Annotated in this window: 51 protein-coding genes (1 of these 51 running past the window's edge); 26 read left to right on the top strand and 25 right to left on the bottom strand. The window is 71.2% G+C overall.

The annotated features are described in order from the left end of the window. From D9R14_RS14800 to D9R14_RS14785, 4 genes are all read right to left on the bottom strand, one after another. A protein-coding gene (locus tag D9R14_RS14800; protein ID WP_121624113.1) for an acyl-CoA dehydrogenase family protein crosses the window boundary here: on the bottom strand, positions 1–1,229 show its 5' portion. It extends 394 nt beyond the left edge of the window; 1,229 of the gene's 1,623 nt are visible here — the first part of the coding sequence; it begins with the start codon at positions 1,227–1,229; its stop codon lies off the left edge, out of view. 270 nt (positions 1,230–1,499) lie between these two features. Beyond that, positions 1,500–2,396, bottom strand: a complete 897-nt coding sequence (gene ypfJ, locus D9R14_RS14795) for a KPN_02809 family neutral zinc metallopeptidase (RefSeq protein WP_121624112.1) — start codon at positions 2,394–2,396, stop codon at positions 1,500–1,502. A 258-nt stretch (positions 2,397–2,654) separates the two neighbouring features. After that, positions 2,655–2,885, bottom strand: a complete 231-nt coding sequence (gene rpsU, locus D9R14_RS14790) for a 30S ribosomal protein S21 (RefSeq protein WP_121624111.1) — start codon at positions 2,883–2,885, stop codon at positions 2,655–2,657. 204 nt (positions 2,886–3,089) lie between these two features. After that, complete coding sequence (locus D9R14_RS14785; protein WP_121624110.1) at positions 3,090–3,503, bottom strand: hypothetical protein; 414 nt, start codon at positions 3,501–3,503, stop codon at positions 3,090–3,092. Between the two features lie 294 nt (positions 3,504–3,797). On the opposite strand from D9R14_RS14785, the gene D9R14_RS14780 reads away from it, so the two are divergent. After that, a complete protein-coding gene (locus D9R14_RS14780) occupies positions 3,798–4,361 on the top strand; it encodes a nitroreductase family protein (RefSeq protein WP_121624109.1) in 564 nt (187 codons plus the stop codon). Here D9R14_RS14780 and D9R14_RS14775 read toward each other — a convergent pair. Both D9R14_RS14775 and ygfZ read right to left on the bottom strand, forming a co-directional pair. Next, positions 4,348–4,956, bottom strand: coding sequence for a DNA-3-methyladenine glycosylase I (locus tag D9R14_RS14775; protein ID WP_121624108.1), 609 nt, complete (start codon positions 4,954–4,956; stop codon positions 4,348–4,350). The genes D9R14_RS14780 and D9R14_RS14775 overlap by 14 nt on opposite strands. Before the next feature lie 70 nt (positions 4,957–5,026). Beyond that, the gene (gene ygfZ / locus D9R14_RS14770; RefSeq protein ID WP_121624107.1) at positions 5,027–5,863 is read right to left on the bottom strand and encodes a CAF17-like 4Fe-4S cluster assembly/insertion protein YgfZ; all 837 of its coding nucleotides are present in this window, start codon (positions 5,861–5,863) and stop codon (positions 5,027–5,029) included. A gap of 75 nt (positions 5,864–5,938) precedes the next feature. Here ygfZ and D9R14_RS14765 point away from each other — a divergent pair, with 75 nt between their 5' ends. Then, the gene (locus D9R14_RS14765) at positions 5,939–7,276 is read left to right on the top strand and encodes a dihydroorotase (protein WP_121624106.1); all 1,338 of its coding nucleotides are present in this window, start codon (positions 5,939–5,941) and stop codon (positions 7,274–7,276) included. Positions 7,277–7,803: 527 nt separating this feature from the next. Here D9R14_RS14765 and D9R14_RS14760 read toward each other — a convergent pair. Continuing rightward, positions 7,804–8,766 carry a hypothetical protein gene (locus tag D9R14_RS14760; RefSeq protein WP_121624105.1) on the bottom strand — a complete coding sequence of 321 codons (963 nt, stop codon included), beginning with the start codon at positions 8,764–8,766 and terminating at the stop codon, positions 7,804–7,806. A gap of 166 nt (positions 8,767–8,932) precedes the next feature. Between D9R14_RS14760 and D9R14_RS14755 the strand changes: the two genes are divergently transcribed. Next, positions 8,933–10,345, top strand: coding sequence for an MFS transporter (locus D9R14_RS14755; RefSeq protein ID WP_121624104.1), 1,413 nt, complete (start codon positions 8,933–8,935; stop codon positions 10,343–10,345). Here the strand turns inward: D9R14_RS14755 and D9R14_RS14750 are convergent. Both D9R14_RS14750 and D9R14_RS14745 read right to left on the bottom strand, forming a co-directional pair. Further along, positions 10,321–10,935, bottom strand: coding sequence for an SRPBCC family protein (locus D9R14_RS14750; RefSeq protein ID WP_245420817.1), 615 nt, complete (start codon positions 10,933–10,935; stop codon positions 10,321–10,323). The genes D9R14_RS14755 and D9R14_RS14750 overlap by 25 nt on opposite strands. Next, a complete protein-coding gene (locus D9R14_RS14745; protein WP_121624197.1) occupies positions 10,932–11,267 on the bottom strand; it encodes an ArsR/SmtB family transcription factor in 336 nt (111 codons plus the stop codon). The genes D9R14_RS14750 and D9R14_RS14745 overlap by 4 nt, the downstream gene beginning before the upstream one ends. A 133-nt stretch (positions 11,268–11,400) precedes the next feature. Here D9R14_RS14745 and D9R14_RS14740 point away from each other — a divergent pair, with 133 nt between their 5' ends. The 5 genes from D9R14_RS14740 (at position 11,401) to D9R14_RS14720 (ending at position 17,001) form a co-directional block, all read left to right on the top strand. After that, on the top strand, positions 11,401–11,736 hold the full coding sequence (locus tag D9R14_RS14740; RefSeq protein ID WP_170168626.1) for a cupin domain-containing protein: 336 nt from the start codon (positions 11,401–11,403) through the stop codon (positions 11,734–11,736). 70 nt (positions 11,737–11,806) lie between these two features. After that, a complete protein-coding gene (locus tag D9R14_RS14735) occupies positions 11,807–12,040 on the top strand; it encodes a hypothetical protein (protein ID WP_121624102.1) in 234 nt (77 codons plus the stop codon). Positions 12,041–12,158: 118 nt separating this feature from the next. After that, positions 12,159–14,609: an ATP-dependent helicase gene (locus D9R14_RS14730; RefSeq protein ID WP_121624101.1), complete on the top strand. Its 2,451-nt coding sequence runs from the start codon at positions 12,159–12,161 to the stop codon at positions 14,607–14,609. A 173-nt stretch (positions 14,610–14,782) separates the two neighbouring features. Beyond that, the gene (locus D9R14_RS14725; protein WP_245420816.1) at positions 14,783–16,045 is read left to right on the top strand and encodes a GGDEF domain-containing protein; all 1,263 of its coding nucleotides are present in this window, start codon (positions 14,783–14,785) and stop codon (positions 16,043–16,045) included. A gap of 35 nt (positions 16,046–16,080) precedes the next feature. After that, positions 16,081–17,001 (top strand): 50S ribosomal protein L11 methyltransferase, encoded by a 921-nt coding sequence (locus tag D9R14_RS14720; RefSeq protein WP_121624100.1) that lies wholly within the window; start codon positions 16,081–16,083, stop codon positions 16,999–17,001. A 12-nt stretch (positions 17,002–17,013) separates the two neighbouring features. Here the strand turns inward: D9R14_RS14720 and D9R14_RS14715 are convergent, their stop codons facing one another. Together D9R14_RS14715 and D9R14_RS14710 are read right to left on the bottom strand one after the other, a co-directional pair. After that, entirely contained in the window at positions 17,014–17,193 is a 180-nt protein-coding gene (locus D9R14_RS14715; protein ID WP_121624099.1) for a hypothetical protein, read from the bottom strand. A gap of 247 nt (positions 17,194–17,440) precedes the next feature. Next, positions 17,441–17,953, bottom strand: coding sequence for a thioesterase family protein (locus D9R14_RS14710; protein WP_121624098.1), 513 nt, complete (start codon positions 17,951–17,953; stop codon positions 17,441–17,443). A 221-nt stretch (positions 17,954–18,174) separates the two neighbouring features. On the opposite strand from D9R14_RS14710, the gene D9R14_RS14705 reads away from it, so the two are divergent. The 3 genes from D9R14_RS14705 (at position 18,175) to D9R14_RS14695 (ending at position 24,761) form a co-directional block, all read left to right on the top strand. Next, the gene (locus tag D9R14_RS14705; RefSeq protein ID WP_121624097.1) at positions 18,175–19,587 is read left to right on the top strand and encodes an FAD-binding oxidoreductase; all 1,413 of its coding nucleotides are present in this window, start codon (positions 18,175–18,177) and stop codon (positions 19,585–19,587) included. A gap of 67 nt (positions 19,588–19,654) precedes the next feature. Beyond that, positions 19,655–23,824 (top strand): AsmA family protein, encoded by a 4,170-nt coding sequence (locus D9R14_RS14700; RefSeq protein WP_147453040.1) that lies wholly within the window; start codon positions 19,655–19,657, stop codon positions 23,822–23,824. Between the two features lie 46 nt (positions 23,825–23,870). Next, positions 23,871–24,761 (top strand): CHAD domain-containing protein, encoded by an 891-nt coding sequence (locus D9R14_RS14695; protein ID WP_121624095.1) that lies wholly within the window; start codon positions 23,871–23,873, stop codon positions 24,759–24,761. Between the two features lie 22 nt (positions 24,762–24,783). Here D9R14_RS14695 and D9R14_RS14690 read toward each other — a convergent pair whose 3' ends face one another. Continuing rightward, positions 24,784–25,917, bottom strand: coding sequence for an acyl-CoA dehydrogenase family protein (locus D9R14_RS14690; RefSeq protein WP_210210857.1), 1,134 nt, complete (start codon positions 25,915–25,917; stop codon positions 24,784–24,786). A 408-nt stretch (positions 25,918–26,325) separates the two neighbouring features. Between D9R14_RS14690 and D9R14_RS14685 the strand changes: the two genes are divergently transcribed. After that, positions 26,326–28,107: a PHA/PHB synthase family protein gene (locus D9R14_RS14685; protein WP_210210858.1), complete on the top strand. Its 1,782-nt coding sequence runs from the start codon at positions 26,326–26,328 to the stop codon at positions 28,105–28,107. A 208-nt stretch (positions 28,108–28,315) separates the two neighbouring features. Here D9R14_RS14685 and D9R14_RS14680 read toward each other — a convergent pair whose 3' ends face one another. Both D9R14_RS14680 and mbfA read right to left on the bottom strand, forming a co-directional pair. Next, on the bottom strand, positions 28,316–29,299 hold the full coding sequence (locus D9R14_RS14680; protein WP_121624092.1) for a zinc-dependent alcohol dehydrogenase family protein: 984 nt from the start codon (positions 29,297–29,299) through the stop codon (positions 28,316–28,318). Between the two features lie 292 nt (positions 29,300–29,591). Next, positions 29,592–30,578 (bottom strand): iron exporter MbfA, encoded by a 987-nt coding sequence (mbfA, locus tag D9R14_RS14675; protein WP_121624091.1) that lies wholly within the window; start codon positions 30,576–30,578, stop codon positions 29,592–29,594. Between the two features lie 131 nt (positions 30,579–30,709). On the opposite strand from mbfA, the gene D9R14_RS14670 reads away from it, so the two are divergent. Continuing rightward, on the top strand, positions 30,710–32,656 hold the full coding sequence (locus D9R14_RS14670) for a heavy metal translocating P-type ATPase (protein WP_121624090.1): 1,947 nt from the start codon (positions 30,710–30,712) through the stop codon (positions 32,654–32,656). Between the two features lie 7 nt (positions 32,657–32,663). On the opposite strand, the gene D9R14_RS14665 is transcribed toward D9R14_RS14670, so the two are convergent. Then, positions 32,664–33,926 (bottom strand): ubiquinone biosynthesis hydroxylase, encoded by a 1,263-nt coding sequence (locus tag D9R14_RS14665; RefSeq protein ID WP_121624089.1) that lies wholly within the window; start codon positions 33,924–33,926, stop codon positions 32,664–32,666. 94 nt (positions 33,927–34,020) lie between these two features. Between D9R14_RS14665 and tesB the strand changes: the two genes are divergently transcribed. From tesB to D9R14_RS14650, 3 genes are all read left to right on the top strand, one after another. Continuing rightward, entirely contained in the window at positions 34,021–35,016 is a 996-nt protein-coding gene (gene tesB, locus D9R14_RS14660; protein WP_245420815.1) for an acyl-CoA thioesterase II, read from the top strand. 408 nt (positions 35,017–35,424) lie between these two features. After that, on the top strand, positions 35,425–35,763 hold the full coding sequence (locus D9R14_RS14655; protein WP_121624088.1) for a P-II family nitrogen regulator: 339 nt from the start codon (positions 35,425–35,427) through the stop codon (positions 35,761–35,763). Positions 35,764–35,792: 29 nt separating this feature from the next. Continuing rightward, positions 35,793–37,139, top strand: coding sequence for an ammonium transporter (locus D9R14_RS14650; RefSeq protein ID WP_121624087.1), 1,347 nt, complete (start codon positions 35,793–35,795; stop codon positions 37,137–37,139). Positions 37,140–37,301: 162 nt separating this feature from the next. On the opposite strand, the gene D9R14_RS14645 is transcribed toward D9R14_RS14650, so the two are convergent. Together D9R14_RS14645 and D9R14_RS14640 are read right to left on the bottom strand one after the other, a co-directional pair. Next, complete coding sequence (locus D9R14_RS14645; RefSeq protein WP_121624086.1) at positions 37,302–38,531, bottom strand: argininosuccinate synthase; 1,230 nt, start codon at positions 38,529–38,531, stop codon at positions 37,302–37,304. 37 nt (positions 38,532–38,568) lie between these two features. Continuing rightward, positions 38,569–39,396, bottom strand: a complete 828-nt coding sequence (locus tag D9R14_RS14640; RefSeq protein ID WP_121624085.1) for a phosphatase PAP2 family protein — start codon at positions 39,394–39,396, stop codon at positions 38,569–38,571. 204 nt (positions 39,397–39,600) lie between these two features. Between D9R14_RS14640 and D9R14_RS14635 the strand changes: the two genes are divergently transcribed. After that, positions 39,601–40,503, top strand: coding sequence for a YihY/virulence factor BrkB family protein (locus D9R14_RS14635; protein ID WP_121624084.1), 903 nt, complete (start codon positions 39,601–39,603; stop codon positions 40,501–40,503). Continuing rightward, positions 40,503–40,979 carry an MmcB family DNA repair protein gene (locus D9R14_RS14630; protein ID WP_121624083.1) on the top strand — a complete coding sequence of 159 codons (477 nt, stop codon included), beginning with the start codon at positions 40,503–40,505 and terminating at the stop codon, positions 40,977–40,979. Before D9R14_RS14635 ends, D9R14_RS14630 begins: the two co-directional genes overlap by 1 nt. Before the next feature lie 22 nt (positions 40,980–41,001). Here the strand turns inward: D9R14_RS14630 and D9R14_RS14625 are convergent, their stop codons facing one another. From D9R14_RS14625 to D9R14_RS14615, 3 genes are all read right to left on the bottom strand, one after another. Further along, positions 41,002–41,436, bottom strand: a complete 435-nt coding sequence (locus D9R14_RS14625) for a DUF4174 domain-containing protein (RefSeq protein WP_121624082.1) — start codon at positions 41,434–41,436, stop codon at positions 41,002–41,004. Between the two features lie 92 nt (positions 41,437–41,528). Beyond that, positions 41,529–42,083, bottom strand: coding sequence for an ActR/PrrA/RegA family redox response regulator transcription factor (locus D9R14_RS14620; RefSeq protein WP_121624081.1), 555 nt, complete (start codon positions 42,081–42,083; stop codon positions 41,529–41,531). A 69-nt stretch (positions 42,084–42,152) separates the two neighbouring features. Beyond that, positions 42,153–43,508, bottom strand: coding sequence for an ActS/PrrB/RegB family redox-sensitive histidine kinase (locus tag D9R14_RS14615; RefSeq protein WP_342634789.1), 1,356 nt, complete (start codon positions 43,506–43,508; stop codon positions 42,153–42,155). Positions 43,509–43,661: 153 nt separating this feature from the next. Here D9R14_RS14615 and D9R14_RS14610 point away from each other — a divergent pair, with 153 nt between their 5' ends. After that, positions 43,662–45,095 (top strand): polyhydroxyalkanoate depolymerase, encoded by a 1,434-nt coding sequence (locus D9R14_RS14610; RefSeq protein ID WP_121624080.1) that lies wholly within the window; start codon positions 43,662–43,664, stop codon positions 45,093–45,095. 281 nt (positions 45,096–45,376) lie between these two features. Then, positions 45,377–46,129: a M48 family metallopeptidase gene (locus D9R14_RS14605; RefSeq protein ID WP_121624079.1), complete on the top strand. Its 753-nt coding sequence runs from the start codon at positions 45,377–45,379 to the stop codon at positions 46,127–46,129. Between the two features lie 45 nt (positions 46,130–46,174). Here D9R14_RS14605 and D9R14_RS14600 read toward each other — a convergent pair whose 3' ends face one another. From D9R14_RS14600 to D9R14_RS14590, 3 genes are all read right to left on the bottom strand, one after another. Further along, positions 46,175–46,588, bottom strand: coding sequence for a DoxX family protein (locus tag D9R14_RS14600; protein ID WP_121624078.1), 414 nt, complete (start codon positions 46,586–46,588; stop codon positions 46,175–46,177). 88 nt (positions 46,589–46,676) lie between these two features. Then, positions 46,677–47,732, bottom strand: coding sequence for an AbrB family transcriptional regulator (locus D9R14_RS14595; protein ID WP_170168625.1), 1,056 nt, complete (start codon positions 47,730–47,732; stop codon positions 46,677–46,679). Then, positions 47,729–48,961: a pyridoxal phosphate-dependent aminotransferase gene (locus D9R14_RS14590; RefSeq protein WP_121624076.1), complete on the bottom strand. Its 1,233-nt coding sequence runs from the start codon at positions 48,959–48,961 to the stop codon at positions 47,729–47,731. The genes D9R14_RS14595 and D9R14_RS14590 overlap by 4 nt, the downstream gene beginning before the upstream one ends. Positions 48,962–49,302: 341 nt before the next feature. Here D9R14_RS14590 and D9R14_RS14585 point away from each other — a divergent pair, with 341 nt between their 5' ends. Continuing rightward, positions 49,303–49,914 (top strand): malonic semialdehyde reductase, encoded by a 612-nt coding sequence (locus D9R14_RS14585; protein WP_121624075.1) that lies wholly within the window; start codon positions 49,303–49,305, stop codon positions 49,912–49,914. A 96-nt stretch (positions 49,915–50,010) separates the two neighbouring features. On the opposite strand, the gene D9R14_RS14580 is transcribed toward D9R14_RS14585, so the two are convergent. After that, positions 50,011–50,448: a GlcG/HbpS family heme-binding protein gene (locus D9R14_RS14580; protein ID WP_121624074.1), complete on the bottom strand. Its 438-nt coding sequence runs from the start codon at positions 50,446–50,448 to the stop codon at positions 50,011–50,013. 211 nt (positions 50,449–50,659) lie between these two features. Here D9R14_RS14580 and D9R14_RS14575 point away from each other — a divergent pair, with 211 nt between their 5' ends. Continuing rightward, entirely contained in the window at positions 50,660–51,175 is a 516-nt protein-coding gene (locus D9R14_RS14575) for a universal stress protein (protein ID WP_121624073.1), read from the top strand. Between the two features lie 100 nt (positions 51,176–51,275). On the opposite strand, the gene D9R14_RS14570 is transcribed toward D9R14_RS14575, so the two are convergent. Continuing rightward, positions 51,276–51,674, bottom strand: coding sequence for a D-Ala-D-Ala carboxypeptidase family metallohydrolase (locus D9R14_RS14570; RefSeq protein ID WP_121624072.1), 399 nt, complete (start codon positions 51,672–51,674; stop codon positions 51,276–51,278). A gap of 469 nt (positions 51,675–52,143) precedes the next feature. On the opposite strand from D9R14_RS14570, the gene rimP reads away from it, so the two are divergent. From rimP to D9R14_RS14550, 4 genes are all read left to right on the top strand, one after another. Continuing rightward, a complete protein-coding gene (gene rimP / locus D9R14_RS14565; protein ID WP_121624071.1) occupies positions 52,144–52,980 on the top strand; it encodes a ribosome maturation factor RimP in 837 nt (278 codons plus the stop codon). Beyond that, positions 52,980–54,590, top strand: coding sequence for a transcription termination factor NusA (nusA, locus tag D9R14_RS14560; protein ID WP_121624070.1), 1,611 nt, complete (start codon positions 52,980–52,982; stop codon positions 54,588–54,590). Before rimP ends, nusA begins: the two co-directional genes overlap by 1 nt. A gap of 20 nt (positions 54,591–54,610) precedes the next feature. After that, positions 54,611–55,339 carry an RNA-binding protein gene (locus D9R14_RS14555; protein ID WP_121624069.1) on the top strand — a complete coding sequence of 243 codons (729 nt, stop codon included), beginning with the start codon at positions 54,611–54,613 and terminating at the stop codon, positions 55,337–55,339. Then, positions 55,336–55,601 (top strand): translation initiation factor IF-2 associated domain-containing protein (locus D9R14_RS14550; RefSeq protein ID WP_147453039.1); only part of this gene is annotated, 266 nt, incomplete at its 3' end. The genes D9R14_RS14555 and D9R14_RS14550, both read left to right, overlap by 4 nt.

The raw sequence follows: 55,601 nt of genomic DNA, 5'->3' as shown, positions 1-55,601 counted from the left end.
GGCATGGCGCCGTCCTCCACATATCCGTTGCCGCCCAGCACCTCCATGGCCTCGAAGATGAAGCAGGGCGTGGCCTGGCACACGGCGAACTTCAGCGTCGGGGTGAGGATGCGCGCCCGCGCCGCCTCCTCCAGCCGCGCCTCGGTGTGGTCGAAGCTGCGGGCAAGGCGCAGGACCGCGGCGGTCGAGCCCTCCGCTTCCAGCGCGAGGTCAGCGAGCAGGCCGGCCATGGCGGGCAGGTCCGCCAGCCGGCGCTGGAACATCGTGCGGTGGCGCGCGTGGTGCACGGCGAGGGTAAGCGCCATGCGCATGAGCCCGGCGGAGGCGACGGCGCAGTCGAGCCGGGTCAGCTGCACCATCTCGAGGATGGTGCGCACGCCGCGCCCCTCCTCCCCGACCCGCCAGGCGAAGGCGCGGTCGAACTCGACCTCGGCCGAGGCGTTGGAGCGGTTGCCGAGCTTCTTCTTCAGCCGCAGCAGCTTGAGGTCGTTGACCGAGCCGTCGGGCCGGAAGCGCGGCAGCAGGAAGCAGGTCAGCCCCTGATTGGCCTGGGCGAGCACCAGGAAGGCGTCGCTCATGGGCGCCGAGAAGAACCACTTGTGGCCGGTGATCTCGTATTCGTCGCCGCCGATCTGCTTGGCCCCGGACTGGTTGGAGCGCAGGTCGGTGCCGCCCTGGCGCTCGGTCATGCCCATGCCGACGGTCACGCCGGCCTTCTCCCAGAACGGCAGGAAGCGCCCGTCATAGGTGCGCGAGCGGATGCGCGGCAGCCAGTCGCGCAGCAGATTGGGGGCTGCGGCGAGGGCGGCGGGCGCGGCATGGGTCATGGTGAGGGGGCACACATGGCCCGCCTCCACCTGGGTGGTGATGTAGAGCTGCGCAGCCCTGCGGCCATGTGCGCTGCGGCCGGCCACGTCCCACCCCGAGCAGTGGAGGCCGGCCGAATAGCTCTGCGCCATCAGCGCGTGATAGGCCGGGTGGAACTCCACGATGTCGCAGCGCCGGCCCTGCGGATCGTGGCTGTGGAGCTCGGGCACATGCTCATTGGCGAGCCGGCCGAGCGCCAGCTGGTCGCCGGCGCCCCATTCCGCGCCGAACGCGGACAGGGCCTCCACCGCGCCATCGGCGGCCGCGCTATCCATCAGCGGCCGGTCGATATCCGCCAGATTGATGTCGACCGGCGGCGGCGACTGGTTGAACGTTTCCTCCACGTTCCGAAGCGCGAGCATGGCACGTCCCCGTGGCCGCGCTCCTTACGGGCGCGATCTTGATGCCTTGCGATCTTGAACTGCGTGCTCGCCAGGCGCCGAGCCGGACTTGATCTGCGATCGCGCCATAGTGGTGCTGACAATTCCATAAAAATGCAAGAACTTCGGTCGGCAGCGCTGGGTTGCATTCGGCCATGTCCCCAGCCGGAATTGCGACAGCCACGATGGCCGGGCGACGCAGACCACACCCGGCTCCGGTCGTTGAGGCCAATGTTTGGTCAGCTCACCAGATCAGATCGCGCCCTGGAAGGTATTGCATTGCTGCATGTTTCCGGACTTCAGCCCCCGGGTGAACCAGCTGACCCGCTGCTGCGAGCTGCCATGGGTGAAGCTGTCCGGCACGGCGAAACCCTGGGACTGCTTCTGCAACCGGTCGTCGCCGATGGCGCTGGCGGCGCCCAGGGCCTCCTCAACGTCGCCCGGCGCAAGGATGCGGAAGCGGGCATTGGCGTGATAGGCCCACACCCCCGCGAGGCAGTCGGCCATCAGCTCCACCCGCACCGAGAGCGCGTTCGCCTCGGCGCGCGAGGAGGCCCGCGCCTGCGCCTGCTGCACCTTGGGCAGGATGCCGATCAGGTTCTGCACGTGGTGGCCGACCTCGTGGGCGATGACATAGGCGGCTGCGAAGTCACCGGGCGCGTTGAACTTGCGCTTCATCTCATTGAAGAAGGAGAGGTCCAGATAGACCTTCTGGTCGAGCGGGCAATAGAACGGCCCCATGGCCGACTGGGCGCCGCCGCAGGCCGAGCGCGTGGCGCCCGAGAACAGCACCAGCTTCGGGTCCTGGTAGGTCTTGCCGTCGGCACGGAAGATGTCGGACCACACGTCCTCGGTCTGGGCCAGCACGGCCGAGGCGAAGCGCCCCATCTCGTCGGTGGGCTTGCTGGGCTGGCTCTGGCGCGAGGGCGGCGGCGCGCTCTGCTGCTGGCTGCCGCCGAGGCCGTTCAGCGCCTCCAGGCCGCCGATCAGCACGACCGGGTTGATGCCGAGCGCCCAGCCGATGAGGCCGACGACGATGATGGTGCCGATCCCGAGGCCGCCCCGCCCGCCCGGCATCTGGAAGCCGCCGCCCCCGCCGCCGCGCCGGTCCTCCACATTGTCGCTGGAGCGGAAATCGTCCCACCGCATGCCACTTCTCCCGCGCGCGTCTGCCGGTCCGCCCCGGCGCGCCTCGGCGCAAGAATGCACAGGTTCATGGCGAAATCCACGCCGATCGCCGACAGGCGCGACGGCGGCGCGCGGGTGTTCGCCGGCCGGTGGCGGGCTGCTGCGCCAACGAAAAAGGCCCGCGCAAGCGGGCCTCGTCCGGACTGTCACGCTCTCAGGCTGCGTCCGGCATCACCGCCCCCGTGGGGCGGCAGGCCGGCAACCGCGATCCGTCGCCGATCAGCGGGCGGGGCGCGGCTTGGACGGGATGAGGCCTTCGCGCTGGGCGCGCTTGCGGGCCAGCTTGCGGGCGCGGCGGATGGCCTCCGCGGCCTCGCGGGCGCGCTTCTCGGACGGCTTCTCGTAGTGGCCACGCAGCTTCATCTCGCGGAAGATCCCCTCGCGCTGCATCTTCTTCTTGAGCGCCTTGAGGGCCTGATCGACATTGTTGTCGCGGACGAGAACTTGCACGTGTTGCCTCTTCGAGCTGTTGCGCCGAGCCGTGAGCTGACCTGATATGAAACGATCCGGAAGCGACAGGACGGCTGTGAAGCCGCGCGCATCCCATCCGGAAGAGCCGCTCTCTTATCAGACGGTACAGCGGATGTCCACACGCCACTTCCACGCCGGAAGGCGCCAAAGCCGTTGTGCCGGCTCACTTCCCTCCGACCCCGCTCAGGCGGGGTCCTCGACGGCGTAGCGCGCGCTCCACGGCGCGGGCGCCGCGGCGAAGCGCCGGGGCTGCGGGTTCGGCGGCTGGGGCGAGGACGCAGGTGCCGGCACCTGAGCCGATGCCGGCTGTGCCGCGGTCGCGATCGGATGCCTGCCAGGCAGAGGCGACTGCGGCGAGGACGACCAAGGCGAGGGAGCCCCCTGCAACGGCGAGGACGGCGCCCGCTTCTGTGCCCCGCGACACAGGGCGTCCAGTTCGTTGCGGATCGGCGAGTCGGCGAAGCAGTCCGCGGCGGCGCGGATGCCCTCCATGAAACGCAGCTCGATGGCGATGAGGCGCCAGCTGCAGAAACGGCCGGAGCGGGCCAGTTGCCGCGCAAGATCGCGGACTTGCTCGAATGTCAGTTCTTCACCCATCGGCGTCCCCCGGCCGTATGGTAAAAACATACATCCACTTTATGACGATTCGAATTCATCCGTCACGCGATGATTCGCGCGCAGTCGGAGTTGTGCACAACCCAAATTCGGTTCTCTGCCCTCTGCGCCCCTGCGACACCGGACTTTCTCCCGGATGCCGTTTGGCCTAGAAAGCAGCTCCGCGTCCCCGGCCGCGATGAGCTGTTCCAGATCCTTGATCAGGCGCGCTTTATCGGCCCCCTGCCATGCGGGCTTCAGGCCGGCCGCGCGCCATTGCCACAGAAGGCCTTTCTCATGCCCGACGCCCTCGAACTGCTGCGCACCCGCCGGTCCTCCCGCGTCATCGACCTGAAGGCGCCGGGCCCGTCCGCGCAGGACCTCGACACCATCCTGACCATCGCCGCGCGGGTGCCGGACCACGGCAAGCTCGCGCCCTGGCGCTTCATCGTGCTGGAAGGCGAGGGCCGCGCGCGCGCCGGCGCGGCGATCGCGGCGGTGTTCGCCGCCCGCAACCCGCAGGCGGAGGCAAAGCGCATCGAGGAGGAGCACGGCCGCTTCCTGCGCGCCCCCGTGGTGGTGGCCGTGGTCTCGCGCGCCGCCCCGCACGTGAAGATCCCGGAATGGGAGCAGGTGATGTCGTCGGCCGCGTGCTGCCAGAACATGCTGCTGGCCGCCGCCGCGCTCGGCTACGGCGCCACCTGGATCAGCGAATGGCCGGCCACCGACGCGGACGCGCGCGCGGCGCTGGGGCTCGACGCGCACGAGCGCATCACCGGCTTCGTCTATCTCGGCAGCGTCGATCAGGCGCTGGAGGACCGGCCGCGCCCGGCGCTGCCGGACATCGTCACGCGCTTCTGACCGGGCGCTTCGCGCCGGCGGGGGGTTTTTCCAGCGGCTTTTCCATCGGCTTGGCGCAGTGGCAGCCCGCCACGTGGTCGTCCACCAGGCCGCAGGCCTGCATGGCCGCATAGACGATGGTGGGACCGCAGAACTTGAAGCCCGCCGCCTTCAGCCGCTTGGAGAGGGTCCGGGACTGCTCGGTCTCGGCCGGGATGTCGGCCATGCGGCGCGGGCGGTTGAAGCGGGTCTCCCCGTCCACCGCGTCCCACATGAAGTCCGAGAACGCGACGCCCTTCTCGCGCAGGTCGAGAAAAGCGCGGGCGGAGAGCACGGTGCCCTCCACCTTGGAGCGGTTGCGCACGATGCCGGCGTCCGCCATCAGCGCCGCGACTTTCTCGGGGCCGTAGCGGGCGATCACCTCCGGCTCGAAGCCGTCGAAGGCGCGGCGGAAATTGTCCCGCTTGCGCAGGATGGTGATCCAGGCGAGCCCGGCCTGGAAGCCGTCCAGCACCAGCTTCTCGAACAAGGCGCGGCTGTCGCGCTCCGGCACGCCCCATTCGGTGTCGTGATAGGCGACATAGAGCGGGTCGGTGCCGCACCAGCGGCAGCGCATCCGGCCGTCCGCATGGAGCGGGGCGTCCTCGGTGGGCTTTGTCACGGGTTCTGCGGTCCTTTTGCCGGTCTCATTCGGCGTCCATGGCGAAGGTGGCCCATTGCGGCCGGCGCAGCTTCACCTCGTGGCCGCCAGCCACCAGCGGAATGCCGGCGGCCTTGGCGTCCGCGGCACGGTCGAGCCGCACCAAGGCGATGGCCGTTCCCTCCGCGGCCGAGCCGACGCGGCCGACGGTCTTCTCGCCGGCCATGATCTCGCTGCCCGGCGCGGCGGCGGCATCCAGCAGCGCCTGCACCGCGCGGGTGCGGGCCGTGCCGCGGTGCTGCATGCGCGACACCACCTCCTGGCCCACATAGCACCCCTTCTTGAAGTCCACCCCGCCGAGCTGGTCCATGTCCGCCTCGTGGGGGAAGGCGTCGCCATAGGCGAAGTCCGGCCCGCCCTTCGGGATGCCGAGGGCGATGCGGTGCGCCTCGTAGGCGGAGGCATCGCCGGAGAGCGCGGCGACGTCCGCTACGGGCAGGATCAGCCGGCCGCCGAGCGCCGGCAGGCGGGGATCGGGAAACAGCCGGCCCTGCGGCGCCGCGCCGTCGCCGAACACCGCCGCCACGGCGAGGTCGGCCGCCGCCTCGCACGTCACCTGGGCGCGCAGCTTGTAGAAGCCGAGCCGCTTCAGCAGGTCGGCGGCCTGGCTCTGCGGCGCGTCCAGCAGGAAGCTGTCGCCGCCTTCGTCATAGAGCAGGAAATCGGCGATGATCTTGCCCTGTGGGAACAGCAGCGCGCCGTAGCGCGCGCCGCCTTCGGGCAGATCGGCGACGTTGCACGTGAGGATATTGTGCAGGAAGTGCCGCGCATCGGGGCCATGGACACGAATGAGCGCACGATCAGTCAAATGAACGACGGGCATGGGACCGTCCTTGTCAGAAATAAAAACTCATCATAAAGCCCGCTGCGCCCTGCCCTCAAGAGCGAGACCCGCGCCATGGCCCAGACCTTCGACCTGCTCATCAAGGGCGGCACCGTGGCGACGCCGGCCGGCATCGGCGGCGCCGACATCGGCGTTTCCGGTGGGCGGATCCGCGCCATCGGCGACCTCTCGCGCGCCGACGCGGGCAGTGTGGTGGACGCGCGCGGCCTCCACGTCCTGCCGGGCGTGATCGACACCCAGGTGCATTTCCGCGAGCCGGGCCTCGACCACAAGGAGGACCTGGAGACCGGCTCGTGCGCCGCCGTCATGGGCGGGGTGACGGGCGTGTTCGAGATGCCGAACACCATCCCGCAGACCACCACCGCCGCGGCGCTGGAAGACAAGGTGAAGCGCGCCACCGCGCGCATGCATTGCGACTTTGCCTTCTATGTGGGCGGCACGCACGACAACGTGAACGACCTGCCGGAGCTGGAGCGCCTGCCGGGCGCCGCCGGCATCAAGGTGTTCATCGGCTCCTCCACCGGCTCGCTGCTGGTGGCGGACGATCCGGGCGTGAAGGCGATCCTGAAGGTGATCCGCCGCCGCGCCGCCTTCCATTGCGAGGACGAGCCACGCCTGCTGGAGCGCAAGGGCCTGCGGGTGCCGGGCGATGCCTCCTCGCATCCGGTCTGGCGCGACGAGGTGGCGGCGCTCACCGCCACCAAGCGCCTGGTTGCGCTCGCCCGCGAGACCGGGGCGCGGGTGCACGTGCTGCACGTGACGTCGGCGGAGGAGATGGACTTCCTGGCGAGCGCCAAGGACGTCGCCTCGGTGGAGGTGACGCCGCACCACCTCACCATGGCCGCGCCCGACTGCTACGACCGCCTCGGCACGCTCGCCCAGATGAACCCGCCGGTGCGCGGCGAGCGCCATCGCACGGGGCTCTGGGCCGGCATCGCCAACGGCGTCGTCGACGTGCTCGGCTCCGACCACGCGCCCCACACGCTGGAGGAGAAGGCCAAGCCCTATCCCGACAGCCCCTCGGGCATGACCGGGGTGCAGACCCTGGTGCCGCTGATGCTCGACCATGTGGCGGCGGGCCGCCTGACGCTGGAGCGCTTCGTCGACCTCACCAGCGCGGGGCCGGCGCGGCTGTTCGGAACTGCCCTCAAGGGCCGCATCGCGGTCGGCTACGATGCCGACTTCACGGTGGTGGACCTGAAGAAGCGCGCCACCATCACCAATGGCTGGATCGCCTCGCGCGCAAAGTGGACGCCCTATGACGGCGTGGAGGTCACCGGCTGGCCGGTGGGCACCTTCGTGCGCGGCGCCCGGGTGATGTGGGATGGCGCGCTCACCGCCCCCTCCACCGGCGCGCCGATCCGCTTCCTGGAGACGCTGGCGGGCCGCTGATCGGCACCGGGCAGGTCCGGGCCTCGCCCCCTGCCTGCTGATCCCACATGGCCGTCAAGCTCCGGCTTGACCGGAGCATCCGCGCGCCCGGCCGCAGTATGGGCCCTCCGGTCAAGCCGGAGGGCAACGGCGGGGGCGGGGGCGACGGCGGTGAGAGGGGCGACGGCGGCGACGAGGGACGGCGGCAGCGTCGGAACGCCGTTGGACGAGCCCAGCCGCACCCGCCCAACCACCGTCATGCCCCGGCTTGTCCGGGGCATCCACCTTGCGGTTTGCACAGAGCCTCGATCCAGAGCGCCGGCAAGCCCGCGGCGTGGAGCCCCCGGACAAGCCGGGGGATGACGGCGGTGAAGCACCGGGGATACCGCCCAAAACCGCCGTCATGCTCCGACTTGATCGGAGCATCCATGCCACCTCCCCGCCGCGCGCCCGGCCGCAATATGGGCCCTCCGGTCAAGCCGGAGGGCGACGGCGGGGGGGCGACGACGGTGGCAGGAGCACCAGCGGCACGGCGGGCCGCCGCGCCCTCAGCCGCCGGCCTTGCGGGCGGCGGCCATGCAGTCCTGGACGGCGCCGAACATCTGGCCGGCGTCATTCATCTGCCAGAAGACGGTCTTGCCGGCGAGCGTCGCCGACATGCGCCCGCCCATCTTCATGGCCTCCAGCGTCCCGGCGTCCAGGAAGAAGCGTTCGCGCACTCCGGGCGCCTGCGCGACCGTGGAAACGGGCTGCGACGCGCGGCCGATCTCCAGCATGCCGGTGAGCTTGGTGCCCTTCGGGAAGGCCATGTCCGGCACGCTGATGGCCCAGCGGTTGTTCGGATAGAAGATGACGTTGACCTGATTGGCGCCGGTGCCCGTGACGCCGCGGCACAGGAAGAACTTGCCGTCCTGGAACACCGTCTCCACCCGCCACTGGCCGACGGTGCGGAAGGGGGTCGCGATCTGCTTGCCGGGGCTGGCGGCCGGGGCGGCCGGCGTCGACACGCCGCCGCCGGCCTTCAGCGCGGCGGCGAGGCAGTCCTCCACCGCGCCGGTGGCTTGGCCGGCGTCGTTCATCTGCCACGAGACGGTCTTGCCGCCGAGCGTCACCGACATGCGGCCGCCCTGCTTCATGGCCTCGAAGGTGCCGGCGTCGAGGAAGAAGCGTTCGCGCAGGCCCGGCGCCTGCGCGACGGTGGAGATGGGCTGCGAGGCGCGGCCGATCTCCAGCATGCCCGTGAGCTTGGTGCCCTGCGGGAAGTTCATGTCGGGCACGCTGATGGCCCAGCGCTGGTTCGGATACTTGATGACGTTGGCCTGGTTGGCGCCGGTGCCGGTGACGGCGCGGCACAAAGTGAGCTTGCCGTCGTCATAGACGGTCTCGATGCGCCACTGGCCCACCGTGCGGAACGGCGTCGCGGTCTGCTTCGCCTCCGCCAGTCCGGCGCCCGCGATCAGCACCGCGCCTGCAATCAATCCGCCGACGACCCGCCCCAGATGTCCGACCATGCTGGCCTCCCGCGCGCGCCCGCGCCGCCGGCGCGACACGCCGCGCCGGCGCCTGAGGAAGCCCAGGCGCGGCCTTCCGTCAAGCGCCGCAAGGGAAGGGGGATAAGGCCGAGGTTTCGCGCCGCGGGCGCTTTTCGTTTCGACGCGCCCAGCGCACTGTCGCGCCATGCACGAGCCCGCGCCGCCGCCCCTTCAGCCGCAGACAGAAGCTCCTGTCCGCGCGCCCACCCGCGCAGTGGTGGGCTGGATCCTGTTCGATCCCGCCTGCCAGCCTTATTTCACGCTCATCACCACCTTCATCTTCGCGCCCTATTTCGCCTCGGCCGTGGCGGCGACGCCGGCCGAAGGCCAGGCGCTGTGGGGCTTCGCCACCGGGGCGGCGGGGCTGGTGATCGCGCTGTGCTCGCCCTTCCTCGGCGCGGTGGCGGATGCGGCGGGGCGGCGCAAGCCGTGGATCGCGGCGTTCGGCGCCATGCTGGTGCTGGGGTCGTCGCTGCTGTGGTTCGCTGAGCCGGGCAACGGGGCCCGCATCCCCCTGATCCTCGCCGCCTTCGCCATCGGCACCATCGGCGCCGAGTTCGCCGCCGTGTTCAACAATTCCATCATGCCAACTTTGGTGCCGCCGGAGCGGCTCGGCCGGCTCTCGGGCACGGGATGGGCGGCGGGCTATTTCGGCGGCCTGGTCTCGCTGGCGCTGATGCTCGCCTTCTTCTCGACCCAGCCGACCACCGGCCTCACGCTGCTGGGCCTGCCGCCGGCGCTCGGGCTCGACGCCGCGGCGCGCGAGGGCGACCGGTTCGCGGGGCCGTTCACCGCGCTCTGGTTCCTGGTGCTGGTGATGCCCATGTTCCTGTTCGTCCCGGACGCACCGAAGGCGATGCCGCTCAAGGCGGCTATGCGGACCGCGGTGGCGGAGATGCGCGCCATGCTGCCGAAGCTGAAGGTGCGCCCCGCGCTCGCGCGCTTCCTCCTCGCCAACATGGTCTATGCGGACGGCCTCGTGGCGCTGTTCGCCTTCGGCGGCATCTATGCCGCGGGCACGTTCGGCTGGGGCTCCATCGAGATCGGCATCTTCGGCATCCTGCTCACCGTCACCGGCACGCTCGGCGCGTTCGCCGGCGGGCGGCTCGACGATGCGTTCGGCGCGCGCGCCGTGATCCTCGGCGCGCTCATGGTGCTGATCCTCGCCTCCATCGGCATCCTGTCGCTGGAGAAGGACGCGCTGTTCTTCGGCCTCCTGCCCACGGCGCCGGCGGAAGGGCTGTTCGCCACCTGGCCGGAGAAGGCCTATGTGGGCATCGGCCTGTTCATCGGCCTGGTGGCGGGGCCGCTCCAGGCGGCCTCGCGCACCCTGCTGGTCCGCCTCGCGCCGGCGGAGAACCTCTCCGAATGCTTCGGGCTGTTCGCCCTTTCGGGGAAGATCACCTCGTTCGCCGCGCCCACCTCGGTGGCGGTGGTGACGGCGCTCACCGCCAGCCAGCGGGCCGGCGTGGCGGTGCTGGTCGTCTTCTTCACCCTCGGCGCGGTGCTGATCGCCGGGGTGCGGGGCGCGCCTCAGCCGGGAAGGCGCGCGTCATAGGCCTTGGCCAGCGGGTCGAGCACGGTCCAGAAGGGGGAGCGGGGCGTCCCCTCCAGCACCTCGGACAGCAGGTGCAGGTGGGCGTGCCAGCCGCCCGAGACGCTCAGCATGGCGGCGCGGTCGGCGAGGCGGCGGTGGGTGAGCACCATGCGCACCTGGTCGCCGTCGGGCGTCAGCTCGATCAGCACCTCGGAGGCCGGCCGGCCCTCCTTGTCGAGCCCGAAGGTGAAGCCGAGCCGGCGCTCCGGCTCCCAGGCCGTGACGCGGCCCGCAAGGGGCTGCGTGCCGCCGTGGCAGGCATAGGGGCCGGTGGCGGGCACCGGCGGATCGCCCAGCGTGTCGTTCTCGAACGTGAGCGCGACGGCGCCGCCCACGAACGGCTCCATGGTGCCGGCGGCGAGCCACTTGGCGCGCAGGTCCGACTGGGTGAGGTGGCTCCAGACCCGCGCCAGCGGGCCCTTCAGGCGCCGCTCGAAGCGGACGGCGCCCGCCTCGGTCACGACGCCCATCTGGGCTTCGGCGGCTTGGAGGGCGGGGGCGGGGCTGTCGGGCCCGGCTGCGGGAGCGCGGGCATAGGCGGTGCTGCTCATGGATTCGTCTCCGTGTCGTCGTCGGGGGTGTCGTCCGGTGCGTCGAGCGCAGCCGCGAGAGCGTCGAGGCGCGTGCTCCAGAACCGCCGCGTGCGGGCAATCCACGCCTCCATCCCGTCGAGGCCGTCGGGATCGAGGCTGTAGATGCGCCGCTGGCCCTCGCCGCGCACCCGCACCAGCCCCGCCTGACGCAGGGTCTTCAGGTGCTGGGAGATGGCCGGCGCGCTCAGGGAGAACACGGCGACGATGTCCCCTGCCGCCATCTCGCCCCGGGCGAGGCGTTCGACGATGGCGCGGCGGGTGGGGTCGGCGAGGGCTGCGAAGCTGTCCATGTCCATATATTTTCGATTTGACTTAATTAAGTAAATACAAAAATAAAGCCCCCGCCTTGCCCCGGCGCGGGCAGTGGAGGAAGGATGGCCGCCGATGCGCGCCGCTGGGCGCCAGGGCCAGGAGGGGCCTGCCATGACGCTCCGTTCCATCCGCTTCGATCCCCGGCCCAAGGTAGACCCGGCCGCCGCCACCACGGTCCACGAATGGTACCAGGACCGGACCGGCGCCTTTTCCGCCGGCTTCTGGGCCTCGCAGGCCACCGAGATCGCCGTGAACTACGAGGAGGACGAGTTCTGCGTGCTGCTCGAAGGCACCGTGGAGCTGACCGACGCCTCCGGACACACGGAGACCTACGAGGCCGGCGCCTCCTTCGTTATCCCGGCGGGCTTCACCGGCACCTGGAAGAGCGTGACGCCGGTGCGCAAGTTCTACGTGGTGCATCTGGCGGCGGAGGCCCCGGCGGCCTGACGCCCCTGCGGAACCTTCCCGACGCGCGGCGTGTTGCCCTTCCGAGATTTGCCCTGGAAGGGAGAGCGCCATGTCGATCCGCCTCCAGATCGCCGCCATGCTGTTCATGATGATCCAGGCGGTGCTGTTCTTCGCCGGAACCCTGTTCCTGCTGCTGTCGCCCTTGTCGCAGGAGGCGATGGCGCTGATGCCATGGGTGGTGGTGGGCACCGCGCTCCTGTCGCTGCCTTTGTCCTGGGCGCTCGCGCCTCGGCTGCGCGCCCGCACGTGGCGGCGCGAGGGCACCATGGAGGTGCTGAAGTGACCGCCTGAGGGGGGAGCCCGCCGCCCGGCCCGGCGAAATCCACCGCCAAGCTCGCAATCGTGCCGTCTCGGTGCCATTTTGTTCCGCAAGAGAATCATCTGGCCCGAGACCTGACCCTTTGACATCGCCTCCTTATCCGCGCCGCCCAGAGGCCGCGCCTGAGCTTCCCGGCCTGAAGCCCGGCGGCATCGCCGCGCGGGCGCGCGCCGCCATGACGCCTTCCGCGCCGGACGCGGCTTATCTCACCGGCCTCAATCCCGAGCAGCGCGAGGCGGTGGAGACGCTCGACGGCCCCCTTCTGGTGCTGGCCGGCGCCGGCACCGGAAAGACGCGCGTGCTGACCGCCCGCGTCGCCCACATCCTTGCCACCGGCCGCGCCTTCCCCTCCCAGATTCTCGTGGTGACCTTCACCAACAAGGCCGCGCGGGAGATGAAGGAGCGCATCCACGCCATGGTGGGCGACCAGATCGAGGGGATGCCCTGGCTCGGCACCTTCCATTCCATCGGCGTGCGCATCCTCCGGCGCCATCACGAGCTGGTGGGGCTGAAGAGCGGTTTCACCATCCTCGACACGGACGACCAGATCCGTCTGCTCAAGCAGCTGCTCGCCGCCGAGAACATCGACGAGAAGCGCTGGCCGGCGCGGCTTCTCGCCTCCACCATCGACGGCTGGAAGAATCGCGGCCTGTCGCCGAAGGACGTTCCGCCCGGCGAGGGCGCCGTGTTCGCCAACGGCAAGGGCGGAATGCTCTATGCCGCCTACCAGGCGCGGCTGAAGGCGCTGAACGCGGTGGATTTCGGCGACCTGCTGCTGGAAGGCATCCGCCTGTTCCGCGAGAACCCGGACGTGCTCGCGGAATACCACCGCCGGTTCAAGTATCTGCTGGTGGACGAGTATCAGGACACCAACGTTGCCCAGTATCTTTGGCTGCGCCTGCTCGCCCAGGGCTCGAAGAACGTCTGCTGCGTCGGCGACGACGACCAGTCCATCTATGGCTGGCGCGGCGCCGAGGTGGACAACATCCTGCGCTTCGAGAGCGACTTCCCCGGCGCCAAGGTGATCCGGCTGGAGCGCAACTACCGCTCCACCGGCCACATCCTCGCCTCCGCCGCCCACCTCATCGCCCACAATGAGGGGCGGCTCGGCAAGACGCTGTTCTCCGAGGGCGAGGAAGGCGAGCACGTCACCGTCACCGGCGCGTGGGACAGCGGCGAGGAGGCGCGCGCGGTCGGCGAGGAGATCGAGGCGCTGCAGCGCGCCGGCCACAAGCTCTCCGAGATCGCCATCCTGGTGCGCGCCTCGTTCCAGATGCGCGAGTTCGAGGACCGCTTCGTCACGCTCGGCCTGCCCTACCGGGTCATCGGCGGCCCGCGCTTCTACGAGCGGGCGGAAATCCGCGATGCGCTGGCCTATCTGCGCTGCGTGAACTCGCCCGCCGACGACCTCGCCTTCGAGCGCATCGTCAACGTGCCGAAGCGCGGCATCGGCGACGCCACCGTCAAGCAGGTGCACGACGTCGCCCGCGCCGCCGGCGTGCCGCTGCAGGAGGCAGCGCGCGTGCTCACCCAGAGCGAGGAACTCAAACCCAAGGTGCGCGCAACCATGCGCGGCCTGATCGAGGCGTTCGACCGCTGGCGCGAGCAGTCGCGCACCCTCTCCCACACTGAGCTGGCGGAGATCGTGCTCGACGAGAGCGGCTATACCGAGATGTGGCAGAAGGACCGCTCGGCCGAGGCGGCGGGCCGGCTCGAAAACCTCAAGGAGTTGGTGCGCTCCATGGAGCCGTTCGAGAACCTCGCCGGCTTCCTGGAACACATCTCCCTCGTCATGGACACCGACAACGGCGCCGGCGAGGACGCGGTACAGGTGATGACGCTCCATTCCGCCAAGGGGCTGGAGTTCGACACCGTCTTCCTGCCCGGCTGGGAGGAGGGCCTATTCCCGCACCAGCGGGCGCTGGACGAGCAGGGCAAGGCTGGCCTGGAGGAAGAACGGCGGCTCGCTTACGTGGGCATCACGCGTGCCCGCGCCTCGGCCCGCATCTGGTTCGCCTCCAACCGGCGCATTCACGGCATGTGGAATTCCACCGTTCCCTCGCGCTTCCTCGACGAATTGCCAGATGCCCATGTACGGGTGGAGGAGAGCCGAGGCGGCGTGGGCTGGGGCGGCTCCGCCTATGGCGGAGGCTATGGGGGCGGCAGCTATGGCCAGAGCCGGTTCGACCGGGCCGAGCCGTTCGCGGCCTCGTCCTATTCGACCCCCGGCTGGCAGCGGGCGCAGGGCCAGCGCAGCCGCGAGGGCGGCGGCTCCCGCTCCGGCTTCTCCGAGCGCCCAGGCGGGCGCTTCGACGCCGGCGCGGCCGGGCGGCGCGGCGGGCCGACGGTGATCGAGGGCACGCTGGTGGCCTCCTCCACCGGCGCGCCGTCGACCTTCCGCACCGGCGAGCGGGTGTTCCACATCAAGTTCGGCTACGGCGAGATCACCGGCATCGACGGCAACAAGCTCACGGTGCAGTTCGACAAGGCCGGCGAGAAGAGGGTGCTCGAAGCCTTTGTCGAGCGGGTGTAAACCGACCGGGCCGGCCAGTTTGTCGCCGCGGAATTTCTGCGCTACCTAACGGTCGGCTTGGCACATTCCTCGCGCCAACCGGCTGGGCGGCGGTGGGTGGCGCCGGCACAACGGGGACCGGGGACCGATAACCTCTCACGCATGCGGCGCACCCGCATGGGGTTGGACACGGATTGACTGCCCTCCTGGTCTCGAACGTCGGTTTGCTGCTGGTGGAGATGGTGGCCTATTTCGCCGCCATGCTGGCGCTATTCCGCGCCCGCGGCACGCTCGGCATCGGCGCCTTCTTCTGCGCCCTCGGCAGCCTCCATTTCATGGAGACCTATCTCGCCGCAAGCTATTACGTGGCGCTGCCGCTCGGCGTGTCGCTCTCTCCCGGCTCGGTGGTGATGTTCGCCGGCAAGCTCGCGCTGCTGCTCCTGGTCTATATCCGCGAGGATGCGCTTGTGGCGCGCCAGCCGATCTATGGGCTGATGCTGGGCAATGGCATCCTGCTGGTGCTCGTGGCGCTGCTGCGCACCCATTATACGACGCCTGCGCCCGGCGTGCCGGCCGACCTCGCCTTCATGGACCAGGTGGGCGTGCTGATGGCCTGGGGCACCCTGCTCCTGTTCATCGACTGCGTGGCGCTGATCCTGCTCTACGAGCGCCTGTCCCGGCTGTTCCGGGGGTCGCTGGTCCTGACGATCTGGGCGGCGCTGGCGCTCGTGCTGACCTTCGATCAGCTGGCCTTCTTCACGGTGCTGAACGTTTCCCTCGGCGTGCCGCTCTCCGCCGGCATCGGCGGCTGGATCGGCAAGCTGGCGGCCGCCGCGGTCTATGCCAGCATGCTGGCGGTCTACCTCACGCGCTTCGAGCGGCGCCGCGAGGGGCCGAGCCCGAGCATCACCGATGTGTTCGACACCCTCACCTACCGCCAGAAGTACGAGAAGCTGGAGATCGCCTCGCGCCACGACGCGCTCACGCAGGCGCTGCACCGGGGACAGTTCGACCCGCTCGGCCGCGACCTGATCGCGGTCGCCGGCACCAGCGGACAGCCGCTCAGCCTGCTCCTGGTGGACGTCGACGGCTTCAAGGAAGTCAATGACGGCCACGGCCACCCGGTGGGCGACGAGGTGCTGCGCCGGCTTGCCGGAGCGCTCAGAGAAGGGCTGCGGCGCGGCGACTACGTGGTGCGCTACGGCGGCGACGAGTTCGCCATCTTCACGCCCGGCGTGAACCACCGGGCGGCCATGCAGATCGCCGCCATGATCCGCCAGCGGGTGGAGGCCGCGCCCCTGCCGCCCGGCATCCCGTCGCAATCGGTGTCCATCGGCATCGCCACCACGCCGGACGACGGGACGAACTTGACGGACCTGCTCGCCACGGCCGACAAGCGGCTCTATGCGGCCAAGGGGGCAGGGCGCGACCGCACCGTGGGCGCCTTCGACACCTGAGCTGCCGGACACGTCGCCACAGAACCGGACTCCACATGCTCGAAGGCCTCCCCCCCAACGACGCGACCCACGTCATGCGCGTCAGCGCGCCGCGCGAGAAGGCCCGGCGCATCGCCGACCTGATCTCGGAGACCTACGACCCGGCCGAGGTGGCGGTGGCCAATTTCGAGGCGCCGGACGGAGAATGGGTGGTGGAGGTGTTCGCCGGAGCGGCGTTCGACCCCGACGACCTCAAGGCGCTGGTGGCCTGCGCCGCCGGCGAGGCGCTCGCAGACGCGGTGTCGTTCTCGCAGATCGCCGAGACCGACTGGGTGGCGGCAAGCCTGGAAGGCCTCGCCCCGGTGAGGGTGGGTCCGTTCATGGTGCACGGCGCCCATGACCGCGCGCGGGTGAAGGGCGCCACCATCGGCATCGAGATCGAAGCGGCGCTGGCCTTCGGCACCGGCCACCACGGCACCACGCAAGGCTGCCTCGCGGCGGTGGCGGACGCCGCCCGCCGCGGCCGGCCGCGGCGCATCCTCGACATCGGCACGGGAACCGGGGTGCTCGCCATCGCCGCCGCGCGGGCCCTGCGCACGCGGGTGACGGCGAGCGACATCGATATCGTCGCGGTCAGAACGGCGCGGGAGAACGCGTGCGCCAACGGCGCCGCGCCCTTTGTGCGGTTCGTGCACGCGGCGGGCGCGGACGCGCGCGCCGTGGGCCAGGACGGCCCCTACGACCTGATCCTCGCCAACATCCTGCTGCCGCCGCTGAAGCGGCTGGCGCGACCGCTGTGCGCGCTCCTCGCGCCCGGAGGCACGGTGGTTCTGTCGGGACTGCTCGATGCCCAGGCATCGGCGGCGCTTTCCGCCTACCGCGCCCGGGGGCTTCATCTGGTGCGCCGCCGCTCCATCGAGGGCTGGACGACGCTCACGCTCGCGCGCGAGGCCGGGCGGCCTCTGCTGCGGCGCTAGATCACGCGCCGATCAGCGCCGGCCGCGCTCGTAGCCGCTCATGTGGCGGGCGATCTCGCGCTCGGCCTGGGCGCTGCGCGCGGCGATGATCGCGTCGAGCACGCGGGCGAAGAACCCCTTGGCGGGGGTGGCCGACGTGACGGCTACGCTCTTCTGGCCGGCGAGGGACTTCGGGAAGGTAACGGCGCTCATGGAGGCCTCCTGCTGCGGCGGTCGAGGTGAAGCTGCGACCGCGATGCAGTGCAATATATGCCGCACTGCAGCAGGAGAGAATGGATAGGTCAGCATGACTGCCCTGCATTGCGCGCAATGCAGGCGGATTTGGAAGCTGACTAATGTCTGTGCAATTTGCACCCGCACCCGACCTGCACGCACCGGAGGGTCCGGGGCGCGGCCAGGCAGCGAAGGCGCCGGCGATACGGCGCCTCAGGCGGTGCGCTCAGGACGCCCGCGCAGCCATGGCCACCGAGCGCCCGAGGCCCTCGGGCCGCGGCAATGCCGCATGGGCAGCGCGCATGGTGGCCACGAGGGCCAGCACGTCGTCCGGGAAGGGAACCGCGCGGCGGGACGCAAGGTCGACGTGGATCGCCACCTGCTCGCAGGTGGCGGACTCCCACCCTTCGATGGCATGATGCAGCGTCTGGAAAAGGTGCAGGCGCTTGTCGTCGTAGTCGACGAGCCGAAGGGTGACGCGAACCGGGCTTTCCGGCTTCAATTCGCGCAGGTAGCGCACATGCGCTTCGGCGGTGAAGAAGGAGGCGCCGCAGGTCTCGGCGTAGTCGGGACCGAGGCCGAGCAGCTGGGATGCCTCGTCCACCGCACGGTCGAACAAGAGATTGTAATAGGCCATGTTCAGATGGCCGTTATAGTCGATCCACTCGCGCTCGACCTTCATGGCGGAGGAGACGAAGGGAGCGAAGAACACGGGTTCGAAGTCGATCCGGTGTAACATGGCGAGCCGCCTGTGGCAGGAAGTTTGCTCGATTGTTATTCAGTGTGCCGACACAACAGGCATTCGTCACGCCTGAAATCATGCGAAGCAGGCGCCGGGCGCGAATCAGAAAAAGCACTGTCAAGGAAAAACGGTTCCGGTCCCGTCGATTTTACCGCCTCGCCGATCTCGTGTCCCTGTCCGACCCTAATCCCTCACGGATACAAGTTAAGGAATCGTAAATGCTTGTTGCATCCGCGAAATCCGATTCTCCCTCGGCGGAGCGTGTCGCCCTGGCCACGCAGGAACTGAAATCGACGCTTGATCACAAGATCGTGACAAATGCCGTCATCCGGTCTCAGCATGCCAATGTCACCACCTATCTGCCGAACGAGCCCGCGGACGTGGTCGTGTTCGCCGAGACCGTCGCCGACGTGCAGCAGGCGGTCCGCATCTGCGCCGCGCACAAGGTGCCGGTGATCCCGTGGGGCGCGGGCACCTCGCTGGAGGGCCAGGTCAACGCCCCGTTCGGCGGCGTGTGCATCGACCTCTCGCGCATGAACCGCATCGTCGCCGTCAATTCCGAGGACCTCGACTGCGTCATCGAGCCCGGCGTCACCCGCAAGCGGCTCAACGAGGAACTGCGCGACCAAGGCCTGTTCTTCCCGATCGATCCCGGCGCCGACGCCTCGCTGGGCGGCATGGTGTCCACCCGCGCCTCGGGCACCAACGCGGTGCGCTACGGCACCATGAAGGACAACGTGCTCTCGCTCGACGTGGTCACGCCCTCGGGCGAGCTCATCACCACCGCGACGCGCGCCCGCAAGTCCTCGGCCGGCTACGACCTCACCCGGCTCTATGTGGGAGCGGAAGGCACGCTCGGCATCGTCACCGGCATCACGCTCAAGCTCTACGGCATCCCCGAGGCGATCTCGGCGGCGGTCTGCCCGTTCCCGTCCATCGAGGCGGCGTGCAATGCGGTCATCATGACCATCCAGTGCGGCATCCCGGTGGCGCGCATCGAGCTGCTCGACGAGGTGCAGGTTCGCGCCTCCAACGCCTATGCCAAGCTCGCGCTCGCCGAGACGCCGACCCTGTTCCTGGAATTCCACGGCACCGAGGCCAGCGTGCACGAGCAGGCGGACCGCTTCGGCACCATCGCCGCCGAGTTCGGCGGCGGGCCCGCCGCCTTCGCGGTCAAGCCCGAGGAGCGCACGAAGCTCTGGCAGGCGCGCCACGACGCCTACTGGTCGGCGCTGCCGCTGCGCCCCGGCGCCAAGGCGGTGGCCACCGACGTGTGCGTGCCGATCTCGCGGCTCGCCGAATGCGTCATGGAGACCAAGCGCGACATCGAGGAAATGGGCCTCGTCGCCCCCATCGTCGGCCATGTGGGCGACGGCAACTTCCACACCACGCTGATGGTGGACCACGACGACCCGGCGGACGTGGAGAAGGCCCATCACTACATGAAGCGCCTCGTCGCCCGCGCGCTCGCCATGGGCGGCACCTGCACCGGCGAGCACGGCATCGGCCAGGGCAAGATGGGCTACATGGCGGCCGAGCACGGCGAGGCGGCGCTCGACGTGATGCGCGCCATCAAGCGCACGCTCGACCCCGACAACATCATGAACCCGGGCAAGATCGTCGCGATCTGATCGCAATCGCCCGGCATACGGGACGTCGCGCCGCGCTGCGGCGCGCGACATTTTCGGGAGTGTGGGTGTGCAGGGCATCCTGATTGGGCTCGCCTCGGCGGTCATCCTCGCCATCGGCGGCGCGTTCGCGGCGCCCTACGTGGTGGACTGGAACGCCTGGCGCGGCACGTTCGAGAGCGAGATCGGCCACGCCATCGGCCTGCCGGTGGTGATCCGCGGGCCGATCGAAGCCCAGATCCTGCCCGCCCCGCGCATTGTCCTGCGCGACGTGACGCTGGGCGACGTGGTGTCCACCGGCGGCACCGTGAAGGAGCTGCGCGCCGAACTCTCCCTCGGCGCCCTGATGCGCGGCGAAGTGGAGGCGACCGGCGTCGCGCTGGAGCGTCCGCAGATGCGCCTGGTGCTCGATTCCGCCGGCCGCTTCGCGCTGCCCACCGGCGCCGCGCGCCCGGCTCATCTCTCCATCGCCCGGTTCGAGATCGCCAACGGCTCGCTCGATCTGCTCGACCGTGCCGCGGACCGCACCGTCACCCTCACCGACCTCGACCTGCGCGGCGAGGCGCGCTCGCTCGCCGGCCCGTTCCGGCTCGACGGCGAGGTGGAGGCGTCCGGCGCCCGCTTCGGCCTGCGCTCCACTCTGGGCACGGCGGGGGCGGACGGCACCGGCCGCCTGCGCGTGGTGCTCGACGGGCGTACCAGCCCGTTCGCCCTCGACCTCGACGGCGCGCTCGGCTTCGACGCCGGCAAGCCGCGCTACGAGGGCCGCGCCGCCCTTGTCCGGCGCGGCCAGAGCGGCGGCCAGGGCGGGCTGGAGGCGTGGCAGCTGTCCGGCCAGGTCCGCGCCACCCCGGAGGCGGTGGTGGCGACCACCCTCGACCTCGCGTTCGGCGGCGGATCGGTGCCGCCGCAGCTCACCGGCTCGGCGCGCCTGTCCCTCGGCCGCTCCGCCGGGCTCGATGCGGTGCTGAACGGGCGCAGCCTCGATCTCGACGCGCTCAGCCGCGGCCCGGACGGGGCCAAGGCCAATGCCGGCTCCGCGGACACCGACCCGGGCGCGAGCCCGCTCTCGGCCTTCGCGCGCTTCCTCGGCGTGTTCGCGCAGCTGCCGGCGCCGCAGGCGGCGTCCCGCATCGGCGTGGCGGTGGACCAGCTGATGCTCGGCGGCACGCTGGTGCGCGACGCCCGCGCCGACGTCTCCGGCAGCCCCGCCGGCTGGCGCATCGACACGGCGGAGGCGCAGCTGCCCGGCGCGGCATCGCTGCGCCTGTCCAATGTGCCCATGCGCGCCGCCGCGCCGGGCGCCGCAAGGGATGGCTCCCAGACCGGCCCCCTCGGCGACGCCGAGCTGAGCGGCGAGGCCCAGTTCACCGCCGACGACCCGGCCGCCTTCCTGCGCTGGGCCGCCGCCGGCCTGCCGCGCGACTACGCCGCCGCGATCAAGGGCCCTGCCCGCATCGCCGGGCATTTCGAGCTGGCGCCGCGCCGCATCGCGCTCCAGCGCATCGACGGCGCGTTCGGGCAGAGCCGCGTCACCGGCAACGCCGCTGCAGGGCTCGACGGGCCGGCGCCGCGCCTTGAACTCGACCTTGCGATGGACGGCTTCGAGCTTGACCCGCTCATCGCCGCCTTGCGCACCGCCGCGATGAGCACCGGCGGCGGCGCCGACGCCAAGCTCACCCTGAAGGGCCAGAACCTCACTTTGTCCGGCCTGCCGGCGCGCGGCCTCCAGATCGACGCCGCCGCCACCGGCGGCAACTGGCGGGTCTCGCGCCTCAGGGTGGACGATCTCGGCGGCATGAGGCTCGACGGCGCCGGCTGGATGGAGAACTTCTCCACCGTCCCGCGCGGCGAGCTGAACCTTGCCGTGACCGGCGCCAAGGCCGACGGTCTCGTGCCGGTGGTGCGCCTCGTGGTGGGCGACGCCCCCGCCGACGTGCTCGCGCGCCTCCTGCCGGTGGCCGGGCCGGTGAAGCTCACCAGCGCCGCGGTCTGGTCGCAGGGGGGCGGCCGCTCGGTCTCGGCCGAAGGCACGCTCGGCCTGCTCTCCGGCACCGTGACCTTCCAGCGGCCCTCGCAGGGCGTGCCCATGAGCGTCACCGTCAAGGCGGACGCGAGCGATGCCGGGCGGATGCTGACCGCGCTCGGCGCCGAAGGGCTCGGCCCGCGGCTCGGGCCGGCCTCCGGCCAGTTCACCGCCGATCCGCTCACCGACGGGCAGTATCGCGTGCGCGGCCGGCTCTCCGTCGCCGGGCTCAATTTCAGCGGCGACGGCACGGCACTTCTCGGCACCGACGGCTCCGTTTCGCCGCGCCTCGCCATGCGGGTGGACGGCGGCGACCTCGGCCGCCTGCTGCCGCAGGTGGCGGCCGCCGCCGACGGCCCGGCGCCCGTGGCGCTCGCCTTCGGGCTGGCGCGCCAGAACGACGCCTTCCAGCTCCAGGATCTCTCGGGCTCGCTCGCCGGCGCACCGCTCTCCGGCAGCGTGGCGCTGGCGCTCGGCGCCGCGCCCCGGCTCGGCGGGCGGCTCGCCTTCGACGCGCTGTCCCTGCCGCGCGTCCTCGCTTTGCTGGGCGCCCGCGCACCGCTTCCGGAGGCCGGCGCGATCTGGGCCGGCGGCCGCCTCCAGCCGCCCGCCATCGCCAATGCCGCCGTGGACATCGAGCTTGCGGCCGACCGCCTCGCCCTCGTCGGCCCCTATAGCGCCACCGGCACGCGCATGCGCGTCGTCACCGACGCGAGCGGAATCGAGGTGCGCGACCTGACGGGAACGCTGGGCGGCGGCCAGATTGGCGCGCGGCTGAAGCTGCGCCACGAGGGCGACGCCGTCGCCGCCGAGGGCCGCCTCGTGCTCGACTCAGTGGACGCCGCCGCCCTCGCCGGGCCCGCCGGCACCCGCACGCCGCCCACCGGCAAGGTGTCGCTCGCCCTCGATCTCGGCGGCAGCGGGCGCTCGGTCGGAGCGCTGGTCCAGTCGCTGGCGGGCCAGGGCACGCTGAAGGTCGCCCGGCTCGGCATCGACGGCACCGATCCCGGCGCGCTCGCCACAGCGCTCGCTGAGACCGATGCGCTCCAGCCGCCGCCCGACGAGCGCCGTGTCGCCCAGATGCTGGAGCGCGCGCTCGGCCGGGCGCCGCTGTCCCTTCCCGCGGCCGAGACCACGCTCGCGGTGGTGAACGGCGTCGCGCGCACCTCCCCGGTGCGCGCCTCCGCCCAGGGGGTCAACGTCACCCTCGACGGCAGCCTCGACCTCGCCCGGCTCGCGCTGGAGGCGCAGATCGGCCTCGAAGGCGCGGAGGTGGCGGGCGGCATCCCCGGCGCGCAGATCGCCTGGCGCGGCCCGGTGGCCAATCCCCAGCGCCGGGTGACGGCGACCGGCCTCACCAGCGTCATCGCCCTGCGCGCCATCGAGCGCGAGACCCGCCGGCTGGAGCAGGAGCGCGCCGGCGTGCCGGCGCAGCCTTCCCTCCCGGCGGCCGTGATGCCGGTGACGCCGCCGGCCCAGACGCCGCCTCTGCCTGCCGCCGTGCCGGCCCGTCCGGCGCCGGTGCCCGCCGCGCCGGCAGCGGCTCCGCCGCCTCCCGCCCCCGCGGCCCCGATCACGCGGGCGCCCGCGCCGGTGGTCGCCCCGCCACCCGTGCAGGCCGCCCCGGTGCAGCCGCCGATGGTCCAGACTCCGGCCGTGCAGCAACCTGCCGCGCCGGCGCCGGCCGTTGCGCGTCCGGCAATTCCGTCAGCGCCCCAGCCGATCGTCCCCCAAGCCGCTACGCCGCAATCCGCCATGCCGCCGGCCCCTGCCCCTGCACAGAGCGCTGCACCCGCCGCGCCGCGCCCGGTCGCGCCGACGCCCGTGACGGCACCACCCGTGTCGCCGCCGGTCCAGGCGGCGCCGCCCCCGGCCCGTCCTCAACTCCCGGCGGCCGCACCGCCGCCCGCCGCCGCGCGCTCGCCCGCGCAGGATCCGATCGAGCGCCGGCCGGCCCCGCCCCCCGCGCCCCAGAGCTTCGGCGTCGGCACCGCGCCGCCGCCGGAGGCCCCGGTCCGCCGGCCCGCGCCGCCCCCGGTCACGGAGACGCCACGTCCGGCGCACCAGGCCGAGAGCCCGCCGCCGCGCCGCGAGCCGCGGCCCCAGCCAGCGCCGCCACCGGCGGCCGCACCCTTGCCGTCCGAACCCGCGCTGCCGCCGACCCAAGGCTTCGGCGACGTGCCGCGCCCGCCGGCCCTGGTGGGCGGGCGCTGAGCCTTCCGGGGGAGACGCGCCGGCCGCGGCGTGGCAGACTTGGCCCATGATCCGATCGCGTGAAGGCGCCGCGCCCGCAATCCCATCCGCCGCCGGCGACCTCGCTCCCAAGGCGGACGCGGACGGGGCGAAGGTGCTGTCGGCTCTGGAGGCGGTGCTCGCCAAGGTGGAGAAGGCGGCGCAGCTGTCCGATCCCACCAAGATGGTGCACGACGCCCGCAAGGCGATGAAGGAATATCGCGGCTTGCTGCGGCTCGTGCCGGGGGAGCGCGCCAAGGCCGCGCGGCGCGCCACCGCCGCCGCCGCGCGCATTCTCTCCGCGGCGCGCGACCGGGCGGCGGCGCAGGACGCGCTGCGGCACCTGGCAGACGAGGGCCTCGCCGCCGAGGACGACATCGCGGCCGCCCGCGCCGCCATCGGCGAGGATCCGGCGCCGGGCGACGAGCGCGAGGATCATCGCGCGGAACTGGCCGACTTCCTCACCGCCGCGCGCGCCGCACTGGCGGACGGGCTGGCGGCGGAGGCGGCGGACGCCGACGTGGTGGCAGGCCTCACCCGCGCCTACCGCCAGGCGCGGCGGGCCCGCTTCGACAGCCCGGACCACATGCACGAGGCGCGCAAGCGCGTGGTGACGCACCGCTACCAGATGAGCTTCGTCGCTGCCGCCGAGGACGGCCGGGCCGGCAGGCTCGGCGCCCGGCGCGCCACCCGCGCCCAGGACCTGCGCGACCTGCTCGGCGCCTACCAGGACATCGAGACGCTGCGTCCCATGCTGGAGGCGGCGGCGGGCACGCTCGGCGAGGAGCGCCAGGCGCGGCTGGACGAGGCCATGGCGCGCCTCCAGCGCCAGCTGAAGCGGGCGGCGATCAAGCTCCACCGCCGGCTGTTCCGGCGCCGCGCCGGCGCCTTCGCCAGCAAGGTCCGCCGCGCCTTGTGAGCGCGACGCCTGGCCCGGTCGGTCAGGCCGAACCGGCGATGGCGCGGGAGATGATGATCTTCTGGATGTCGCTGGTGCCTTCGTAGATCTGGCACACGCGCACGTCGCGATAGATGCGCTCCACCGGGAAGTCGTCCAGATAGCCGTAGCCGCCGAAGGTCTGGAGCGCGCGCGAGACGATGCGTTCCGCCGCCTCGGAGGCGAACAGCTTGGCGATCGCCGCCTCGGTGAGGCAGGGCAGGCCGTCGTCCTTCATCCGCGCCGCATTGAGCACCAGCTGGGTGGCGGCCTCGAGATCCGTGCGCATCTCGGCGAGACGGAAGGCCAGCGCCTGGTGCTCGATGATCGCCTTGCCGAACGCGCGCCGCTCCTTGGCATAGGCGACCGCCGCCTCATAGGCCGCGCGCGCCATGCCCACCGACTGGGCGGCGATGCCGATGCGCCCGGTCTCCAGCGACGACAGAGCGATGCGGTAGCCTTCGCCCTCCTCGCCGATGCGGTAGTCGGCCGGCACCTCCAGGTCCTCGAAGCGCAGCGAGCAGGTGTCGGAGGCGCGCTGGCCGAGCTTGTCCTCCACCTTCGCCACCACATAGCCCTTCGCCGAGGTGGGCACGAGGAAGGCGGTCATGGGGTTGCGGGCGGCCGAGCCCTCCACCTTGGCGAACAGCACGATCCAGCCGCCGATCTTGCCGGAGGTGATGAATTCCTTGCCGCCATTGATGACATAGCGGTCGTTGCGCCGCACGGCGCGGGTCTTCAACGCGCCGGCGTCCGAGCCGGCGTCGGATTCGGTCAGGCCGAAGGCGCCGATGAATTCCCCGCGCGCGGCGGGGCGCAGCACCTCCTCCTTCTGGGCGTCGCTGCCGTAGCGCTCCAGGATGGCGTTGAACGGGGCGTTGTGGACGCTCATGAGGGTGGAGACCGCTCCGTCGCCGGCGGCCACCTCCATGAGGGCATGGGCATAGCTGACATAGTCGGCGCCCGCCCCGTCATAGGCCTCGGGCACCGTCATGCCGAGGAAGCCGAGATCCGCGAGGCCCTTCAGAACCGCGGGCTCGATCGCCTTCTCCTTGTCGCGGCGCGCGGCGCCGGGCGCCAGAACGTCGCGGGCGAAGGCGGCCGCGGTCTCCTTGATGAGGCGCTGTTCCTCGGTCATCTCGTTCTCCCCGCTGCGCCGCTCTGGCCCGGCGCATTTCCCGGCTCCGCCCGGCATTGTCAAGCGGCGCGCGCCCGGCGGGAAGTCCCGGCGGCGCAGGCCATAATTTCGACCCGGCGGGATGGACACTTGACCCCCGTCAAGGTTCCATGGCCCGGAACGGCCCACCCCTGCCGGCCTGTTCGGCCGCGGGGCAGGACAACCGAAAGAGCCGGCACCGTATCCCGCCCGACGTCCGTTGGAAGCTGCGCCATGCCCGTCACCCAGACCGCGCCCTCTCTCCTGCCGGCGGCCGCGCCTGCGGCGGCGCCCGCTCCTGCCGCAACTGCGCTGACCCCGGTCCCCGCAGCGCCCGCCGCACCGGAGCCCGCAGCAGGCGCGGCGATCCCCGCGCCCTGGCGCCTGCCGATGGCCGGCTTTCCCGCGCTGCCCGCCTTTCTGTGCCCGGACGAGGAGGATTTCGAGAGCGGCACCGCGCCGGCCGCCTTCCGCGCCGTGGACCGCGCCGCCGCCGCGCTCGGCGCGCGGGCGACGCAGGGCCTCTCGCCCATCGGCATGTCGCTCGCGGTGATGGACTGGTGGATGCACCTCGCCGCCGCCCCCGGCAAGCAGGCGGAGCTGGCCGTCAAGGCCTGGCGCAAGGCGGCGCGGTTCGGCGCCTATGCCGCCGCCTCCACCTTCGACCGGAGCCTGCCGGCCTGCATCCAGCCGCTGGAGGGGGACGAGCGCTTCTCCGCCCCGTCCTGGCAGGACTGGCCGTTCCGCTTCTGGTACCAGGGCTTCCTCCTGAACCAGCAGTGGTGGCACAACGCCACCCAAGGCGTTCCGGGCGTGTCGCCCCACAACGAGGCGGTGGTGGCGTTCGCGGCGCGCCAGATGCTCGACATGGCCTCGCCCTCCAATTCGCCGTTCACCAATCCGGAGGTGCTCAAGCGCGCGCGCCAGACGCTGGGCGGCAACTTCGTGGAGGGCGCGCGCAACCTCCTGGAGGACCAGGCGCGCAAGGCCGCCGGCCAGCCGCCGGTGGGGGCGGAGGCCTTCACCCCCGGCAAGGAGGTGGCGGTCACGCCCGGCGAGGTGATCTACCGCAACCACCTGATGGAGCTGATCCAGTACCGCGCCACCACGCGCGACGTGGAGGCCGAGCCGATCCTGATCGTGCCGGCCTGGATCATGAAGTATTACATCCTCGATCTGTCGCCGCAGAACTCGCTGATCCGCTATCTGGTGGACAAGGGCCACACGGTGTTCTGCATCTCCTGGCGCAACGTCACCAAGGAGGACCGCGACCTGGGCTTCGAGGACTACCGCACGCTCGGCGTGATGGCGGCGCTCGACATCGTGAGCCAGGTGGTGCCGGGCCAGAAGGTGCATGCGGCGGGCTACTGCCTCGGCGGCACGCTGCTCGCCATCGCCGCCGCGGCCATGGCTCGGACCGGCGACGCGCGGCTGAAGTCCATGACGCTGTTCGCCGCCCAGACCGACTTCTCCGAGCCGGGCGAGCTGCAGCTGTTCGTCGACCCGAGCGCGCTCTATGCGCTGGAAAGCGTCATGTGGGACCAGGGCTACCTGTCCGCCGGCCAGATGGCGGGAGCGTTCCAGATGCTGCGCTCCAACGACCTCGTCTGGTCGCGCATGGTGCGCGAGTATCTCATGGGCGAGCGCGCGCCCATGAACGACCTCATGGCCTGGAACGCCGACGCCACGCGCCTGCCCTACCGCATGCATTCGGAATATCTGCGCAAGATGTTCCTGGAGAACGACCTCGCCGCCGGCCGCTACCAGGTGGACGGGCGGCCGGTGGCGCTCCAGAACATCCGCGTGCCGCTGTTCGTGGTGGGCACCGAGCGCGACCACGTGGCGCCCTGGACGTCGGTCTACAAGATCCACCAGCTCGCCGACACGGACGTGACCTTCGTGCTGGCCTCGGGCGGGCACAATGCGGGAATCGTTTCCGAGCCCGGCCACAAGCGCCGCCATTTCCGCATCCACGACACGCCCCACGGCGCGCTCCATGTGAGCCCGCAGGAATGGATGGAGCAGAACCCGCCGCAGGAGGGCTCCTGGTGGCCGGCCTGGGAGGCGTGGCTCACGGCCCACTCGTCCGGGCGCATCCACCTGCCCTATATCGGCACCCCCGGCCACAAGGTGCTCGGACCGGCGCCGGGCACCTATGTGATGCAGCGCTAGGCTCCCGCCGTCAGCGCCGAGGCCTCAGCTACAGACGTTCAAGCCGCCGTCATGCCCCCTCCCGTCCGGGGCATCCGCCCTGCGGCCGCTTGCGCCGCCTTGAATGCAAAGGCGTCCGCCCGGCCGCAGGGCGGATCCCCCGCACGAGGCGGGGGACGACGGCGGGGAGGGATGACGGCGGGGACATGACACTCGGGAACACGCCGCCCTACGGCGCCAGCACCGCGGCGCCGGTGAGCCGGCCGGCGCGCAGGTCGTCGAGCGCGCGGTTCGCATCCGCGAGCGCATAGGGCGTCACGTGCGTCGCGACGCCGGCCTTCGGCGCCATGTCGAGGAATTCGTATGCGTCCTGCCGGGTGAGGTTCGCCACCGAGAGAATCTTGCGCTCCTCCCACAGCCACGCATAGGGGAAGGCGGGAATGTCGCTCATGTGGATGCCGCCGCACACCACGCGCCCGCCCTTGCGCACCGCCTTCAGCGCCTGCGGCACCAGCTCGCCCGCGGGGGCGAAGATGAGGGCGGCGTCGAGCGGCTCGGGCGACGGCGCGTCCGAGCCGCCGGCATGGACGGCGCCAAGCGCGCGGGCGAAGTCCTGCGCCGCGCGATCGCCCGGCCGGGTGAAGGCGTAGACCTCCCGGCCCTGCCAGCGCGCCACCTGGGCGATGATGTGGGCCGCCGCGCCGAAGCCGTAGAGGCCGATGCGGCGCCCCTCGCCCGCCATCTTCAGCGTGCGCCAGCCGATCAGCCCGGCGCACAGGAGCGGCGCGAGGGCGGTGTCCTCCCCCGCCTCCCCGAGCGGATAGGCGAAGGCCGCGTCGGCCACCATGTGGCTGGCGAAGCCACCGTCGCGCGTGCAGCCGGTGAACACCGGGGCGTCGCAGAGATTTTCCTCCTGCGCCGCGCAATAGGGGCAGACGCCGCAGGCCTGCCCGAGCCAGCCGATCCCCACCCGCTCGCCGAGGCGAAGATGCGCGACGCCGGCGCCGAGCGACGCCACCCGGCCCACCACCTCGTGGCCCGGCACGACGGGATAGCGCGCCTGCGGCAGCTCGCCGTCGACCACGTGGAGATCGGTGCGGCAGACGCCGCAGGCCGAGACCGCGATTACCACCTCGCCTGGCCCGGGCACGGGGTCGGGCCGCTCCTGCTCAACCAGGCGCTCACCGGGGGCATTCAGGACCATGGCGCGCATGGGCGGACTCCTTTGTGGCCTCCTTTGCCGCCTCCTTGGGCGCACCGGCGAAGAGTGGCACCGCCGACACCGGCGCGCCATGTGCCGGCGCAAGGACACCCTTGCTTTTCCGGTGACCGCTTTCTCACCCCTCGCGACCTGCCCCCTCTCCCGAGGGAGAGGGGTAGGGCAAGGGGTTCCGCCGTCGCCGAGGCGGAACGCGCGCTTCAGGCGGCCCGCCCCTCACCCTGCCCTCTCCCCGCCGGGGAGAGAGTTCCATCGCGCAGCGGCACCGGAACGGAAGGCGCGACCCTCAACTGCCGCCGATGAAGATGCCGGCGGCCAGCACCAAAGCGCCGCCCAGCACCACCTGGAACACCGAGCGCAGGAACGGCGTCTCCATGTAGCGGTTCTGGATGAAGGCGATGGCCCACAATTCCACGAACACCACGGCGATGGCGATCGCCGTCGCGGTCCAGAAATCCGGGATGAGGTAGGGCAGAGCGTGGCCGAGGCCGCCCACCGCCGTCATCACACCCGAGGCGATGCCGCGCTTCAGCGGCGAGCCGCGGCCCGAGATCACGCCGTCGTCGTGCACCGCCTCGGTGAAGCCCATGGAGATGCCCGCGCCCACCGCGGCGGCGAGGCCGACCAGCAGCGTGGTGTGGGAATTCTGCGTGGCGAAGGCGGTGGCGAAGATGGGGGCGAGGGTGGAAACCGAGCCGTCCATCAGCCCGGCGAGGCCCGGCTGCACCCAGGTGAGCACGAACTGGCGCCGGGCCTTCTCGTCCTCCTCCTGCTTCCTGTCGACGGGCAGGTACTTCTCGGCCAGCGAGCCGGCGATCTCCTCGTGCTGAAGCTCCACCTTGTAGAGGCTGTCCAGCAGCGCGCGGGTGCCGGGATCGGTCGCCTTCTTCTGCGCCTCGAGATAGAAACTGGCGCTCTCGTCCTCCATCCGCCCGACTTCCTGGCGGATGCGATCGATGCCGAGGTTGCAGATCACCCAGGCCGGCCTGCGGCTGTAATAGCCGGCGATGGACTCGCGCCGGACCAGTGGCACATGGGGGCCGAAGCGACGCTCGAAGTCGCGCTTCAGGTTCGCCGCATGGCCGCGCTCCTGCGCCGCCATGCCCTCGAAGACATTGGCCGTGTCCGGATACTCGGTCCGCAGCGCGGCGGCATAGTCGTCATAGGTGCGCGCGTCGTCTTCCTCGGAGGAGATGGCGAGGGCGAGCACCTCGCTCTCGCTGAGGTCGGAAAAGCGCCTGCGACCCACAAGCGCGGGAAGGGCGGAGAACATGCCGTGACTCCAGTTTAAATTGATTCTAAAGAACCATATGAAGGGCCGCGGGCGACGCGGCAATGACACGGACGCGCCAAGGCTAAGGCGAAGTGCCGCAGGCGCCGGCGCCGCGCCTTCGAGAGCAGAGCATGCACGCCGAGACCTCCACCGCCACGGCAAACCTCGACCCGCCCGCCGCCGCCGGCGGCCGGGTGCTGTTCGCGCTCGCGGCGCTGCCGCTGCTGGCGGGCACGGTCCTGCTGCTCGGCTTCGGCCGACCCGACGCCGCGCACGTCGCCTTCGTGCTGGGCACCGCGCCGGTGCTGGCCGCGCTGGTGCTGGAGATCGTCCGCTCGCTCAAGGCCGGCCAGTTCGGCCTCGACATCCTCGCCGCTCTGTCCATGAGCGCCGCGCTGGCCTTCGGCGAGCCGCTCGCCGGCAACGTGGTGGCGCTCATGTATGCGGGCGGCCAGCTGCTGGAGGCGCTGGCGCAGAACCGGGCGCGGCGCGAGATGACCCAGCTTGTCGCCCGCGCGCCGCGCACCGCGCTCCGGCGCGAGGGCGAGGACCTCGTCAGCCGGCCCATCGCGGCGATCGGGCCCGGCGACGTTCTCCTGGTGCGCCACGGAGATGCCGTGCCGGTGGACGGACGGATCGCCGACGGTTCCGGCCTCCTCGACCAGTCCGCGATCACCGGAGAGGCGCACCCGGTGCGGCGCGGCGCTGGGGAAACCGCCTTGTCGGGTTCGGTCAATGTGGGTCCCGCCTTCGACCTCGTCGCGCTGAAGAGCGCGCGCGAGAGCACCTATGCCGCCATCGTGCGGCTGGTGGAGGCGGCCGCCGGCAGTCGCGCGCCTTTGGTGCGGCTCGCCGACCGCTACGCGCTCGGCTTCCTCGCGGTGTCGCTCGCCCTGGCGGCGGGCGCGGCGCTCCTGTCCGGCGACCCGCGCCGCGCGCTCGCGGTGCTGGTGGTGGCGACCCCCTGCCCCCTGATTCTCGCGGTTCCGGTGGCACTCATGGCGGGCCTGTCGCGCGCCGCGAAGCTCGGCGTCCTGGTGAAGAGCGGCGGCGCGCTGGAGGCCATGGCACGGGTGCGCGCGCTGGTGCTCGACAAGACCGGAACGCTCACCGAAGGCCGCGCCGCCATCGCCGCCATCGACGTGGCGGACGGCTTTGATCCGGACGAGGTGCTGCGCCTCGCCGCGAGCCTCGACCAGGCCTCGAACCATGTGGTGGCGGAGGCGCTGGTGGCGGCGGCCCGCGCCCGCGGCCTCCCGCTGTCGGCGCCGCAGGACGTGGCGGAGGACGGCGGCGCCGGCCTCACCGGCCGGGTCGAGGGCTACACGGTGGCGATCGGCTCGGGCGCCTATGTGGGCGCGCGGGCATCCGGCCGCCTTCCCGAGGTCCGCCGGTCCGAGGAGGACGCCACCGCCATGGTCAAGGTCGCGGTGGACGGTCGGCTCGCCGGGCGCATCGTGCTCGCCGACCACATGCGCGCCGAGGCGCCGGCCATGGCGGCGGCGCTGCGCGCGGCCGGCGTCGACCATATCCGCCTCGCCTCGGGCGACCGGAGCGCAGCGGTGGCGGCCCTGTGCCGCCGCATCGGCGCCGACGACTGCGCCGGCGACCTCGCCCCGGAGGAGAAGGTCGCGACCGTGACGTCGGCGCGCGCCTTCGGCCCGGTGATGATGGTGGGCGACGGCGTCAACGACGCGCCGGCGCTCGCCGCCGCCGACGTGGGCGTCGCCATGGGCGCGCGCGGCGCCGCGGCCTCCGCCGAGGTGGCGGACGTGGTGCTGCTGGTGGACCGGCTGGACCGGCTGGCCGAGGGCGTGGCGGCGGCACGGCGCGCGCTCGCCATCGCCCGCCAGAGCGTCATCGCCGGCATCGCCCTGTCGGTGCTGGGCATGCTGGCGGCGGCGTTCGGCTATCTGCCGCCGGTCGAGGGCGCGCTGCTGCAGGAGGCCATCGACGTGGCGGTGATCCTCAACGCGCTGCGCGCGCTGCTGCCCGGCGCCCCGCCGCGTCCGCCGCAGGCCGGCACCGCCGCGCACCCGGCCGGCGGCTGCGCCGCCTGCCGCTCCTCCTGCCCCTGACGGGGGCTCAGAGCATCTCGCCGCGCAGCAGCTTCGGCACCTCGCCGGTGAGGCCGGCGGCGTCGCGGATAAACAGGCCCTTGAGGCGCGGCAGCCGGTCCACCAGGCCGAGGCCCACGTCGCGCACCGCGCGCAGCACGTCCGAGCGGTTGGAGAACAGGCGGTTGAGCCCGTCGGTCGCGACCCCCATGGCCAGGGTGTCGAACCGCCGCCAGCGCTGGTAGCGCTCCAGCACCGAGGGGGCGGCGAAATCGAGCCCGACGCGGGCGGCGTCGGTGACCACCTCGGCCAGCGCCGCCACGTCGCGCAGGCCCATATTGAGGCCCTGGCCGGCGATGGGGTGGATGAGGTGGGCGGCATCGCCCACCAAAGCCAGGCGGTCGCCGATGAAGCTGCGCGCCATGGCGAAGCCGAGCGGATAGGCACGCGGCTTGGAGACCACCTTCACCCAGCCGAGCTTGTGGCCGAAGCGCTGTTCCAGCTCCTCCTGGAACGAGGTCGCGGGCAGCGCAAGCAGGCGCTCGGCGTCCGCGGTGCGCTCGGTCCACACCACCGAGCAGCGGTTGCCCGGCAGCGGCAAGGTGGCGAACGGGCCGGCGGGCAGGAAATGCTCCTCCGCCCGGCCCTCGTGTGGGCGCTCGTGCTCCACCGTGAAGGTGATGCCGCTCTGGCCGTAGCCCCACGACACGTTGGTGATACCCGCCATGGTGCGCAGGCGCGAGCGCGCCCCGTCGCAGGCCACCAGCAGGCGGGTGGAAAGGCGCTCGCCGGCGCCGAAGCTCAGCCCCACGCCGCCGCGGCCGGCCTCGAACGCGTCCACCGCCGCGCCGCGCAGGTCGATGCCGGCGGCGCGCGCCGCCTGAAGCAGCGCCGCCTGGAGGGCGGCGTTGGGCACCATGTGCGCGAACGCCTCGCCCGGCTCCACCTCGCCGTCGAAGGTGAGGAACACCGGGCGCGCCACGTCGCGGGTGCGGCTGTCGGTGACGATCATGGAGCAGATCGGCTGCGCGGCGGCGGCCACGCCCTCCCACGCGCCGAGCGCCATCAGCATGCGCCGCGCGCCGGCGGCGATGGCCGAGCAGCGCCCGTCGTCGGCGCCGAGCCGGTCGAGGCCGGGATCGAACAGCACGATGTCCGCGTCCGGGCCGAGGCCCTGGCGCAGCGCGAGCGCGAGGCTCAGCCCCGCGAGGCCGCCGCCGACGATGGCCACGTCCGAGGCAGGCTGGGCCGAAAGGACCCCCTCGATGCCGCCGGAGGCGGCGGCGCCCATGGTGCCGGTGCCGATCATCGTGCCCTTCTCCTTCTGCCTGCCCCCCGGCAGCGGCTGCCGAATGGGGAAGCGACTTGACGCGGGCTGCTGCGCCATGGCGTTTTCGTCCAAGGCCCGCCGCGCCTGGCGCGGCCCCAGCGAGCGCGCCATGACCGAGCCCTCCTCCGACGCCACACCCGATACGCAGACGTCCGCCGCGCAGACGCCCTCCGGCGACCGGCAGCCCGACGTCGATGCCCTGCTCGGCATCCTCGACCTCGAACAGTTGGAGATCAACCTGTTCCGGGGTCGCAGCGGCTCGCCCGGCGGCGGACGGGTGTTCGGCGGCCAGGTGATCGCCCAGGCGCTGGTGGCGGCGCGCCGCACCGTGGACCCGGCCCGCGTGGTCCACTCGCTGCACGGCTACTTCCTGCTGGGCGGCGATCCCTCCATTCCCATCGTCTACGACGTAGACCGCATCCGCGACGGCAGGTCCTTCGCCACGCGGCGGGTGGTGGCGATCCAGCATGGGCGCGCGATCTTCTTCATGTCGGCCTCGTTCCAGGTGGTCGAGGACGGGCTGACGCACCAGGCGAAGATGCCGCACGTGCCGACGCCGGAGGAGCTGCCGCCCGACGAGGTGTGGCGCGAGCGGCTGCTGAAGCGCTTTCCGGCCGCCGCCTTGCGCGACTGGATGGCGCTGCGCCCGCTGGAGGTGAAGCCCATCTTCCTCGACGGCTCCTATGCCACCAGCTCGCCCGACGCCAAGGCCAGCCTGTGGCTGCGGGCGCGCGGGCGCCTGCCGGACGACCTGCCCACCCACCAGGCGGTGCTCGCTTATGCCTCGGACCTCTCGCTGCTCCAGGCGGCGCTGGTGCCGCACGGGCGCAGCGTGTTCGACGCCGACCTGCAATGCGCCAGCCTCGACCACGCGCTGTGGCTGCACCAGCCGTTCCGCGCCGACGAGTGGCTGCTCTACAGCCAGGAAAGCCCCATGGCGACCGGCGCGCGCGGCTTCTGCCGCGGCCAGCTCTTCACCCGCGACGGCGTGCTGGTGGCCTCCTCGGCCCAGGAAGGGCTGATGCGCCCGGTGGAGCCGCGCGGGCGCTGAGCCCTCGCCCTACCCCAATGCCTCCTTTCGCGCCACCCGCCCCGGCCGCGTAACCGGCCGGGGCGCGCGCCGGGGCGGGTGCGCGCCTCCCGGCGCCCCGATCTCGGCGCACCGGGCGGCCCCGCCCTTCGCACTGCAACAGGAAATGAGCGTTGCGTGAGCGGAGAGCACAAAAAATGTGCAGCAAAAGCGGCGAGGATGGGGCGCCGATGACTCGCCAATGGGCCGTGGCGATAAAATAAGCAACCCTAACGCCCCTTCCGCGCCGCTTGGCACGGTCCTTGATTCCCCCCTTGCCCAGGCTTGGGCCGCGGCGTGGATCGCCCCGACCCGCACGGCCAAGCCGCGAGAAAACACACCGCCCCGATCGAACGGTCGCGGCGGTCATCAGGGGACAGGGACCGATCCATGAAGATCGTCATGGCCATCATCAAGCCATTCAAGCTGGAGGAGGTGCGCGACGCCCTCACCGGTATCGGCGTTCACGGCCTGACCGTGACCGAGGTGAAGGGTTACGGGCGTCAGAAGGGCCACACCGAGATCTATCGCGGCGCCGAATACGCCGTGAGCTTCCTGCCGAAGCTCAAGGTCGAGGTGGCGGTTGCGGCCGACCAGGTCGCCAAGGTGGTCGAGGCGATCACCGCCTCCGCCAAGACCGGACAGATCGGCGACGGCAAGATCTTCGTCTTCCCGATCGATCACGCCGTGCGCATCCGCACCGGCGAGACCGACGCCGACGCCCTTTGAGCCATCCTCATTTCACGGAGCTTTCTTCCATGACGTTCAAGACGTGGACCCGCGCGGGGATCCCCGCGCTTCTGGCGGCAGCGGCGATCGCCCTGCCAGCCCTGGCCCAGACGCCGGAGGCGGCACCCGCCGCCGCGGCGGTCTCGACCGTGAACAAGGGTGACGTGGCCTGGATGATGACCTCCACGGTCCTCGTCCTGCTCATGACCGTTCCCGGCCTCGCTCTGTTCTATGGCGGCCTCGTGCGCGCCAAGAACATGCTGTCCGTGCTGATGCAGGTGCTCACCATCACCGCGGTGATGATGCTGGTGTGGGTGCTGTACGGCTACTCGCTCGCCTTCACCTCGGGCAACGCCTTCATCGGCGGCTTCGAGAAGGCCTTCCTCGCCGGCGTGACGGTCGAGAGCCTGGCCGACACCTTCACCAAGGGCGTGCAGATTCCCGAGTTCGCCTTCATCGCCTTCCAGATGACCTTCGCGGCGATCACCCCGGCCCTCGCGGTCGGCGCGTTCCCCGAGCGCATCAAGTTCCCGGCGGTGATCCTGTTCGCGGTCCTGTGGGGCACGTTCGTGTACTTCCCGATCGCCCACATGGTGTGGTTCTCCGAGGGCTACCTGTTCACCCTCGGCGCGCTGGACTTCGCGGGCGGCACGGTGGTGCACATCAATGCCGGCATCGCCGGCCTCGTCGGCTGCCTCATCGTCGGCAAGCGCATCGGCTACGGCAAGGAGCAGCTCCCGCCCCACTCGCTGCCCTTCACCATGATCGGCGCCTCCCTCCTGTGGGTCGGCTGGTTCGGCTTCAACGTGGGCTCGAACCTGGAGGCCAATGGCCTCGCGACCCTGGTGATGGTCAACACCTTCCTCGCCACCGCCGGCGCCATCGTGGGCTGGCTGGTGATCGAGTGGCTGGTGAAGGGCGCGCCCTCCATGCTCGGCGGCGCGTCGGGCGCGGTGGCCGGCCTCGTGGCCATCACCCCGGCCTGCGGCGCCTCCGGCCCCATGGGCGCGATCGTGCTCGGCATCATCGCCGCCGTGGTGTGCTTCTTCTTCTGCACCACCGTGAAGAACGCGCTCGGCTATGACGACAGCCTCGACGTGTTCGGCGTCCACGGCATCGGCGGCATCATCGGCGCCATCGGCACCGGCATCCTGGTGTCCCCGGCGCTCGGCGGCGCTGGCGTGGCCGACTACGAGATGGTCAAGCAGGTCCTGATCCAGGGCCAGGCGACCATCATCACCGTGGTGTGGTCGGGCGTGGTCTCGGCGATCATCTTCTTCGTGCTCAACATCGTGGTGGGCCTGCGCCCGTCCGCGGACGTGGAGCGCGAGGGCCTCGACATCAACGAGCACGGCGAGCGCGCCTACCACTCGTGAGTTTCAGCGGGGCGGCGCTGGCCGCCCCGCTTTCTTCAAGTTTCCGGGGCGGCTGCGGCCGCTCCGGCTGAATTAAAAAGAGGGGAACGAGAAAGGCCCCGGCGCGCGAGCGCCGGGGCCTCTTCTTTTCCGCGGGACCGACGCGGGGACGGCCGCCCGCGCCTACTCGGAGATCTTGCGGGCGCGGCTGCCCAGCGTGCGCAGGCGCAAAGCGTTGAGCTTGATGAAGCCGGCGGCGTCGCGGTGGTCGTAGGCGACGGCGCCTTCCTCGAACGTGACGAGGTCCTGGTTGTAGAGCGAGTAGGGGCTCTTGCGGCCGATGACGGTGGCGTTGCCCTTGTAGAGCTTCACCGTCACCTCGCCGGTCACATAGGCCTGGGAGTGGTCGATGGCGGCCTGCAGCATCTCGCGCTCGGGCGAGAACCAGAAGCCGTTATAGATCAGCTCCGCATAGCGCGGCATCAGCTCGTCCTTGAGGTGCGCCGCGCCACGGTCCAGCGTGATGCTCTCGATGCCGCGGTGGGCGGCGAGCAGGATGGTGCCGCCGGGGGTCTCGTAGATGCCGCGGCTCTTCATGCCGACGAAGCGGTTCTCCACGAGGTCGAGGCGGCCGATGCCGTTCTCCTTGCCCAGCGCGTTGAGGCGGGTGAGCAGGCTCGCGGGCGAGAGCGCCTCGCCGTCGATCGCCACCGCGTCGCCCTTGTCGAAGGCGATGGTGATGATCGTCGCCTCGTCTGGGGCGTCCTCCGGCGAGATGGTGCGCTGGTAGACATAGTCCGGCGCGTCGTCGGCCGGGTCCTCCAGCACCTTGCCCTCGGAGGAGGAGTGCAGGAGGTTCGCGTCCACCGAGAACGGCGCTTCGCCGCGCTTGTCCTTGGCGATCGGGATCTGGTGCGCCTCGGCGAACTCCAGGAGGCGGGTGCGCGAGGTCAGGTCCCATTCGCGCCAGGGGGCGATGACGGTGATGTCAGGCTCCAGCGCGTAGTAAGCGAGCTCGAACCGCACCTGGTCGTTGCCCTTGCCGGTGGCGCCGTGGGCGACCGCGTCGGCACCCATCTTGCGGGCGATCTCGATCTGCTTCTTGGCGATCAGCGGGCGGGCGATGGAGGTGCCGAGCAGATACAGCCCCTCATAGACCGCATTGGCGCGGAACATGGGGAACACGTAATCGGCGACGAACTCTTCGCGCACGTCCTCGATGAAGATGTTCTCCGGCTTGATGCCGAGCAGCTCCGCCTTCTTGCGCGCCGGCTCCAGCTCCTCGCCCTGGCCGAGATCGGCCGTGAAGGTGATGACCTCGCAGCCATAGGTGGTCTGGAGCCATTTGAGGATCACCGAGGTGTCGAGCCCGCCGGAATAGGCCAGCACCACCTTCTTCACGTCACGCGCCATCTGGTCTCTCGGCTGTTGGGAGCAAAATCGGCGCGGACTATAGGCCCGCGCGGCGCCCTGGCAAGTGGCGTGCCGCAAGGGCGCGCAAGGCCGCGGCGCCGCGCCGGACGAGCCCCGCGAGGGCGCGTGCCGTGCCGCGCACCAAAGCATGGAGGGCGTAGCCCACGCGGCCGATGGCGTGCTCCATGCGGAAGTCGGTGGGCGCGCCCTTGCGGCCGTAGATCAGATAGCGCATCGCCACCACGATCAGCACCACCACCACGCCGGAGAACACCACGTCGGTGAAGAAGTGGCCGCCGAAGGCGATGCGCAGCCCCCCGGCGGTGGCGGCGAAGGCGACCGCCGCGGTCATGGCCACCACCCCGAGCGGGCCGGGCACGAGGCTGGCCGGCGCGGTAAGCCAGAAGCCGAGCGCCCCCTCGCCCGAGACGAAGGAGCAATTGCCGGGGCACGCGCCGTCGGTGGCGAACCAGGGCCGGTAGGCATCCTTGCCGCCGAACTCCTCCACATGCACCGGGCGGGGGCGGCCCCATTCCTCCTTGAGGATGCCGTTCACCACGAGGCCCGGCCCGAGCGCCATGGTGGCGGCCAGGAACACCGCGGCGCGCGCGCTCATGAACATGCGGCCCCAGGGGAACAGCAGCTTCAGGATGATGGCGGCGAACGCCGGCCCGGCGATCAGCCAGGGAATCCAGTTGGCGAGCGAGCGGGCGGTCTTGGCCCAGGAGGCGCCGGCGAGCGTGAACGCGCGGCGCCCGACGTCCCAGAAATAGCCGCTGATGGCGAGGTCCCATTGCGGGAAGACGGTGAACAGGATCGCCACCGCGGCGCCGATCACGAGGGCAAGGAACAGGACAGGCCGCACGTTTCCTCCTCTGCCGCCGGCGCTTGCCGCCGCGGCGCCTGTTCCCTTTAGTGGATTTTCCCGCCGCGTCGAATCGCGAAAATGTCAGCGCCGCGGCCCGAAGGCGCCACGGCGCGCTTGCCATTCGCCGGGGAAGGCCCGATCTGACGGGGGCCGGAGAGTCGGGGCCGGCGAACCCGTTGGAGCCGGCAAGTTGGAGCCAGGATGCTGCGGCGCGCCTATCGCTTGGTGATCGACACGTACAAGATCGTCATCGACGCGATCTGGACGTTCTCGGCCGACGACGGCTGGGCGATCGCCAGCCATATCGCGCTCTCCGCGCTCATGTCGCTGTTCCCGTTCCTGATCTTCGTGACCGCTCTGGCCGGCTTCCTCGATCTGCGCCCGCTCGCCGCCGAGACCATCGAGCTGATCCTGGAGACCTGGCCCCACAAGGTGGCCGAGCCGATCTCGCGGGAGATCCACAACGTGGTGAACCAGGTGCGCACCGACGTGCTCACCTATGGCGTGGTGCTCGCCATCTACTTCTCCTCCAACGGCATCGAGAGCCTGAGGATCGGCCTCAACCGCGCCTACGGGGTGCGCGAGGAGCGGGCGTGGTACTGGCTGCGCCTGGAATCCATCGGCTACGTCCTGCTCGCCGCCGTGTCCATGCTGGCCCTGTCCTTCCTGGTGGTGCTCGGCCCGCTCCTGTGGCAGGCGGCGGTGTTCGAACTGCCGCAGCTCGAACCGCTCTCGCGCATGGTGACGCTGGCGCGGTTCGGCCTCACCGGCCTCATTTTGGTGGTGGCGCTGGTGGTGGCGCATCTGTGGCTGCCGGCGGGCCGGCGCTCGCTTCTGGAGGTGGCGCCGGGCATCCTGGTGACGCTGGCGCTGTGGCTGCTGGGCGCGGCGGCGTTCGGCTTCTATCTGTCGGAATTCCCCGCCAACTACGTCACCACCTATGCCGGCCTCGCCTCGGTGATGATCGCGTTGGTGTTCCTCTATCTGACGGCATCGATCTTCGTGTTCGGCGGCGAACTGAACGCCGCCATCAAGCGCGCCCAGGCGCCGGCCATGCTCGCCCTTCCGGCGCCGCAAGCGGCGGCGGCGGAGACGCATCCGTGATGCCGGAGACGCTGCCGGAGCCGCGCGAGGACGGGCGCCAGTCGCCCACCGCGCGGGCGGTCCAGCGCGGCGTGCTGCGGCACCTTTCGGCGCGCGGCCTCGTCGGAGTCCCCGAATTCTGCCTGGTCTCCGGCCGGCGTGCCGACATTCTCGCTGTGGACGGGCGCGGCGAGATCTCCATTGTCGAGATCAAGTCGTCCGTCACGGATTTCCGCACCGACCTCAAATGGCCGGACTACCGCGCCTATTGCGACCGGCTTCTGTTCGCCGTGCCGCTCGACTTCCCGGTCGAGATCCTGCCCGAGGAGACGGGGCTGCTGGTGGCCGACGCGTTCGGCGCCGAGCTGCTGCGCCCGGCGCCGGCCCATCCTCTGCCCGCGGCGACGCGCAAGGCGCTGATGCTGCGCTTCGCCCACACGGCGGCCTCGCGGCTCGCGGCGCTCTACGATCCCGAACTGACGCGCTACAGCCTGTGAGCGGGCGCTGACCCGCGCCGGGCTAGTTGGAGCCCGTGCCGCGTCGCATCTCGTCGCGCCTCATCTCGTCGCGTCTCATGGGCATCTTGTCGATCAAGGCAAACAGGGCGTCGGGATCGACCGGCGCGCTCCAGCGCCCGGCCACGTGGCCGTCCTTGCCCACCAGCAGCACCCGGAAGCGGTCGGCCGCCACGTTGAGCCGGCGGCGCAGCGGGTCGGCGGCGTCGGTCACGGTCAGCACCACCATGTGGCGCTCGGAAAGGCCCGCGCGCTGCGCGGCGAACCGGGCCGCCTGGTCGGCGAGGCGCGGATCGGCCGCGGAGGGGGCGAACACCACCACCGGCCGGGCCTGCCAGCGCAGGACGTCGAGCCGGTCGGCGGCGGCAGGCGCTGCGAACGGCAGGCCGGAGGCGAAAGCGAGGCCGAGCACGAGCCCGGCCCTGGATGAGGCGCGCATGGCAAAGCTCCCGGTTTCGGAGGCCGGCGTCGGCCCGTCCTTCCGTTACGGGACTTCCGGCGCGCCGGATCAGCGCCCGGCGGCCGGCCGCCTCAGCGCGGCGCGCGCTTGGCGAGGATGCGCTGCAGTGTGCGGCGGTGCATGGAGAGCCGGCGCGCGGTCTCCGACACGTTGCGCCCGCACAATTCGTAGACGCGCTGGATGTGCTCCCACCGCACCCGGTCGGCGGACATGGGATTTTCCGGCGGGATCGGCTTGTGGTCGCCGGTGGCGAACAGGGCGGCCACCACGTCGTCCGCGTCGGCGGGCTTGGCGAGATAGTCCACCGCGCCGAGCTTCACCGCGGTGACGGCGGTGGCGATGTTGCCGTAGCCGGTGAGCACGATGGCGCGGGCGCCGGGGCGGTGCTTCTTGAGCGCCGAGATCACGTCGAGGCCGGTGCCGTCGCCGAGCCGCATGTCCACCACCGCATAAGCGGGGGCGCCTGCCTCGACCCGGGCGAGGCCCTCGGCCACGGTCTCGGCCGTGGCGACGGCAAATCCCCGCGCCTCCATGGCCCGCGCGAGGCGCTGGAGGAACGGACGGTCGTCATCGACGATCAGAACCGACCGTTCTTCTCCCACCTCGGGGGGCGTCACATCGTTCATCGCTCAATTCCTCGAATCTGCGAGCCGCTCGCCGATGGCTCTCCGCATACCGTCAATTTTCCCGGACTTTTACGCTTCTTTGGGCGAAGAATAGCCCAAGCCGCGTCGATCTGTCGCGCTTCTTTCCACTTCTATGGCCAGCGCGGCGCGCGGCCAGGACACGGTGATGAGCGCCCCGCTCTGCGGCGGCGTCCGGTTGGCGAAGGTCAAGGCGGCCCCGGTGCGCTCCAGCAGCGTCTTGGCGATGAAGAAACCGAGGCCGAGGCCGCTCTCGCCATCCGGGTCCTGGCGATCGCGCGCGCGGGAGGTGACGTAGGGCTGGCCGATGCGGGCGATCACCTCGGGCGCGAAGCCGGGGCCGTCGTCGAGGAGGACGATCTCCAGGCCCGTGGGGCTCCACTGGGCATGGATCTCGACCCGCTCGGCGGCGAAGTCCACCGCGTTCTCCACCAGATTGCCGAGGCCGTAGATGAGGCCCGGATTGCGCGCGATCACCGGCGCGTCCGGGTCGTCCGGCACTTCGATGGCGATGGTGATGCCGAAATTGCGGTGCGGCTCCACCACCTCCTCCAGCAGGAGGCGCAGCGGCATGCGGTCGAACGGGGCGTCGCCCGCCTGGAGCGAGGTGAGGGTCTGGAGGATGTCGCGGCAGCGCTTGGCCTGATCGCGCAGCAGCGTCACGTCCTCGAGATGGGGATCGTCCGGCTTCATGGAGCGCTCCATCTCCTTCACCACGAGGGCGATGGTGGAGAGCGGCGTGCCCAGTTCGTGGGCGGCGGCGGCGGCGAGGCCGTCGATGGCGGACAGATGCTGCTCGCGGGCCAGCACCAGCTCGGTGGCTGCCAGCGCGTCGCCGAGCTCGCGCGCCTCCTCCGCCACGCGCCAGGAATGCAGGCCGATGAAGCCCACCGCCACCGTGAGCGAGACCCAGACGCCGGCCAGATAGAGGTCGGGCAGCACCGGCGCGGGCGACCCGCCCCAGGGCAGCGGCCAGGCATAAAGCCCCACCGCCCCGGCGCAGGCCACCGCCAGCGCGCCGAGCACCACCGTGGTGCCCCAGGCGAGGCCGGTGGCCGAGATCATGACCGGCGCTAGATAGAGCAGCACGAACGGATTCTTAAGTCCGCCCGTGAGATAGAGCAAAGCGGTGAGCTGAAGGACGTCATAGGCGAGCAGCGGCCCCGCGGCCCCGTCGCCGAGCCGCCGGGCGAGCGGGAACTTGATCCGCAGGAAGACGTTCAGGAGCACCGACAGGGACACCGCCGCGAGGCACGGCACGATGGGCAGGTCGAAGCCCAGGACCAGGTTCACCACCACGAGGGCGGCCGTCTGGCCGGCCACCGCGAGCCAGCGCAGCCGAATCAAGGTGTCGAGCCGCAGCCCCGCGGAGCGGCCGTGCTGCGACGCAGCAAGCGCTGGCATCATTCCGTCTTACCTCCCACCCCATATCGGGGTGCCTTGCACTGTGACATCCGGGACATATCTCGACATTGATATGATCCCCCCTCCCTTCGTCGGCATTGACCCAGCCCGGGACAAGCGGGAGGGTCCCCGACCCCCATTTCGCGAGGTTGGTCCATGGCCATCGGTGAATTCACCGGCGTGACGAAGCTCCCGACCCAAGTCGATCTGGGCCTGTCGACGCCGCTCTACTGGCTCTACGAGATGGGCCACGCTGCGCTCAACCCCTCGCGCGCCATGGCGGACGCGAGCCGGATGTTCCTGAAGAACCCCATCAATCCGGTGTCGCACACCACCATCGGCAAGTCGATGGCGGCGGCGTGCGAGCTGTTCGAGCGCACCACGCGCCGCTACGGCAAGCCCGATTGGGGCATCACCCACACTACGGTGGGGGCGATGAAGGTACCGGTCCACATCAATACGGTGTGGTCGCGGCCGTTCTGCAATCTGCTGCATTTCGAGCGCGCCTTCGACCATCCCCCGCGCCGGCCGCAGCCGCGTTTGCTGGTGGTGGCGCCGGTCTCCGGTCACTACGCCACCCTGCTGCGCGGCACGGTGGAGGCCATGCTGCCCACCCACGACGTCTATGTGACCGACTGGGTGGACGCCAAGATGGTGCCGCTCGCGGAGGGCCGCTTCGGCCTGTCCGACTATGTGGACTACCTGATCTCCATCTTCCACCGCATGGGCGGCGACTGCCACGTGATGGCGGTGTGCCAGCCGGCGGTGCCGGTGCTGATGGCGGTCGCCCGCATGGAGCAGGAGGAGGACCCCTACGTCCCGAAGTCCATGATCCTCATGGGCGGCCCCATCGACACGCGCGAGGCGCCGACCGCGGTCAACGCGATGGCGCAGGACCGCGGCATCGACTGGTTCCGGCGCAACGTCATCACCCAGGTGCCATGGCCCCATGCCGGCGCGCTCAGGGAGGTCTATCCCGGCTTCCTGCAGCTCAACGGCTTCATGAGCATGAACCTCGATCGCCATCTGCAGGCCCATTGGGACCTGTTCCGCCATCTGGTGAAGGGCGATGGCGATTCGGCGGAGAAGCACCGCGAATTCTACGACGAGTATCTCGCCGTCATGGATCTCACCGCCGACTTCTATCTCGATACGGTGGAGAACGTGTTCATCACCCACGCTCTGCCGAAGGGCGAGATCATGCACCATTCCCAGCGGGTCGACCCGTCGGCGGTGCATCGGGTGGCGCTGATGACGGTGGAGGGCGAGAAGGACGACATCTCCGGAATCGGCCAGACCAAGGCAGCCCATGCCTTGTGCCCGCGCATTCCCGAGGACAAGCGCGCCCATTGGGAGCAGCCGGGCGTGGGCCATTACGGCGTGTTCAACGGCTCGCGCTTCCGCTCCGAGATCGCCCCGCGCATCTCCGACTTCATCCTCTCCCAGGAACTGCCGGCCGGCGCCGCGCGCACGCCGGCGCCGAAGCGGCCGCTGCCGGAGCCCCAGCCCGACGGCCCGGTGGAGACCGACGTGTTCGGCTTTCCGCCCAACGTCACCCCGCTCCCCGTCCGCGGCGGCGCCTCAAGCTGAGACGCCGCCGGCGCGGGCCGGAGCCGCAAGCCGCCCCGCATGACGGTGGGGAATCACGCCTGCGCCGCAAGGCCCGGGGCGATCAACGCTGTTTCGCGGACCGGGTTCGCGCCGGCGAAGGTCCGGCGCATCCGCGCGGCGGTTTCTCAATATTTCAGAAAGCGTTCCGTCATTTTGCGGGCGGCCTGCATGATTGCGTGTGGGCGGCGCGCACGGGAGGGGTAGCGGGGAACGTGGTTTTTGGTGAAGATGCCGCTGCGAACATCTCCAGAACGATCGCCATGCTGTTCCGCCGCCAGGATCGCAAGGCCCCGCCCCGGGGCACTGTCGAATCCATCGAGCTGATGCTCGATGGAGAGCCCCTGGCCGTGACGGTGCGGCGGCATCCCAAGGCCCAGCGCCTCACCTTGCGCGTGCGCGCCGTGGCGCGCGACGTGACCCTCACCGCACCGCCCCACGTGCCGCTGTCCGCGGCGCGCAACTTCGTCGAGCGCCATCGCGAATGGGTGCGCGTGCGCCTCGTGCGCCTGCCGGAGATGGTGCCGTTCGAGGCCGGGGCCATCGTGCCGGTGCGCGGCGAGCCGCATCTCATCGTCCACCGGCCGGACGACCGCGGCACGGTCTGGGCCGCGCCGGCGCAAGGCGGCATGCCGGCGCTCTGCGTCGCCGGCGAGGCGCCCCACGTCGCCCGCAGGGTGCGCGACCACCTCAAGCGCGAGGCCCGCGCCGAGCTGGTCGCGGCGGTGCGCCGCCATGCGGCTGCGCTCAAGGTGGAGGTGGGCCGCATCACCCTGCGCGACACGGCGAGCCGCTGGGGCTCGTGCTCGGCCCGGGGCGACCTGTCCTTCTCCTGGCGCCTCATCATGGCGCCGCCCTTCGTGCTCGACTATCTCGCCGCGCACGAAGTGGCCCACCGGCTGGAGATGAACCACGGGCCGCGCTACTGGCGGCTGGTGGAGAGCATCTTCCCGCGCCGCGCCGAGGCGGAGGCGTGGCTGCGCCATAACGGGGCAGGACTGCACCGCTACGGCTGACGTCCCACGGCGGCCCCGCCTCGATCCGGGGCCGGCTCCGCAGCCTCAGCTGCGGTGGCCGACCTGGCGCTCCAGCGAGATGGCGCCCGGCCCGCTGGCGAAATAGAACAGCAGCCCGCCGATGACGGCGAGGTTCTTGAAGAACTGGATCTGCTGCGCCGCCTGGGCCGCCTCGGGCATCTGCCAATAAGCGTGCGCCGTCAGGGTCGCCACGACCGTGAAGCCGATCAGCAGGATCGCGGTGAGCCGCGAGGCGATGCCGAGGATCAGCGCCACCGGCGCGGCGATCTCGACGATCACGGCGAGGATCGCGAGCGTGCTCGGATAGGGCAGACCCTTGCTCGCAAGCATGCCGGTGATGCCGGAGATGTTGGTGGCCTTCTGGATGCCGGAGGGCAGAAACAAGGCGGCCATGAACAGCCGGCCGAAGAGAAGGGCGACGTCGTCCAACAGGTGCATGGGGGGAACTCCTGCGCAGGCCATCCTTATGGCGCGAAACAGCAAACTTGACCATGGGAAAAGCCGCGCGGTGGACCGACGGCGTCGGCTACCTGCCCTCGCGCACCGCAAACAGGAGGCGCGCCATGAGCGGCAGCGCCACCGAGAGGCCGGCGAAGCGGAACAGGTGGTGCGCGCTCATGAAGGCGGGATCGTAGCCGAGCGCGAAGCCGAGCGCCGTCATGGCCTCCAGCGCCCCCGGCGCGAAGGCCGTGAGCAGCTTGCCCGGATCGTCGTTGGTGGCGAGCGCGGCGAGCACCGCGAACACCGCCGAGATGCCGGCGGACACCACGAAGCCGACCACCGAGACCAGGGTCATCTCCCGCACCGTGTAGAGGCTGGTGCCGCGGAAGCGGACGCCCACGTTGCAGCCCAGAACCACGAAGGCGGGCACCAGAAGCGCCATGGGCAGGGTGGCGGTGGACAGGCCCGCAAGGTGCAGGGCCGCGCTCGCCAGCAGCGCGCCGACGATGACGCCGCCCGGCATGCGCACCCGGCCGGCGAGCAGGCCGCATGCGGCGCAGGCCGCCAGCAGCAGCGCCACCTCCGCCCAGCCGCCCCGCTGCGGCGGCGCCGCCACCTGCGCGCTGGCGAGGCCGGCGGCCCCGAGGATGTTGGGCAGCGCCGCCACCAGCAGGAACAGGCGCACCGTCTGGGCGAAGGCGACCCGCCGCAGGTCCGCCCCGCTTTCCGCCGCCATGCCCACCACCGCCGAGAAGGCGCCGGGCGCGGAGGCATAGAAGGCGGTCTCCAGCGACCAGCGGGCCACATGGCGGAAATAGAGCATCGAGCCCGCCATGGTGCAGAACACGCTGACCGTCAGGAAGGCCATGCTGACGGGCCAGGTTGTGGCCTGGGCCACCAGGTCGGGCGTGAGCGCGGTGCCCATGGAGGTGCCGAGCACCACATAGGAGGCGATCTCGATCGGCTTCGGCACCTGGACGTCCACCCGCGCCAAGGCCAGCGCCAGCGTCAGCAGGAGCGCGCCGGAGATCCAGGCGGCCGGCAGGCCGGCAAGGTGGAAGGCGAAGCCGCCGAGCCCGCCGGCCGCGAGGGTGAGCAGGCTGGCGCGCAGTGCCTTTCCCCGGCCGCCCGAAGGGCTCACGGGACCTCCCGCCGCGCGGTGAGCCAGCCCGAGAGCCGCTGCGCCACATCGGCAAGCTGCGTCTCGCCGCGGGCGAAGCACAGGCGCAGGAAGCGCTCGCCGCCGGGGCCGAAGGCGGTGCCGGGCGCGAGCCCCACCTGGGCCTCGTCCACCAGCCGCAGCGCCAGCCGGCGCACGTCCGGCTCCCCGGCGACGCCGAAGAACAGATAGAAGGCGCCGGCCGGCGGCACCAGGTCGACCCGCCCGGTGGCGGCGAGCGCGGCGCACATGAGGTCGCGCCCGGCCTTCGCCCGCGCCACCTGCTCGGCGACGAACGGCTCGCCCTGCTCCAGCGCCGCGATGGCGGCGCGCTGCATGAAGGCCGCGACCCCGGAGGTGGAATACTGGATCAGGTTCTCGATCACCTGGCCGAGCGCCGGCGGCGCCTCCAGCCAGCCGATGCGCCAGCCCGTCATGGCCCAGTTCTTCGAGAAGGTCTGCACGAACAGGATGTGGTCGTCGTCCTCCATCACGTCGCGGAACGAGGGCGCAAGCGCGCCTTCGCCGTAGTGGAAGCGGCCGTAGATCTCGTCGGCGACGATCCACAGCCCGTGCCGGCGCGCCAGCGCCAGGATGGCGCGCAGATCGTCGTGGGAGGCGACGAAGCCGGTGGGATTGGCCGGCGAATTGACGAAGATGGCGCGGGTGCGCGGCGTGACGGCGCGCTCCAGCCGGTCATGATCGAAGGTGAAGCCCGTCGGCCCGTAGTCGAACGGCACGGGCACCGGAACGGCGCCGATCTTCAGCGCCGCCGCCGCCGCGTTCGGCCAGGTGGGCGAGGGCAACAGCAGTTCCTCTCCCGCCCCCAGCGCCATGGTGAAGGCGATCTGGATCGCCTGCATGCCCGAGCCGGTGACGAAGAAGCGCTCGGGCGCCTCGGCGACGCCGTAGAGCCGGGCGATGTAGCGCGCCAGCGCCGCGCGCAGCTCCGGCAGGCCGCGCTGCCAGGTGTAGAACGTCTCTCCCGCCTCCAGCGATCGGGCGGCGGCGTGGCTGATGAAGGCCGGCGTCGGCAGGTCGCCCTCGCCCGCCCACATGGGAATCACCCCGCCGCGGGCGCGGCCGTAATTCATCACCTCGACGATGCCGCTCTCCGGCAGTGCGCGCACATGGGCGCGCACCCGGTCGAGGCAGGGATCGGCCGCGGACGGAACCGCGCGCTGCGGCGTGCTTGGGGATGGGGCGGTCATGGCAGGCTCGGCGGCAGGCTGGAGCGCGTTCGGGGCGAAGGCGCGGGCGAAGGCTGAGGGAAAAGGCGCGGTGGCAAAAGGCTCAGAACAGGCGGCGGGTTCACGAATGAGTCGCCGCCCCCGAACCATAGACGCCATCCGCCCGGTTTTCTCATCAATTGCTGACGGGGTTCGATCAGAAAGGCTGATCGTTGGCGGCGCCAATTACCTATCGGCAGTGCGTCTGCGCAATGGTGCCTTGCATGGCTGCGCATTGTGATTGCAGGAACGGCAACCTAGCTCTGGAGACACCAAGGCCGGCAGCTTCGACGCGCCGGCATCTCCAGACGCGGGGACACGCGATGACCGCCACCGTTCAGACCACCCGCCCGGCCCTCGACCCGGCCGCGCTCGACACCCTGTTCCGCACCGCCCGCTCGCACAATGGCTGGACCGACCAGCCGGTGAGCGACGCCGAGATCCGGGCGCTCTACGACCTGGTGAAATTCGGCCCCACCTCGGCCAACACCCAGCCGGCGCGCTTCGTGTTCGTGCGCTCCGAGGCGGCCAAGGCGCGCCTCGCCCCGGCGCTCCCGGAAGGCAACCGCAAGGCGCTCGCCGCGCCGGTGATCGCGCTGATCGGCTACGACACCAAGTTCTACGACCGGATCCCCGAGGTGTTCCCGCACAATCCCGGCTTCCGCGACCTGTTCGTGAACAAGCCCGAGATGGTCGAGCCGCACGCCTTCCGCAATTCCTCGCTCCAGGGCGCCTACCTCATCCTCGCCGCCCGCGCGCTCGGGCTCGATGTCGGCCCCATGTCCGGCTTCGACCAGGCGACGGTGGATGCGGAATTCTTCCCCGGCGGCACGGTGAAGACCAATTTCATCGCCGCCGTCGGCCACGGCGACCATTCCAAGGTGATGGAGCGCCTGCCGCGCCTCGCCTTCGCGGACGCGGCCGCGATCGTCTGATCCACCGGCGGAACTGGGCCTGAACCCGCGAGGGAATGTCCAGGATGCCGGCCGGGCCGGCCGCGGGGATGGACCTGCGGCCGGCCCGGCGTGCGATCAGCCCTCGCCGGGATCGGCGGTGAGGCCGGCGGCGGTGATGCCGGCCACGGCGCAGGCCTCGTCATTGTCCGAGGTGTCGCCGGAAATTCCGATCGCGCCGATGACGTCGCCCAGGTCATCGCGGATCAGCACGCCGCCCGGCACCGGAATCAGCGCGCCGCCGATGGTGCTGGTGGCCGCGGCGATGAAATAGGGCTGCTCCTGCGCCCGCTTGAACAGCGCGCGCGACCCCATGCCCATGGCGAGGGCCCCGTTCGCCTTTCCTCGCGCGATATCCCCCCGGTTGAGGCTGGTGGTATCGTCGGCGAGGAAGCTCTTGAGCGCCCCACGCCCATCCAGGACGCAGATGGCGAGCGGCTTCATGTCGTGCGTCCGCGCATGGGCATGGGCGGCGTTGAGGATGGTCTGCGCCGCGGCGAGTGTCAGGCTTTTCAAGGGCTTCCTCCTGGTCAGGGCGGGCGCGGGAGCGCGCCGGCGGGTTCGCCCGGCCGGTGGATCGGACGCCGGACGCCGCCCATCCCTCTACCGCATCCGGCCGCGTTTCTGAACCGGCGGCGCGGCCGATCGGCGGCGATCGCGCGCCATTTTTGCTCTCCCTCGCCGCCCCGGCATGGCACCATCGCCGCCAAGACCGGGAGACAGAGCCATGACCGCCGCCGCGACCCCCAACCCCAAGCGCCTCAGCTTCGAGCCGGGACACCGCCGCAAGTTCCTGGTGGTGGTGGACGACACGCCGGAATGCGACCGCGCGGTCTATTATGCCAGCAGGCGCGCCGCCGGGACCTCGGGCGGGCTGGTCCTGCTCGGCGTCCTGGAGCTGGAAGGCGTGAACCAGCAGTGGCTCGGCGTCGCCGACCTGATGCGCGCCGAGGCGCAGGAGCAGATGCAGGCGCGGCTTCAGAAATTCGCGGCGCGGGCGCGCCAGGTGGCCGGCATCGCCGCCGAGGAGGTGATCCGCGAGGGCTCGAAGGCGGCGGCGATCTTCTCCCTCATCGCGGAAGACCGCGACCTCGCCATCCTGGTGCTCGCCGCCGGCACCGGCAGCGAGGGGCCGGGGCCGCTGGTGACGAGCCTCGTCACCGGCCACGCGGCGCGCTTCCCGGTGCCCGTCACCATCGTGCCCGGCGCGCTCTCCGATGAGGAACTGGACGCCCTCGCCTGAGGCGCCGGGGGCAGCATCGAAGCGGGCCGCCCCGCCGGCCGCCGCGCAAGCGCGGCAGGGACGCGGCGGGGGCCCGCTCATCGCGGACGTGGTACGCCGGTCACTTGTTCCACGTCACGCGATAAGGGCCGGCATCGATATGGATGTGGCCGGACCGGTAAAGGCCGAGGCCCTTCACCCGTGGATCGTTGCGCAGGAAGGCGACGATGGCGCGGCGGTTGCCGGAAGGGCGGAAGTCGACGGCACCGCAGTCGCGGTGCTGGCTCGGCCGGCCGGTTCCGGCGATCACGGCGCCGGGGCGATGGGTGGAGATCACCGTCACGGCGCCGAACTTCTGCTCCACGTCCGCGAGCGCGCTGCGCAGCTCCGGCGGAAGGCAGGCGAGGCTGGTGCTCGATGAGCCCGCGCTGCCGGACTTCGATTTCGGACCGGCGAAGGCGGGGCCCAAGGCAGCGGCGAGAATGAGGGCGGCGGAAAGCGTACGCACAGGAAATGCCATGCTCGACGAAGGTCCTTGGAATTGGGGGAATGGCGGGCGTCCGCGGCGGCGAAAGGCGCCTGCGGGAGATGGCCCGGCGATCGGGACGCGCAGCGCGGCGTCCGGAGGGCGCGCTTTAGATCGGCGATGTTTGGCACAAATAGGGCGTGCCGCACGCGGCGCATTCTACCTCTCCGCGCAGACCCGCGTGGGGCGCCTGTGCAGATGTGCTTGCGCAATCTCAGTTTGACGCTATATTGGCGCCGTCCCTGATGAGGGATACCTCAGCGCCATCGCAGTCGAAGGTGATGAGAGTGGGCCCCGGCCGGGACCCGCTCCTTTTCGGCATATCCGCACCCGTCGGAGCCGAAGCATCCCCTGGCGCGACTGGCGCGACCCGCCGAGAGGACCGCCGGACGGCGGCCCCGCGGCGGCGAGCGAACACGAAATTCCGCGCACGGAAGCTGCGCAAGAACCGTCCCGGAGGGACATGAGCGACCCGATCACCCTGACCGCCGATGCCGACGAGCCGCGCCTCATCACCGAGACCGGCGTCTCGGCGCGCGTAGCGTCCATCGCCTCCGGCGTGCTCGGGGGCCTGGGATTCCGGCTGGTGCGCGTGAAGGTCACCAACCGCGACGGCGGCACGGTGCAGATCATGGCCGAGCGGCCGGACGGCACCATGACCATCGACGATTGCGAGGCCGCCTCGCGCGCCCTCTCGCCGGTGCTCGACGTGGAGGACCCGATCCACGGCGCCTACCGCCTGGAGATGTCCTCGCCCGGCATCGACCGGCCTTTGGTGCGCCTCAGCGACTTCGTGCGCTGGTCCGGCCACGAGGTGAAGATCGAGATGGCGGTGCCGGTGGACGGCCGCAAGCGCTTCCGCGGCCTGCTGATCGGCGCCGAGGGCAGCGAGGCGGTGGTGCGCCGGCTCGACGCCAAGGCCGACGAGGAGCCGACCGTGCGCCTTCAGGTGGGCGACATCCATGAAGCCAAGCTCGTCCTCACCGATGCCCTGATCCGCGAGGCGCTGCGCGCCGCCAAGGCCGCCGGCGAGGACCTGGACGACGAGGCCGAGGCCTTCCTCGACGGCGCCGAAGGCGCGGCCGAAGAGGATGCTCTGGCGGACGAGGACATGCCCGCGCCGCCGCGCCACAATCCGAGCGCCAACAAGGGCCTGACCGGCAAGGTCGTCGGCAAGAAGGCCAAGGCCAGCAAGACCGGCAAGAAGGCGCACGCAAAGAAAACCAAGGTCAAGAAGTCGCCCTTCGCCGAAGAAGACGACGTCCGGGCCCCGAAGACCACTGCGAAGGAGACGCACTGATGGTCGCCGTCAGCGCAAACCGCCTGGAGCTTCTGCAGATCGCTGACGCGGTCGCGCGGGAGAAGTCCATCGACCGCGGCATCGTCATCGCCGCCATGGAGGACGCCATCGCCAAGGCCGCGCGCTCGCGCTACGGCCAGGAGACGGACATCCACGCGGACATCAATCCCAAGACCGGCGAGCTGCGCCTGGCGCGCCACCTGCTGGTGGTGGACGAGGTGGAGAATTCCGCCACCGAGATCACCCTTGACGGCGCGCGCCGCCACAATCCCGCGGCCCAGGTGGGCGACACCATCGCCGACACCCTGCCGCCCTTCGACTTCGGCCGCATCGCGGCCCAGTCGGCCAAGCAGGTGATCGTGCAGAAGGTGCGCGAGGCCGAGCGCGACCGGCAGTATGACGAGTACAAGGACCGCATCGGCGACATCGTCAACGGCCTCGTCAAGCGGGTCGAGTACGGCAACGTGGTGGTGGACCTCGGCCGCGGCGAAGGCATCCTGCGCCGCGACGAGCTGCTGCCGCGCGAGATGGTCAAGACCGGCGACCGCATCCGCGCCTATGTCTACGACGTGCGCCGCGAGCCGCGCGGCCCGCAGATCTTCCTCTCGCGCACCCATCCGCAGTTCATGTCGAAGCTGTTCGCCCAGGAAGTGCCGGAGATCTACGACGGCATCGTCGAGATCAAGGCGGTCGCCCGCGATCCCGGCTCGCGCGCCAAGATCGCCGTCATCTCGCGCGATTCTTCGGTGGACCCGGTCGGCGCCTGCGTCGGCATGCGCGGCTCGCGCGTGCAGGCGGTGGTGAACGAGCTGCAGGGCGAGAAGATCGACATCATCCCCTGGAACCCGGACATCGCGACCTTCATCGTCAACGCCCTCGCCCCGGCCGAGGTGGTGAAGGTGGTGCTCGACGAGGACCGCGAGCGCATCGAGGTGGTGGTGCCCGACGCGCAGCTCTCGCTCGCCATCGGCCGGCGCGGCCAGAACGTGCGCCTCGCCTCCCAGCTCACCGGCTGGGACATCGACATCATGACCGAGCAGGAGGAGAGCGAGCGGCGCCAGAAGGAGTTCGCCGAGCGCACCAAGATGTTCGCCGAGGCGCTCGATCTCGACGAGATGATGGGCCAGCTGCTCACCTCCGAGGGCTTCACCTCGGTGGAGGAGATCGCCTACGTGCCGGTGTCGGAGCTCGCCTCCATCGAGGGCTTCGACGAGGACACCGCGGCCGAGCTTCAGGCCCGCGCCCTCAAGCACCTCGCCGAGGTGGAGGAGGCGCTGGATGCCCGCCGCAAGGAGCTGGGCGTCGAGGACGACCTGAAGGGCGTGCCCGGCGTCACCTCCAAGATGCTGGTGGCGTTCGGCGAGAACGACATCAAGAGCGTCGAGGACCTCGCCGGTTGCGCCACCGACGACCTGATCGGCTGGAGCGAGCGCAAGGACGGCGAGACCACCCGCCATCCCGGCGCGCTCGACGGCTTCGAGTTCACCCGCGAGGACGCCGAGACCCTGATCATGCAGGCCCGCGTCACCGCGGGCTGGATCAGCGCCGAAGACCTTGTCCCCGAGGGCGCGGAGGAGGCCGAAGAGGCCGCCCCCGACGCCTCGGCCTGAGTAGAAGGAGATGACCCACGGTGCTCGCGAGCGTGCTGGACGAGGAGACGGACGGGGGGCCGCGCAGCGTTGCCGTTGCGCGCGCGCCGCTCGCGCGCCTGTGCCTCGCCACCCGCGCCGTGACGCCCGTGGGGGAGATGCTGCGCTTCGTGGTGGGGCCGGACGGCACGATCGTCCCTGACCTCGCGCGCCGGCTGCCGGGCCGCGGCGCCTGGGTGAGCGCCACCCGCGCGGCGCTGGAGACCGCCCTGAAGCGCAAGGCCTTCGGCCGCGCCTTCAAGGGCAAGGGCACGGCCGACCCCGGCCTGGCCGATCTCGTCGATGAACTTCTTTCGCGCGATGCCCGCGCATCCCTGAGTCTTGCCAACAAGGCTGGGCGTGTGGTCACGGGCAACGCGAAGGTGGAGGAGGCGCTCGCCGGTGGCGGCGTGCTCGTGCTTCTCCACGCCGCCGATGCGCGCCCGGACGGGGTGCGCAAGCTGGATGCGCGCGTCCGGCAGGCGGAGGCGCAAGGCGCCCCTCGGGTCCATGTGATCGATTGCTTTCCCGGCATCGAATTGGACTTGGCGTTGGGGCGGTCAAATGTGGTACATGCGGCGCTGCTCGCGCATCCGACGACCGCGGGATTTCTCGCGCGCTGCCGAAAGCTCGAGCGCTGGCGGACCGGAACGTCCGACAGCGCGCCGGAGGGGCATGGCCTGAACGCAGGCGCATCCCCCGACCGGATGCAAGGAACGGATACGGAATGAACGACACCAAGACTCCCGGCGACAAGACGCTCCATCCCGCCCCCGGCAAGACGCTCACCCTGAAGCGCCCGGTGGAGCAGGGCACGGTGCGCCAGAGCTTCAGCCACGGCCGCTCCAAGGCGGTGGTGGTGGAGAAGGTGAAGCGCCGCGTCATCGCGCCGGGCGAGGCTGCAGCGCCTGCGGCGGCGACGCCGCGCCCCGCAGCTCCGGCCGCTGCCCCGGCTGCGCCTGCGCCGGCCGCTGCGAAGGCCGCGCCTGCGGC

Source organism: Xanthobacter tagetidis (assembly GCF_003667445.1).
Lineage (GTDB): Bacteria > Pseudomonadota > Alphaproteobacteria > Rhizobiales > Xanthobacteraceae > Xanthobacter > Xanthobacter tagetidis.
The sequence above is the reverse complement of the archived record's forward strand: the minus strand, read 5'-3'. Positions and strand labels throughout refer to the sequence as shown.

Excerpts from the sequence above, each read along its gene's own strand:
- D9R14_RS14710 (WP_121624098.1), bottom strand. The coding sequence starts at position 17,953 with ATGTTACACCGGATCGACTTCGAACCCGTGTTCTTCGCTCCCTTCGTC.
- D9R14_RS14610 (WP_121624080.1), top strand. The coding sequence starts at position 43,662 with ATGGCCATCGGTGAATTCACCGGCGTGACGAAGCTCCCGACCCAAGTC.
- D9R14_RS14750 (WP_245420817.1), bottom strand. The coding sequence starts at position 10,935 with ATGAGCAGCACCGCCTATGCCCGCGCTCCCGCAGCCGGGCCCGACAGC.
- D9R14_RS14670 (WP_121624090.1), top strand. The coding sequence starts at position 30,710 with ATGCACGCCGAGACCTCCACCGCCACGGCAAACCTCGACCCGCCCGCC.
- D9R14_RS14570 (WP_121624072.1), bottom strand. The coding sequence starts at position 51,674 with ATGGCATTTCCTGTGCGTACGCTTTCCGCCGCCCTCATTCTCGCCGCT.
- nusA (WP_121624070.1), top strand. The coding sequence starts at position 52,980 with ATGGTCGCCGTCAGCGCAAACCGCCTGGAGCTTCTGCAGATCGCTGAC.
- D9R14_RS14665 (WP_121624089.1), bottom strand. The coding sequence starts at position 33,926 with ATGGGCGCCGCCGCCTCCGGCGGCATCGAGGGGGTCCTTTCGGCCCAG.
- D9R14_RS14605 (WP_121624079.1), top strand. The coding sequence starts at position 45,377 with ATGCTGTTCCGCCGCCAGGATCGCAAGGCCCCGCCCCGGGGCACTGTC.
- D9R14_RS14645 (WP_121624086.1), bottom strand. The coding sequence starts at position 38,531 with ATGGCGCGTGACGTGAAGAAGGTGGTGCTGGCCTATTCCGGCGGGCTC.
- D9R14_RS14650 (WP_121624087.1), top strand. The coding sequence starts at position 35,793 with ATGACGTTCAAGACGTGGACCCGCGCGGGGATCCCCGCGCTTCTGGCG.
- D9R14_RS14740 (WP_170168626.1), top strand. The coding sequence starts at position 11,401 with ATGACGCTCCGTTCCATCCGCTTCGATCCCCGGCCCAAGGTAGACCCG.
- D9R14_RS14735 (WP_121624102.1), top strand. The coding sequence starts at position 11,807 with ATGTCGATCCGCCTCCAGATCGCCGCCATGCTGTTCATGATGATCCAG.
- D9R14_RS14680 (WP_121624092.1), bottom strand. The coding sequence starts at position 29,299 with ATGCGCGCCATGGTCCTGAATGCCCCCGGTGAGCGCCTGGTTGAGCAG.
- D9R14_RS14780 (WP_121624109.1), top strand. The coding sequence starts at position 3,798 with ATGCCCGACGCCCTCGAACTGCTGCGCACCCGCCGGTCCTCCCGCGTC.
- D9R14_RS14695 (WP_121624095.1), top strand. The coding sequence starts at position 23,871 with ATGATCCGATCGCGTGAAGGCGCCGCGCCCGCAATCCCATCCGCCGCC.
- D9R14_RS14630 (WP_121624083.1), top strand. The coding sequence starts at position 40,503 with ATGCCGGAGACGCTGCCGGAGCCGCGCGAGGACGGGCGCCAGTCGCCC.
- ypfJ (WP_121624112.1), bottom strand. The coding sequence starts at position 2,396 with ATGCGGTGGGACGATTTCCGCTCCAGCGACAATGTGGAGGACCGGCGC.
- D9R14_RS14615 (WP_342634789.1), bottom strand. The coding sequence starts at position 43,508 with ATGATGCCAGCGCTTGCTGCGTCGCAGCACGGCCGCTCCGCGGGGCTG.
- D9R14_RS14600 (WP_121624078.1), bottom strand. The coding sequence starts at position 46,588 with ATGCACCTGTTGGACGACGTCGCCCTTCTCTTCGGCCGGCTGTTCATG.
- D9R14_RS14715 (WP_121624099.1), bottom strand. The coding sequence starts at position 17,193 with ATGAGCGCCGTTACCTTCCCGAAGTCCCTCGCCGGCCAGAAGAGCGTA.
- D9R14_RS14585 (WP_121624075.1), top strand. The coding sequence starts at position 49,303 with ATGACCGCCACCGTTCAGACCACCCGCCCGGCCCTCGACCCGGCCGCG.
- D9R14_RS14590 (WP_121624076.1), bottom strand. The coding sequence starts at position 48,961 with ATGACCGCCCCATCCCCAAGCACGCCGCAGCGCGCGGTTCCGTCCGCG.
- tesB (WP_245420815.1), top strand. The coding sequence starts at position 34,021 with ATGGCGTTTTCGTCCAAGGCCCGCCGCGCCTGGCGCGGCCCCAGCGAG.
- D9R14_RS14655 (WP_121624088.1), top strand. The coding sequence starts at position 35,425 with ATGAAGATCGTCATGGCCATCATCAAGCCATTCAAGCTGGAGGAGGTG.
- D9R14_RS14745 (WP_121624197.1), bottom strand. The coding sequence starts at position 11,267 with ATGGACAGCTTCGCAGCCCTCGCCGACCCCACCCGCCGCGCCATCGTC.
- D9R14_RS14775 (WP_121624108.1), bottom strand. The coding sequence starts at position 4,956 with ATGCGCTGCCGCTGGTGCGGCACCGACCCGCTCTATGTCGCCTATCAC.
- D9R14_RS14755 (WP_121624104.1), top strand. The coding sequence starts at position 8,933 with ATGCACGAGCCCGCGCCGCCGCCCCTTCAGCCGCAGACAGAAGCTCCT.
- D9R14_RS14705 (WP_121624097.1), top strand. The coding sequence starts at position 18,175 with ATGCTTGTTGCATCCGCGAAATCCGATTCTCCCTCGGCGGAGCGTGTC.
- D9R14_RS14720 (WP_121624100.1), top strand. The coding sequence starts at position 16,081 with ATGCTCGAAGGCCTCCCCCCCAACGACGCGACCCACGTCATGCGCGTC.
- D9R14_RS14690 (WP_210210857.1), bottom strand. The coding sequence starts at position 25,917 with ATGACCGAGGAACAGCGCCTCATCAAGGAGACCGCGGCCGCCTTCGCC.
- rimP (WP_121624071.1), top strand. The coding sequence starts at position 52,144 with ATGAGCGACCCGATCACCCTGACCGCCGATGCCGACGAGCCGCGCCTC.
- D9R14_RS14685 (WP_210210858.1), top strand. The coding sequence starts at position 26,326 with ATGGCCGGCTTTCCCGCGCTGCCCGCCTTTCTGTGCCCGGACGAGGAG.
- D9R14_RS14765 (WP_121624106.1), top strand. The coding sequence starts at position 5,939 with ATGGCCCAGACCTTCGACCTGCTCATCAAGGGCGGCACCGTGGCGACG.
- ygfZ (WP_121624107.1), bottom strand. The coding sequence starts at position 5,863 with ATGCCCGTCGTTCATTTGACTGATCGTGCGCTCATTCGTGTCCATGGC.
- D9R14_RS14760 (WP_121624105.1), bottom strand. The coding sequence starts at position 8,766 with ATGGTCGGACATCTGGGGCGGGTCGTCGGCGGATTGATTGCAGGCGCG.
- D9R14_RS14575 (WP_121624073.1), top strand. The coding sequence starts at position 50,660 with ATGACCGCCGCCGCGACCCCCAACCCCAAGCGCCTCAGCTTCGAGCCG.
- D9R14_RS14625 (WP_121624082.1), bottom strand. The coding sequence starts at position 41,436 with ATGCGCGCCTCATCCAGGGCCGGGCTCGTGCTCGGCCTCGCTTTCGCC.
- D9R14_RS14785 (WP_121624110.1), bottom strand. The coding sequence starts at position 3,503 with ATGGGTGAAGAACTGACATTCGAGCAAGTCCGCGATCTTGCGCGGCAA.
- D9R14_RS14635 (WP_121624084.1), top strand. The coding sequence starts at position 39,601 with ATGCTGCGGCGCGCCTATCGCTTGGTGATCGACACGTACAAGATCGTC.
- D9R14_RS14620 (WP_121624081.1), bottom strand. The coding sequence starts at position 42,083 with ATGAACGATGTGACGCCCCCCGAGGTGGGAGAAGAACGGTCGGTTCTG.
- mbfA (WP_121624091.1), bottom strand. The coding sequence starts at position 30,578 with ATGTTCTCCGCCCTTCCCGCGCTTGTGGGTCGCAGGCGCTTTTCCGAC.